This is a genomic window from Jannaschia donghaensis (genome assembly GCF_001403795.1).
In the GTDB taxonomy this organism is placed as follows: domain Bacteria; phylum Pseudomonadota; class Alphaproteobacteria; order Rhodobacterales; family Rhodobacteraceae; genus Jannaschia; species Jannaschia donghaensis.
On the sequence record NZ_CXSU01000012.1, the window covers coordinates 770,931 to 811,505 of the forward strand.

At 64.0% G+C, this 40,575-nt stretch carries 40 protein-coding genes and 1 tRNA gene; 25 read left to right on the plus strand and 16 right to left on the minus strand.

Going from position 1 to position 40,575, the window contains the following annotated elements; genetic code table 11:
- The 3 genes from JDO7802_RS18540 to JDO7802_RS18715 all read left to right on the plus strand — a co-directional run.
- On the plus strand, positions 1-525 hold a 525-nt coding region (locus tag JDO7802_RS18540), incomplete at its 5' end, for a BRCT domain-containing protein (protein WP_306455363.1).
- Positions 522-2,606: an ATP-dependent DNA helicase RecG gene (gene recG, locus JDO7802_RS13000; protein ID WP_055087245.1), complete on the plus strand. Its 2,085-nt coding sequence runs from the start codon at positions 522-524 to the stop codon at positions 2,604-2,606. The genes JDO7802_RS18540 and recG, both read left to right, overlap by 4 nt.
- A 118-nt stretch (positions 2,607-2,724) precedes the next feature.
- Positions 2,725-2,850 (plus strand): hypothetical protein, encoded by a 126-nt coding sequence (locus tag JDO7802_RS18715; protein WP_275934858.1) that lies wholly within the window; start codon positions 2,725-2,727, stop codon positions 2,848-2,850.
- A 235-nt stretch (positions 2,851-3,085) separates the two neighbouring features.
- Here JDO7802_RS18715 and JDO7802_RS13005 read toward each other — a convergent pair whose 3' ends face one another.
- Positions 3,086-4,414, minus strand: coding sequence for a methyl-accepting chemotaxis protein (locus tag JDO7802_RS13005; protein WP_055086229.1), 1,329 nt, complete (start codon positions 4,412-4,414; stop codon positions 3,086-3,088).
- Between the two features lie 131 nt (positions 4,415-4,545).
- Positions 4,546-5,001, minus strand: coding sequence for an iron-sulfur cluster assembly scaffold protein (locus JDO7802_RS13010; RefSeq protein WP_055086231.1), 456 nt, complete (start codon positions 4,999-5,001; stop codon positions 4,546-4,548).
- 67 nt (positions 5,002-5,068) lie between these two features.
- Between JDO7802_RS13010 and hisI the strand changes: the two genes are divergently transcribed.
- Positions 5,069-5,428 (plus strand): phosphoribosyl-AMP cyclohydrolase, encoded by a 360-nt coding sequence (gene hisI, locus JDO7802_RS13015; protein ID WP_055086233.1) that lies wholly within the window; start codon positions 5,069-5,071, stop codon positions 5,426-5,428.
- Positions 5,429-5,434: 6 nt separating this feature from the next.
- On the opposite strand, the gene JDO7802_RS18850 is transcribed toward hisI, so the two are convergent.
- Positions 5,435-5,866 (minus strand): GNAT family N-acetyltransferase, encoded by a 432-nt coding sequence (locus JDO7802_RS18850; protein ID WP_055086235.1) that lies wholly within the window; start codon positions 5,864-5,866, stop codon positions 5,435-5,437.
- Positions 5,867-6,010: 144 nt separating this feature from the next.
- Between JDO7802_RS18850 and edd the strand changes: the two genes are divergently transcribed.
- Positions 6,011-7,816 carry a phosphogluconate dehydratase gene (gene edd / locus JDO7802_RS13025; protein WP_055086237.1) on the plus strand — a complete coding sequence of 602 codons (1,806 nt, stop codon included), beginning with the start codon at positions 6,011-6,013 and terminating at the stop codon, positions 7,814-7,816.
- Positions 7,817-7,867: 51 nt separating this feature from the next.
- Positions 7,868-8,500 carry a bifunctional 4-hydroxy-2-oxoglutarate aldolase/2-dehydro-3-deoxy-phosphogluconate aldolase gene (eda, locus tag JDO7802_RS13030; RefSeq protein WP_055086240.1) on the plus strand — a complete coding sequence of 211 codons (633 nt, stop codon included), beginning with the start codon at positions 7,868-7,870 and terminating at the stop codon, positions 8,498-8,500.
- 82 nt (positions 8,501-8,582) lie between these two features.
- On the opposite strand, the gene JDO7802_RS13035 is transcribed toward eda, so the two are convergent.
- Positions 8,583-9,386: an isocitrate lyase/PEP mutase family protein gene (locus tag JDO7802_RS13035; protein ID WP_055086242.1), complete on the minus strand. Its 804-nt coding sequence runs from the start codon at positions 9,384-9,386 to the stop codon at positions 8,583-8,585.
- Positions 9,387-9,610: 224 nt separating this feature from the next.
- Here JDO7802_RS13035 and cysS point away from each other — a divergent pair, with 224 nt between their 5' ends.
- The 3 genes from cysS to JDO7802_RS13050 all read left to right on the plus strand — a co-directional run bounded on the left by cysS (position 9,611) and on the right by JDO7802_RS13050 (position 13,407).
- Positions 9,611-10,972 (plus strand): cysteine--tRNA ligase, encoded by a 1,362-nt coding sequence (gene cysS / locus JDO7802_RS13040; RefSeq protein WP_055086245.1) that lies wholly within the window; start codon positions 9,611-9,613, stop codon positions 10,970-10,972.
- A 67-nt stretch (positions 10,973-11,039) separates the two neighbouring features.
- On the plus strand, positions 11,040-12,641 hold the full coding sequence (gene cimA / locus JDO7802_RS13045; RefSeq protein ID WP_055086247.1) for a citramalate synthase: 1,602 nt from the start codon (positions 11,040-11,042) through the stop codon (positions 12,639-12,641).
- A 16-nt stretch (positions 12,642-12,657) separates the two neighbouring features.
- A complete protein-coding gene (locus JDO7802_RS13050; protein ID WP_187298139.1) occupies positions 12,658-13,407 on the plus strand; it encodes a squalene/phytoene synthase family protein in 750 nt (249 codons plus the stop codon).
- 2 nt (positions 13,408-13,409) lie between these two features.
- On the opposite strand, the gene JDO7802_RS13055 is transcribed toward JDO7802_RS13050, so the two are convergent.
- On the minus strand, positions 13,410-13,910 hold the full coding sequence (locus tag JDO7802_RS13055; protein ID WP_055086250.1) for a flavin reductase family protein: 501 nt from the start codon (positions 13,908-13,910) through the stop codon (positions 13,410-13,412).
- Between the two features lie 94 nt (positions 13,911-14,004).
- Here JDO7802_RS13055 and speB point away from each other — a divergent pair, with 94 nt between their 5' ends.
- Positions 14,005-14,973 carry an agmatinase gene (gene speB / locus JDO7802_RS13060; protein ID WP_055087246.1) on the plus strand — a complete coding sequence of 323 codons (969 nt, stop codon included), beginning with the start codon at positions 14,005-14,007 and terminating at the stop codon, positions 14,971-14,973.
- A gap of 37 nt (positions 14,974-15,010) precedes the next feature.
- On the opposite strand, the gene JDO7802_RS13065 is transcribed toward speB, so the two are convergent.
- The gene (locus JDO7802_RS13065; RefSeq protein ID WP_055086252.1) at positions 15,011-15,430 is read right to left on the minus strand and encodes a hypothetical protein; all 420 of its coding nucleotides are present in this window, start codon (positions 15,428-15,430) and stop codon (positions 15,011-15,013) included.
- Between the two features lie 133 nt (positions 15,431-15,563).
- Here JDO7802_RS13065 and JDO7802_RS13070 point away from each other — a divergent pair, with 133 nt between their 5' ends.
- Together JDO7802_RS13070 and lipA are read left to right on the plus strand one after the other, a co-directional pair.
- Positions 15,564-15,884 carry a DUF4342 domain-containing protein gene (locus tag JDO7802_RS13070; protein ID WP_055086254.1) on the plus strand — a complete coding sequence of 107 codons (321 nt, stop codon included), beginning with the start codon at positions 15,564-15,566 and terminating at the stop codon, positions 15,882-15,884.
- A 96-nt stretch (positions 15,885-15,980) separates the two neighbouring features.
- Entirely contained in the window at positions 15,981-16,940 is a 960-nt protein-coding gene (lipA, locus tag JDO7802_RS13075) for a lipoyl synthase (protein WP_055086256.1), read from the plus strand.
- A gap of 4 nt (positions 16,941-16,944) precedes the next feature.
- Here lipA and JDO7802_RS13080 read toward each other — a convergent pair whose 3' ends face one another.
- The 4 genes from JDO7802_RS13080 to JDO7802_RS13095 form a co-directional block, all read right to left on the minus strand.
- The gene (locus JDO7802_RS13080; RefSeq protein ID WP_055086257.1) at positions 16,945-17,832 is read right to left on the minus strand and encodes a c-type cytochrome; all 888 of its coding nucleotides are present in this window, start codon (positions 17,830-17,832) and stop codon (positions 16,945-16,947) included.
- A gap of 3 nt (positions 17,833-17,835) precedes the next feature.
- A complete protein-coding gene (locus JDO7802_RS13085) occupies positions 17,836-18,297 on the minus strand; it encodes a c-type cytochrome (protein WP_055086259.1) in 462 nt (153 codons plus the stop codon).
- Positions 18,298-18,399: 102 nt separating this feature from the next.
- Positions 18,400-18,984 (minus strand): nucleotidyltransferase family protein, encoded by a 585-nt coding sequence (locus JDO7802_RS13090; RefSeq protein WP_055086261.1) that lies wholly within the window; start codon positions 18,982-18,984, stop codon positions 18,400-18,402.
- Positions 18,984-19,976, minus strand: a complete 993-nt coding sequence (locus tag JDO7802_RS13095; RefSeq protein WP_055086263.1) for a fructose-1,6-bisphosphatase — start codon at positions 19,974-19,976, stop codon at positions 18,984-18,986. The genes JDO7802_RS13090 and JDO7802_RS13095 overlap by 1 nt, the downstream gene beginning before the upstream one ends.
- 129 nt (positions 19,977-20,105) lie before the next feature.
- Here JDO7802_RS13095 and kynU point away from each other — a divergent pair, with 129 nt between their 5' ends.
- Positions 20,106-21,293 carry a kynureninase gene (gene kynU, locus JDO7802_RS13100; RefSeq protein ID WP_187298140.1) on the plus strand — a complete coding sequence of 396 codons (1,188 nt, stop codon included), beginning with the start codon at positions 20,106-20,108 and terminating at the stop codon, positions 21,291-21,293.
- A gap of 255 nt (positions 21,294-21,548) precedes the next feature.
- Here the strand turns inward: kynU and JDO7802_RS13105 are convergent, their stop codons facing one another.
- The 5 genes from JDO7802_RS13105 to JDO7802_RS13125 all read right to left on the minus strand — a co-directional run bounded on the left by JDO7802_RS13105 (position 21,549) and on the right by JDO7802_RS13125 (position 28,646).
- A complete protein-coding gene (locus tag JDO7802_RS13105; protein ID WP_055086265.1) occupies positions 21,549-23,939 on the minus strand; it encodes an ATP-binding protein in 2,391 nt (796 codons plus the stop codon).
- 70 nt (positions 23,940-24,009) lie between these two features.
- On the minus strand, positions 24,010-24,405 hold the full coding sequence (locus tag JDO7802_RS13110; protein WP_055086267.1) for a response regulator: 396 nt from the start codon (positions 24,403-24,405) through the stop codon (positions 24,010-24,012).
- 161 nt (positions 24,406-24,566) lie between these two features.
- The gene (locus JDO7802_RS13115) at positions 24,567-25,667 is read right to left on the minus strand and encodes an HlyD family secretion protein (RefSeq protein ID WP_055086269.1); all 1,101 of its coding nucleotides are present in this window, start codon (positions 25,665-25,667) and stop codon (positions 24,567-24,569) included.
- Between the two features lie 4 nt (positions 25,668-25,671).
- The gene (locus JDO7802_RS13120) at positions 25,672-26,925 is read right to left on the minus strand and encodes a glycosyltransferase family 2 protein (protein ID WP_055086271.1); all 1,254 of its coding nucleotides are present in this window, start codon (positions 26,923-26,925) and stop codon (positions 25,672-25,674) included.
- Positions 26,922-28,646 (minus strand): TackOD1 domain-containing metal-binding protein, encoded by a 1,725-nt coding sequence (locus JDO7802_RS13125; RefSeq protein WP_055086273.1) that lies wholly within the window; start codon positions 28,644-28,646, stop codon positions 26,922-26,924. Before JDO7802_RS13125 ends, JDO7802_RS13120 begins: the two co-directional genes overlap by 4 nt.
- Before the next feature lie 184 nt (positions 28,647-28,830).
- Between JDO7802_RS13125 and JDO7802_RS13130 the strand changes: the two genes are divergently transcribed.
- From JDO7802_RS13130 to JDO7802_RS13170, 9 genes are all read left to right on the plus strand, one after another.
- Positions 28,831-29,181: an Hpt domain-containing protein gene (locus JDO7802_RS13130; RefSeq protein ID WP_055086274.1), complete on the plus strand. Its 351-nt coding sequence runs from the start codon at positions 28,831-28,833 to the stop codon at positions 29,179-29,181.
- Positions 29,178-30,170 carry a UDP-glucose 4-epimerase GalE gene (gene galE, locus JDO7802_RS13135; protein WP_055086276.1) on the plus strand — a complete coding sequence of 331 codons (993 nt, stop codon included), beginning with the start codon at positions 29,178-29,180 and terminating at the stop codon, positions 30,168-30,170. The genes JDO7802_RS13130 and galE overlap by 4 nt, the downstream gene beginning before the upstream one ends.
- A gap of 301 nt (positions 30,171-30,471) precedes the next feature.
- On the plus strand, positions 30,472-31,323 hold the full coding sequence (locus tag JDO7802_RS13140; RefSeq protein WP_245624188.1) for a L,D-transpeptidase family protein: 852 nt from the start codon (positions 30,472-30,474) through the stop codon (positions 31,321-31,323).
- Positions 31,320-32,120, plus strand: coding sequence for an extensin-like domain-containing protein (locus JDO7802_RS13145; RefSeq protein ID WP_055086280.1), 801 nt, complete (start codon positions 31,320-31,322; stop codon positions 32,118-32,120). Before JDO7802_RS13140 ends, JDO7802_RS13145 begins: the two co-directional genes overlap by 4 nt.
- A gap of 291 nt (positions 32,121-32,411) precedes the next feature.
- A complete protein-coding gene (gene phnD / locus JDO7802_RS13150; protein ID WP_055086282.1) occupies positions 32,412-33,380 on the plus strand; it encodes a phosphate/phosphite/phosphonate ABC transporter substrate-binding protein in 969 nt (322 codons plus the stop codon).
- 66 nt (positions 33,381-33,446) lie between these two features.
- The gene (phnC, locus tag JDO7802_RS13155) at positions 33,447-34,241 is read left to right on the plus strand and encodes a phosphonate ABC transporter ATP-binding protein (RefSeq protein ID WP_055086284.1); all 795 of its coding nucleotides are present in this window, start codon (positions 33,447-33,449) and stop codon (positions 34,239-34,241) included.
- Entirely contained in the window at positions 34,238-35,062 is an 825-nt protein-coding gene (gene phnE, locus JDO7802_RS13160; protein WP_055086285.1) for a phosphonate ABC transporter, permease protein PhnE, read from the plus strand. Before phnC ends, phnE (JDO7802_RS13160) begins: the two co-directional genes overlap by 4 nt.
- On the plus strand, positions 35,063-35,878 hold the full coding sequence (phnE, locus tag JDO7802_RS13165) for a phosphonate ABC transporter, permease protein PhnE (RefSeq protein WP_055086287.1): 816 nt from the start codon (positions 35,063-35,065) through the stop codon (positions 35,876-35,878).
- A complete protein-coding gene (locus JDO7802_RS13170; protein WP_055086289.1) occupies positions 35,842-36,762 on the plus strand; it encodes an HAD-IIA family hydrolase in 921 nt (306 codons plus the stop codon). The genes phnE (JDO7802_RS13165) and JDO7802_RS13170 overlap by 37 nt, the downstream gene beginning before the upstream one ends.
- 84 nt (positions 36,763-36,846) lie before the next feature.
- On the opposite strand, the gene JDO7802_RS13175 is transcribed toward JDO7802_RS13170, so the two are convergent.
- A tRNA-Ser gene (locus tag JDO7802_RS13175) sits at positions 36,847-36,936 on the minus strand.
- 128 nt (positions 36,937-37,064) lie between these two features.
- On the opposite strand from JDO7802_RS13175, the gene JDO7802_RS13180 reads away from it, so the two are divergent.
- The 3 genes from JDO7802_RS13180 to JDO7802_RS13190 are packed head-to-tail and all read left to right on the plus strand — an operon-like array spanning position 37,065 to position 40,372.
- Positions 37,065-37,538 (plus strand): DUF302 domain-containing protein, encoded by a 474-nt coding sequence (locus JDO7802_RS13180; protein WP_055086291.1) that lies wholly within the window; start codon positions 37,065-37,067, stop codon positions 37,536-37,538.
- A gap of 37 nt (positions 37,539-37,575) precedes the next feature.
- Complete coding sequence (locus JDO7802_RS13185; RefSeq protein ID WP_055086293.1) at positions 37,576-39,183, plus strand: thiamine pyrophosphate-binding protein; 1,608 nt, start codon at positions 37,576-37,578, stop codon at positions 39,181-39,183.
- Complete coding sequence (locus JDO7802_RS13190) at positions 39,170-40,372, plus strand: CaiB/BaiF CoA transferase family protein (RefSeq protein ID WP_055086295.1); 1,203 nt, start codon at positions 39,170-39,172, stop codon at positions 40,370-40,372. The genes JDO7802_RS13185 and JDO7802_RS13190 overlap by 14 nt, the downstream gene beginning before the upstream one ends.
- Positions 40,373-40,575 lie beyond the last annotated feature (203 nt).

A 40,575-nucleotide genomic window follows, 5' to 3' on the forward strand; every position in this document is an offset into this window, starting at 1 on the left:
GTACCCGCCGCCGAGGCCCACCGCCGGGCCGAAGCTGCGGTTGCGGCGGAACGGGCCGCCGCCGCCGCCGAAGGGCGTCGCGCACGATTGACCGAGGTACGCGCCCCGATTTGGGATGCCGTGGCCGAAGCGGCGCAAGGCGCTTGGGACGAATTGACCGGGATCGACGGCATCGGCGCGACATTGGCCCTCGCCCTTTGCGACGCGCTTTCTGCCCCGCAGGAACGGCGGGCCATCAATGCGTTGATGGAGCAGTTGGACCCGGCCCCGCTCGAAGCGGTCGCCGACGCCAGCCCCGTCTCGGGCAAGACCGTGGTCTTCAGTGGAACGCTCGAAAAAATGACCCGTGCAGAGGCCAAGGCCCGGGCCGAGGCGCTGGGTGCCAAGGTCTCCGGCTCCGTTTCCGTCAAGACGGACATCTTGATCGCGGGACCGGGCGCGGGCTCCAAGGCGACCAAGGCCGCCGATCTGGGGGTGGAAACGATGGACGAGGAGACATGGCTTGCCTTGATCGGCGCGCCGTGACGGGCCGGCCCGAACCTCTTTTCCCGATCTTCGCAGGCCTTGAAACCCTTCCGGGTATCGGCCCGAAGACGGCGAAGCTGCTCGCGAATATGGCTGTGGCGACACCGAAGGATCTGGTCTTCACCTTGCCGACGGGGGGCATCGATCGAACGCCCGTCGCATCCGTATTGGATGCGACACTGCCCGATGTCGTCACCGTGCCGGTCACTGTGGGCCATCATATCGCGCCGTCGACACGTGGGCGCCCTTACCGGATCGAGGTGGAGGATGCGCGGACCACGTTTCAGGTCGTGTTCTTTCGGGGATCTGCGGATCTGCATGGGCGAGCTCTTCCGACTGGGCAGCGCCGTATCTTGTCCGGCAAGGTGGAGCTTTACGACGGTGTCGCGCAGATGGCGCATCCCGACTACGTTCTGGCCGAGGGCGAGACCCTGCCGGCGTTCGAACCGGTGTATCCGCTAACGGCGGGAATCACGGCCAAGCTGATGCGGCGCGCGGTCGATGCCGCCCTGTCGCGGGTGCCCGAGATGGCCGAATGGATCGATCCGCAGTTGATGATCGAACGGGATTGGCCCGCCTTCGGCGACGCCTTGCGTCAGGCTCATCACCCGGAGGATCCGCGCGATCTGTCGCCCGCGATGACGCATCGCCAGAGGCTCGCCTATGACGAGTTGTTCGCCCACCAGGTGACGCTGGCCCTGGCCCGGTCCAGTGAGCGGCGGCGGAAGGGGGTTGCCACGGTCGGCGACGGACGGCTGCGGCGCAGGGTTCTCGACGCGCTGCCATACCGACCCACCGGGGCCCAGCAGCGCGCGGTCGAGGAGATCGCGGCCGACCTGGCCGCGCCGCATCGGATGAACCGCCTGCTTCAGGGCGATGTCGGGTCCGGCAAGACGCTTGTGGCGCTCATGTCACTGCTGACGGCGGTCGAGGCGGGGGGGCAGGGTGTGCTGATGGCCCCGACCGAGATTCTGGCGCGGCAGCATGCGGCCGGTTTGCGTCCGCTGGCCGATGCCGCGGGTGTGGTGCTGGAAATTCTGACCGGTCGCGACAAGGGCAAGGAGCGGGAGGCCAAGCGGGCGGCGCTGGCACGCGGAGACATCCAGATCCTCGTTGGTACGCACGCGGTATTTCAGCGCGATGTCTTCTTTGCCGACCTGCGCCTCGCCGTCATCGACGAACAGCATCGCTTTGGCGTTCGACAGCGGATGCTGCTGGGCGAAAAGGCTGTGACGACGGATGTTCTGGTCATGACGGCGACGCCGATTCCGCGGTCGCTGGCGCTGACCCAATACGGCGACATGGATCTGAGCGTATTGGACGAAAAACCGCCCGGCCGGACGCCCGTCCAAACGGCAACCGTGCCGGTCAGCCGAATGGAGGATGTCGTCGCCAAGATGCGCGCGGCGGTGGCTGAAGGGCGGCAAGCCTATTGGGTTTGCCCATTGGTCGAAGAATCCGAAGTCGTCGACACCACGTCCGCAGAGGAACGGTTCCGGTCGCTGCGCGCGGCGCTGGGGGACGGCGTCGTGGGCTTGGTCCACGGGCAGATGCCACCTGCGCAGAAGGATGCGGCAATGGCGGATTTCGTCGCCGGACGTACCAAGATCCTGGTGGCGACCACGGTGATCGAAGTGGGCGTCGATGTCCCCAATGCGTCGATCATGGTGATTGAGCGGGCGGAGACCTTTGGCTTGGCGCAGCTTCACCAGTTGCGTGGCCGGGTCGGACGGGGGGCCGCCGCCTCGACCTGCCTGCTGATGTACAAGGCCCCCTTGGGCGAGACAGCGGAAGCGCGGCTGCGCATTCTGCGCGAGAGCGAGGACGGGTTTCGCATCTCGGAGGAGGATCTGGCGCTGCGGGGGGCGGGCGACGTGATCGGCACGGCGCAATCGGGGCTTCCGCGTTTTCGCATCGCCGATCTGGAGCGGCACGCGGCCCTGATGGAGTTGGCCAGTACGGACGCCCGCGCTCTGCTGGCCAAGGACCCGGAGTTGAAGGGCACACGGGGTCAGGCCGCGCGGCTGTTGCTGTGGCTGACGGAACAGGACCGCGCTCTGCGTCTTTTGTCCGTCGGCTGATATCAGTCAGAAGAACAAATCAGGTTTGTTCACGAATGTTCTAATAAAGTTCTTTACAGACGGGTTCCGATATGAGAACAAAAGAACAACAAGAGCAGCAGCACAGGAGGTCCCAACGATGGCCCGCAAGATCAAGAACACTCTGACCCGCATCGAAAACGCCCCTCTGACCGACATCCTTGGCGGTATTTGGCTGGTGACCCTGATGCTGAGCTTGCTGCACCTTCCCACACTCGTCGCCTGATCGGCGCGACCGTTACAGCGGCGTTGGCCGCAGTGTTTCCACCGTTACTGCCTGCATATTTCTGTTTCGTCATGCCACTCCGCGCCTCCCCCTCGCGCAGATGTGGCGGTCCACGCCTTCGTCCCCTTGGCGTGTGACCCGACCGTCCCGTTCTTCCCCGGACGCCGGTCACTGCCCGACGAGGCAAATATGCCACTTCGCCGCCGCCTCCGCCCAACGGAGTGCGGCGGTTTTTTTATGTCGCCGGTTCGTTACGATAGCCCATGCGCAAACCGCCCCAATGACGCCCGCGCACGACGATTGGGGCGGAGATATCCTTCATCATCACCATCCCCTGCTGTCCCATGTCGCGTCGATAGACCTGCATCAGAAACGGCGCGCGGTTTGCCCCCGCCTGCCGCCCCGTGCGATCGTCGAAGATGCGGCGATTGCGCGAAAACGCCGCATTCGCCTCTGCGTCCAAACCTTGGGGGCGGGAAAACTTGCGATTGTGCGTACCGATATAGCCCGTCCGGTCGCACGGGCAGGTGAAGACGATCCGTTCGTCCATATCCAGCGCCGCTTCGATGATCGGGGGTACGACCCGATCGGTGAATTGCAGGTGTTTGGCCATGTGCTGCTGCGGGTTGGTGCCGGGCAGGGGGCGGTGATCGGTGTCGAACAAGGCCTCCATCGTAATCGCGCCCGAAGTCAGACCGTTCTCGAAAGCCTCCGCTATGCTTTGAGCCACGGCCTGGGCATGGGCGATCATCGGGGCGTCGGGTCCGTCCTGTTCCACCTCGGCACTGCGCTGCAACAGCCTCTCGCACCGGTCCATCATGTGCGCGGCGCGGGTCCGCGCGTCGCCCACGCCGCGTGCGGTCTGCCTGGCTCCGCCCTCGATAACGTCGCAAATGCCGCCGACTTCCGTATCGGCCTGGGCCAAGATTCTCACCGCGCCGTCCATCGCGTCGATCCGCTTGCGTGCGGCGGCCATCTCCGCCGCAATGGTTCCGACGGTCGTGCTGGTCATCGTCGCCGTCTCAAGCCCCCGTTCGAATTCCGGGGCCAGTCGTCGGCTGTCGTCGCGCATGGTCCTGGTCCAGTTGCCGAGCGATTCGATCGCCGTCCGTATGCCGTTGGCCGCAGTCGACGTCTTGCGCGACAAGTCGTTCACCGCCTCCGCCACGACGGCGAATCCCTTACCGGCCTCGCCCGCGCGCGCCGCTTCGATGGATGCATTCACCGCCAAGATGTTAACCTGCCGAGCAATCCGCGCGATGTCCGTATTGGACGCCACGATTTCCTTGAGCACACCTTCCAGAACTTCGGTGCGCGGTCCGATCCCGGCCCCCCATTCGGAGAGGTTTTGATAGCGGGCTCCGTTCTCGCGGATAGAGTCCAATCGTGCCGCAGCTGAATCTTCGGTCGCGCGGGCCGTCTTGCTCAGGTCACCGAACCCGTCGCGCAAGGCGGCAATCGCGTTGGAGAAATCGTCGGACACCGACCGCAACGTCGCGATCTGATCCAGGTTGGCCTGCGCGTTGCCGTCGATCCCGTCCACGAAGGCCGCAAGATCGGCCACTAGATACCCCAACGGCGCGATATCTTCTGCAAGGCTGCGTCGTGGCGGGGTCGATCTGGTTGGTATCGGGCGGGTGTGAGCGGTCATGTCCATTCCGAAAGCGCGGGCCCCCACGGCTTACGACGAACAGATTACCCGCCCGTTAATTCCGACGCGCCCACCTGTTCCATCGCGTCCACCGTCGCGTCCAGCGCCAACAGGATGGAGGCGTGACGGTTCTTGAATTCGCGCGCGGGCGTCAGCACCTCAAGCGCCTCGAACGGCGCATCCGGGACGGGACCGTCCGCCTTCAGCATCGCGCGCAACTGGTCGCGCGCGACGCGCACCTCGGTCATGTCGCGCCCGGTCATGGCGGCCCCCGATACTGCGGCCGACGCTTGGCCCAAGGCGCAGGCCTTCACGTCCTGCGAATACCGCACGATCCGTCCGTCCTCCAGATCCAGCGAAACCGTGACCGTCGATCCGCACAGCGGCGACCGTTTCTTGACCGTGACCTGCGGCGCGGCAAGCGGGTCGGTCATCGGCATGTCGGCGGCCAGCGCCAGGATGCGTCCGGAATAGAGCTTGATCAGGTCGCTGTCGGACATCGGGCTTTCCTCGTCACCGTCTGATCCTTAGGTAGCGTTCGCAACCCCGGATGCAAAGGTGCGCCTGATGAGCTTTGACCCTGCGACCCTGCGATATGACGCCGCTGGCTTGATCCCCTGCATCGCACAGGATTATGCCACGGGGGAGGTGTTGATGATGGCTTGGATGAACGCCGACGCCGTCGCGCGCACCCTGAAGTCGGGCCGCGTCACATATTGGTCGCGCTCACGTCAGGCGTTCTGGATCAAGGGGGAGACGTCGGGCCATGTCCAAAAACTGATCGATCTGCGCGTCGATTGCGACCGGGATTGCCTGCTGGCGCGTGTCGATCAGACGGGACCGGCGTGCCACACCAACCGGCGCAGCTGTTTTTATATTGCCGTGCGGAACGGGGACGAGGTCGAATTGTCCAAACCGATGATATGACGCCCGTCAAAGCCGTTTGCGGAAGCGCCAAAATGTCGGGGCAGTCCACGCGTAGTCGAGTGCAACATAGGTGTCTCGGGCGGCCTCGTTGCCGACATGTGCGCCGATGACGACATAGGCGCATCCCCGATCTCGTGCGTCCGCTTCCGCCGCGGCGATCAGGCGGCGGGCAAGACCCTGCCGGCGGGCGCGCGGTCGCACGAAGACATGATGGAGATCTGCGCCGCGTACGCCTTGCTGGGCCTGCGCGTGCGGGATCAGCAGGACATACCCGTCCATCGGATCGCCCGCGCCGAACCCCCAGATCCAACCGTCGGCCAGATCGCGGGCAAGGGTATGCGCCGTGGCCGCCGGGACGTCGTCATGATGCGCTGCCAGGGATTGAACCAGCGGCAACAACGCATCGGCGTCAGAGGGACGGATGGCAAAAATCTTCATCGTTTCAATTTCGCCCGCGACGGCCTCGTCTGTCCGCCTCAGGGGGCCACGGTTCAAAAAGTTCCGGGCGCAACCCGTTCCGTCGTGATCTGCTCTTGAACCGTTAGCGCTAACGGGTCATGTAGTGCACTAGGAGGATCAGATATGCCGCTGGATAGCCGAATAGACGCCATCACCGACCGAATTCGCGAACGCTCGCACCAGAGCCGGAGCGCCTATCTGGAGCGTATGCACGGTCAGGCGCAGCAGGGTCCGCGCCGCGCGCACCTCGATTGCGGCAACCAGGCCCATGCCTATGCCGCGATGGGCGAAGCCAAGGGCGATCTGGTCGCCGATCGCGCGCCAAATATCGGGATCATCACTGCTTACAATGACATGCTATCGGCGCATCAGCCCTTCAAGGATTACCCCGACCGCATCAAGGCCGCCGCCCGCGCCGTGGGTGCGACGGCGCAGATCGCAGGCGGGGTTCCCGCCATGTGCGACGGCGTCACGCAGGGCCAGCAGGGGATGGAGCTGAGCCTCTTTTCCCGTGACGTGATCGCACTGGCCGCCGCCGTCGGCCTGTCGCACAACACTTTCGATTCTGCGCTCTACCTCGGGATCTGCGACAAGATCGTGCCGGGTTTGGTGATCGCCGCTGCCACCTACGGCTATTTGCCGGGTATTTTCGTGCCCGCCGGCCCGATGACGAGCGGATTGCCGAACGATGAAAAGGCCCGCGTGCGCCGCGAATTCGCCGAAGGCAAGATTGACCGGGCCGAGTTGATGAAGGCCGAAATGGCCAGCTACCACGGGCCGGGCACCTGCACGTTCTACGGCACTGCCAATTCCAACCAGATGCTGATGGAGTTCATGGGCCTGCACCTGCCGGGTGCCTCCTTCATCAACCCCGGCACGCCGCTGCGCGACGCGCTGACCGATGCGGCGGCCGTGCGCGCGACCGAAATCACGGGCCTTGGCAATGCTTTCACCCCGATTTGCGACGTGCTGGACGAAAAGGCCTACGTCAACGGCCTGGTCGGCCTGATGGCAACGGGCGGGTCCACGAACCTCGTGCTGCACCTCATCGCCATGGCCCGCGCGTCGGGCGTGATCCTGACCTGCGCCGACTTCGACGCCATCTCCGACGCCACGCCCCTGATGGCACGGGTCTATCCGAACGGTCTGGCGGACGTGAACCACTTCCACGCCGCTGGTGGGTTGCCCTTCATGATCGGCCGCCTGCTGGACGCGGGGCTTCTGCATGACGATGTGGCAACTGTCGCGGGGCAGGGGCTGTCGTCCTATGCGACCGAACCCAAGCTGGAAGACGGGCGGATCGCGTGGCATCCCGGCCCGACCGAAAGCCTGAACGACAAGATCCTGAAAGCACCTGACGCAGCATTCTCCACCACCGGCGGGCTGAAACAGGTGCACGGCAATCTGGGCCTTGGCGTGATGAAGATTTCCGCCGTCGCGCCGGAGCATCACGTCGTCGAGGCCCCGGCGCGCGTTTTCCACACGCAGGATGCGGTCAAGGCCGCCTTTAAGGCCGGGGAACTGGATCAGGACACCGTGATCGTCGTCCGGTATCAGGGCCCCAAGGCCAATGGGATGCCGGAACTACACGGGTTGACGCCGGTCCTCACCATCCTTCTGGGGCGGGGCCACAAGGTCGCGCTGGTGACCGACGGGCGCATGTCCGGTGCGTCCGGCAAGGTGCCCGCCGCGATCCACGTCGCCCCCGAGGCGTTGGACGGCGGTTTGATCGGCAAGGTAGCCGACGGCGATGTGATCCGCGTCGATGCTGCCGGCGGAATTCTCGACGTGCTGGCGGACGGCGTTGAAGACCGCACCGTCACCCACCCCGATCTGTCGGCGAACGAACATGGGCTGGGCCGCGAACTCTTCTCGCTGTTCCGCGCCACCGCCGGGCGCTCGGATCAGGGGGCGGGGGTGGTCGTCTGACGCTCGTCGTTCCATAAATATCGAAATCCGACACTCGCCAGAGGCACCGCCATGACCCCCAACGACCAATCCAAGGCCGCCCGCGATCTTGCGGCTTTGGCTCCCGTCATCCCCGTTCTCGTGCTCGAAGACGTGGCTCATGCCGCACCGTTGGCCGAGGCACTGGTCGCCGGGGGGCTGCCCGCGCTGGAAGTCACGCTGCGCACGCCCGCGGCGCTCGATTGTATCCGCGCGATGGCCGAAGTGCGCGGGGGCCACGTCGGGGCGGGAACGCTCCTGACGCCCGCCGACGTCAAGGCCGCCAAGGCCGCCGGGGCCACTTTCGGCGTCTCGCCCGGTGCGACCGACACGCTTATCCAGGCCTGCATCGACGAAGACCTGCCGCTGTTGCCCGGTGCCGCGACGGCGACCGAGGCGATGATCCTGCTGGAAAAGGGCTACGACATGCTCAAGTTCTTTCCCGCCGAAGCAAGCGGCGGCGCGCCGGCGCTCAAAGGCATCGGCGCGCCGATCCCGCAGATCACATTCTGCCCGACGGGTGGCGTGAGCATGTCGAACAAGGACGACTATTTGAAGTTGCCGAATGTCATCTGCGTCGGCGGCAGCTGGGTCGCGCCCAAGGACATGATGCAGGCGGGCGACTGGGCCGGGATCGAGCAACTGGCGCGCGACGCCCGCGCCTAGACCGGAACTTCGGTGCTCGATGCGGAGAGGAGCGTAGCGCTGCCTCGCGTACTGAGGTCTTTGAGACCAGAAGACTCCGCGCCTATTTCGCGCCGTCCTCCAGGTAGCCGTCAACTTCGCCGCTGCCGATTCCGCCAAGATTGGTGAAGTCTCCGGACCCGAACATCGCTTGGCCCGCATCGCGGATCGTCTGGTGCGTCGCCCGTGCCAGGGCCGACCCGAGCGAGATGCGCGCGACACCGGCCTCGGCGAATTCGGCGCGCGTCGTCTGGGTCCAGGGACCGGCGGCCAGCGCATTGACCGGCGCGTCCACGCTGGCGCAGATGCGCGCCAGGCCTTCGATCGTCTCTGGCATCGGAACATACAGGACGTCGGCCCCGGCGGCGGCGAAGGCGCGGATGCGCGCGATTGCTTCCTCCAGATCATAGGCACCGGTCATCACGCCGTCGGCGCGGGCGGTGAAGACGAAATCGTGGCTGGCCCGGCGCGCCTCGGCCACCGCCGCCGCCACCCGCGCGACACTGACCTCCAGCCCATAAGCGCTGCCATCGGCCGCCACATCCTCGATGCAGCATCCGGCCAGACCGGCCCGCGCCGCCTCCGCCACCGTATCGCCCGCGTCCGACGGCTCGGGGCCGTATCCGTCTTCCAGATCGGCGGACACGGGGCACTTCAGGTGATGGGCCAGGTCTTTCGCATGGGCAATCGCCTCGGAGCGTGGAACGCGACCGCCGTCGGGCAGACCCCTAGTAAAGGCATACCCGGCAGAGGATGTGGCGATGGCCTGCGCCCCGAGGGCCCGGAGCATCCGGGCCGATCCGACGTCCCAGGCATTGGCCAGGATGAACGGCGAGCCGGGGCGGTGCAGGGCGCGAAAGTCGGTCATGGGTCGATTCCTTCGAATGTGTCGGGCGCAGTCAGTCGTCCGGCGGATCCCGGTGTCAACCAAGCGCGCCCTTGGCAGGGACAATCCGCCATGCTACGCCGCCGCCATGGGTACCGCGATCTGCATTATCTGCACGAACCCGACCCGCTGAATGAATTTCGGCGGGCCTGGAGCCTGCCGTGCCTTGCCGCAGCCTCCTCCCGCCACCGACAGGAGATGCGCCCATGACCCAATCCGCACCCACGCTGCGCCTGCGCAACTCCCTGACCCGCGGGGTCGAGGATGTCACGCCGCTGGATCCGACGAACATCCGTCTCTACCTCTGCGGCCCGACCGTCTATGACCGCGCGCATCTTGGCAACGCGCGCAACGTGATCCTGTTCGATCTGCTGTTCCGACTGCTGCGCCACGACCACGGGGCGGATCACGTGACCTACGTTCGCAATTTCACCGATGTGGACGACAAGATCATCGCCCGCGCTGCCGAAAGTGGCGAAGACATCGCCGATCTCACGGCGCGCACGACAAAGTGGTTCCTCGACGATATGGCCGCTCTCGGGACGCTCACGCCGACCCGTATGCCCCGCGCGACCGATTACATCGCCCAGATGGTCGAGATGATCGAGGGGCTGATCGCGTCCGGTCATGCCTACCGCGCCGACGGTCACGCGCTGTTTTCCGTTTCGTCCTACGACGGTTACGGCGCGCTGTCGGGGCGCAGCACCGACGACATGATCGCGGGCGCACGGGTGGAGGTCGCGCCTTACAAGCGCGATCCGATGGATTTCGTCCTCTGGAAGCCGTCGGACGAGGATGAACCGGGGTGGGAGACGAGCCTGGGCTACGGTCGCCCCGGCTGGCACATCGAATGCTCGGCCATGGCCAAGGCGCTGTTGGGCCCATCTTTCGATATCCACGGCGGCGGCAACGACCTGATGTTCCCGCATCACGAGAACGAGCGGGCGCAAAGCTGCTGCGCGGACCCCGACGCCGGTTTCGCATCGGTCTGGCTGCACAACGAAATGCTGCTGGTCGAAGGGCGCAAGATGTCCAAGTCCCTGGGCAACTTCTTCACCGTGCGCGACGTGTTGGACAAAGGGGTGCCGGGCGAGGTCATCCGCTTCGTGTTTCTATCGACGCATTATTCCAAACCGATGGACTGGACCGATCGGAAGGCGGCGGAGGCGGTGGCGACCTTGCGCAAATGGCGCAGCATCGCCGCGGACGGAGGCGCGCCGGATCAAGCCGTGCTCGACGCACTTCGCGACGATCTGAATGCGCCGGGTGCCATCGCGGAGCTGCACCGCATCGCCAAGGCCGGCGACGGCGCGACGCTCAAGGCGTCCGCGGCTCTGCTGGGCCTTCTGGAAGACGACATGGGGGCCTGGGCGGACGGCGGCGATGAGGCTGTGGTCGAAGCCGTTTTGGCCGCCCGCGTGACCGCGCGCGCCGACAAGGACTGGGCGCGCGCCGATGCATTGCGTGACGGGCTGGTGGCGGCGGGCGTCGTGGTGACGGATGGCAAGGGCAGGGGGTGGGAAGCCGGTCCCGGTTTCGACCCCGCCAAGCTGGAGGGGTTGGTGTGATCACAAACGCGTCCGACGTAGATCACCCATGGATCACCCGTAGATCACCCATGGATAGTACGTCCACATGACCGAACGCCTCTACCTCTACGACACGACGCTGCGCGACGGGCAGCAGACGCAGGGCGTGCTGTTTTCGGCCGCCGAGAAGGTGGAAATCGCGCGGATGCTCGACGATCTGGGCGTCGATCATATCGAAGGCGGCTGGCCCGGCGCCAACCCGACGGACAGTGATTTCTTCGCTGCGGCACCCAAGACGTCGGCGACGATGACGGCGTTCGGAATGACGAAACGGACGGGCCGGTCGGCCGAAAACGATGATGTGCTCGCCGCCGTCGTCAACGCGGGCACACCGGCCGTTTGTCTGGTTGGCAAAACCCATCCGTTCCATGTGCGCACAGCGTTGGGCGTGACGCTGGAAGCCAACCTCGATAACATCAAGGTCTCCGTCGAACACCTTGTGAAACAAGGAAAAGAGGCTTTGTTCGACTGCGAACATTTCTTCGATGGCTACGACGAAGATCCCGCTTATGCGCTGGCCTGTGCCCACGCGGCGCGAGACGCCGGGGCCCGCTGGATTGTCCTGTGCGACACCAACGGCGGCACCATGCCGACCCGCATCGCCGAAATCGTACGGGCGGTCATCGCATCTGGCGTCCCCGGCGACCACCTTGGAATCCACACGCATAACGACACTGAACAAGCCGTCGCCGGATCGCTGGCCGCCGTCGATGCCGGGGCCCGGCAGATCCAGGGTACGCTCAACGGTCTGGGGGAACGTTGCGGCAACGCGAACCTGACGGCCCTGATTCCGACTTTGCTGCTCAAGGAGCCGTATGCCAGCCGATATGCGACCGGGATCGATGCGGAAAACCTGCCGTCGCTTATGAAGGTCTCCCGACGTCTGGACGACATTCTGAACCGCGTGCCGCGCCGAGAGGCCGCCTATGTCGGCGCTTCGGCTTTTGCGCATAAGGCCGGGTTGCACGCCAGCGCGATCCTCAAGGACCCGACGACCTATGAACACGTGCCGCCCGACGCGGTGGGCAACGCCCGGATCGTCCCGATGAGCAATCAGGCCGGTCTGTCGAACCTGCGAAAACGGTTGGACGATCTGGGGCTGACAGGATCGGACGCGCAGCTGCGTCGCATCCTGGATATCGTCAAAGAACGGGAGGATGCGGGCTATGCCTACGACGTGGCCGCCGCCAGCTTCGAATTGATTGCGCGGGCCGAATTGGGTCTGTTGACGGAGCCGTTCGAGGTCAAGCGCTACCGCGTCACGGTGGAGCGGCGGAAGAACAAATACGACCGGATGGTCACCGTGTCCGAGGCGGTCGTGGTCGTGAAGGTCGACGGCGAAAAACGGCTGTCCGTCTCAGAAAGCATGGACGAGACCGGGTCCGATCGCGGGCCGGTCAACGCGCTGTCCAAGGCGCTTGCCAAGGATCTGGGGCCGTTGCAGGACCGCATTTCCGACATGCGGCTCAAGGATTTCCGCGTACGCATCATGCAGGGAGGGACCGAGGCCGTGACCCGCGTCATCATCGACCACGAAGACGATGCGGGCCGCCGTTGGTCCACCGTCGGGGTCAGCCCGAACATCGTCGATGCAAGTTTCGAGGCCCTTCTGGACGCCGTGCGCTGGAAGCTGTGTCAGGCGGACTAGGTTGCCCGTCATGGAAATGCACGACGATATCACGGCCTGCGCCGCACAGGTGCAACGCGGCGACCCGGAGCGGTTTCGCGCCGTCATGGCGACCCCTGTGGCGCTGCGCCGCATGCTCTTCCCGCTCTATGCTTTCAACCTGGAAGTCGCCCGCGCGCCATGGGTCACGAAGGAGCCGTTGATCGCCGAGATGCGCCTGCAATGGTGGCGCGACGCGTTGGGTGAAATCGCGAATGGCGGCCAGGTTCGGCGGCATGAAGTCGTGACGCCCCTTGCCGCGATCCTGGATGGGCGGGGCGCACGCGACCTTGATGACCTGGTGGAGGCGCGACGGGCCGATATCGAAGGGACGCCGCCCGCGTCCACGGATGATCTGACCCGCTACATCGACCGGACGGCAGGCACGCTTTTGTGGACGGCGGCGCGATTGGCGGGGGCGACCGACGCGCCTGCAATCCGGGATGCCGGTCTGGCGCAGGGGCTGGCTAGCTTCCTTTCGGCCGTGCCCGACCTTGTAGACAAGGCGCGCAATCCTCTTCCGCCCGGTGAGCCGCATGACATGATTTCGGGCTTGGCGACCATCGGGCTGGCGGCGCTGGACCGGGCCAAAGCCGCCGGGATCGCGAAATCCGCACGGCCCGTCCTTCTGGTGCTGAGCGATACGCGCGTTCGACTGCGCGCCTTTGCCGATCACCCGGGCCAGACACCGCAGATCAACCCCGCGCTCAGCCGTCTGCGCCTTGGGTGGAACGCCCTGCGCGCGTGATGTCAGGCGGGATGGGTCCGCAGATACGCGCGCATCCCATAGATCAGCGGCGTGCCGTCTTCTGAAACCTGCACCGCGCGCACCGACCCGATTATGACGTGATGCGTGCCCACAAGTTCGGCCGATTGCACGTCGCAATCGAACGACGCCAGCGCCTCCAGCACCGGGGCACCCGTCGCGAGTGTGCCCCAGGACCCGACCGCGAACCTGTCGCCGCCCGGCGCCTCGGCACGGCTGGCGAAGACATCCGCCACATCCTGCTGATGCTGGCCCAACACATTCACGGCAAAATGCCCGTTCGACAGGATCGGGTCTGACGCGGACGCACCCTTGTTGACGCAGATCAGGATCGTCGGTGCATCGCCGTCGGCAGACACGCTGGTCATCGCAGATACGGTCACGCCAGCGCGGCCCGCGGGCCCATCGGTGGTGACGACGCTGACAGTCGCGGCGGCGCGGCTCATGGCGTGAACGAAATCGGTGCGAAGCTGGGGATCGGACATGGCGCTTGACCTAACCTATGCGGGGCCGGTGTCGAGGGGTTTCGCATCGACCGCCGTCGTGGTCAGGTCGCGGCACAAGACACGGGAGGGGCCGATGGCACTAAAGGATGCACGCGATCAGGTGGACGGCGCGATCACGCGCGACGACCCGCGCGGATTGACCTTCGAAAACGCGTTCGGCGGCGCGACATCCGCGTTCCGGCGCAAATACACCAAGGACCTGACGGGCTTCGATCTGGCGATCACCGGCGTGCCGTTCGATCAGGCCGTCACGCATCGCCCCGGCACCCGCTTCGGCCCCCGCGCCATCCGGGAGGCGAGCAGCCTTCAGGTCTTCGATCCGCCCTACTACTGGGATTTTTCCCCGTTGGAGGAATTCGCGATCGCCGACTACGGCGACGTCGGTTTCGATTATGCCAAGGTGGCGGAATTTCCGATTGCCCTGCGCGCCCATGTTGCGGGCATTCTTGCGCAGGATGCGGGCTGCATCGCGATGGGTGGCGACCATTACGTCAGCTTTCCGATCCTCCAGGCCCATGCCGAAAAATATGGACCGCTCAGCCTGATCCAGTTCGACGCCCATTCCGACACCTGGCCCGACGACGACATGGCGCGGGTGGATCACGGCACGATGTTCTACAAGGCGGTGAAGACGGGGGTGATCGACCCGGCCAGCTCCGTGCAGGTCGGCATCCGCACGGTGAATCCCGACACCCTGGGTGTGACGACGATCGACGCGCGCGCCGTTCACGAAGCCGCACCTGGGGACGTCGCGCGGCGCATCAAGGCCGTCGTCGGCGACCGGCCCTGCTATGTCACCTTCGACATCGACGCATTGGACCCGGCCTTTGCCCCCGGGACCGGCACCCCGGTCTGGGGCGGGCTGTCGAGCGGGCAGGCGGCCGCGATCCTGCGTGATCTGGCGGGGATCAATATGATCGGGGGGGACGTGGTCGAGGTTTCACCCCCCTATGACACGACGGGGGCAACGGCGATCGCCGGCGCGCATGTCCTGATGGAGTTGATTTGTCTTTGGGGCTGGAACCGCAGGGCGTCGACCTAGTCATCCGAGCTGGGGACGGCCGACCCCGCCCTGTGGGTCAGGCCAGACCTTCGGTGGGGCAGGCATCGAACCGGGCCACCTGCGGTGCCGCGCCGGTCAGGTCGAACACCTCGGCCACGTCACCCAGAACGACGGTCGCCGTGCCGCCCGCCGCCAACCCCGACAGCACGTTTCCGAACCCCCGATCCGTCACCGAGACCCGTTGACCCGCGATTTGGTGTCGGGTGGTGGTGATCGTGAACGTGGCCGCCCCGGCGAAGGTGACCGAAAGCGTCCGCGCCTCCGGCCAGCCGCCCGCACGATCGACATGCATTGAATAGAGCGTCGTATTGGGATCGTAGGTCACTTGGATCGAGGCCGTCGATCCGGCGTGGTCCAGCGTACAGATCGGGACCGGGGAAAAAGTCCACGCGAAGGCGGGCAGGGGCAGAAGGCACAGGATCAGGACGCGCAGCATCAGTCGAAGTTAGGCCACGCCGGACGCCCGCCAACCCCGGCGATTGCGCGCGCCGCGTTGATCGTCGTCAAGGCGCGGGTCCCGCCCGCCTGTCATCCTTCGCGAAGATGGCACTGACACGGAGGACGCGACGATGACGAATGACATGGACAGCTCTGAACTGGACCCGCCGGGCGCGGCGCGCACGTGGTCCAAGAGGATCGAGGTGAAAGGCGACGAACTGGTCGCCCGCGTCAGGGAAATGGCCGCTGACAGCAAGGTCAAGCGCATCCGCGTAACGGAACCCGACGGGGACATCGCGCTGGAAATACCGCTGACATATGGCGCGATCGCCGGCGGGGCCGTCGTGATCGCCGCTCCCGTGCTGGCCGTTATCGGCGCCCTTGCCGCCCTGGTCAGCAAGGTCACGGTCGAAATCGTGGAGGACGGGGCGACGAAGAAGGACGACGGCTGACGCCGCGACGATCGGCGCATCGAAGGCACCGGGCGGCAGGTGGACTTCCCGCGCCCGAATGCCTACGTCGATAGGGCGAATAACGTCGGAGCGACCATGAGCCCCCGCGACCTGAAAATACCCGCCGAACGTCATCCCGAAAAGGCGCGCCGCCCGGACAACCCGCAGCCGAAGAAGCCGTCGTGGATCCGGGTGAAGGCTCCCGTTGGCGAAGGCTACAAGAAGACCGCCAAGATCATGCGCGAGCATAAGCTGGTCACGGTCTGCGAGGAGGCGGGCTGCCCGAACGTGGGCGAATGCTGGTCGCAAGGTCACGCCACCATGATGATCATGGGTGAGGTCTGCACCCGCGCCTGCACCTTCTGCAACATCGCGACCGGCAAGCCGCCCGAAGCGCTCGACGTGTTCGAGCCGGGGCGCGTGGCGGATGCGGTCGCGAAGCTGGGTCTCAATCACGTGGTCGTCACCAGCGTGGACCGCGACGATGTGGACGATGGCGGGGCGGAGCATTTTGCCCAGACGATCCGCGCGATCCGCAAGCGGGCACCCGACACCACAATCGAGATTCTGACCCCCGATTTCATCCGCTGCGACGCATCGGCGTTGGAGGTTGTGGTTGCGGCCCGACCGGATGTCTTCAACCACAACCTTGAAACCGTGCCGGGGCTGTACCCCGAAGTGCGGCCTGGGGCGCGATACTTTCATTCCCTGCGCCTGCTGCAACGGGTCAAGGAGCTGGATCAGACGATGTTCACCAAATCGGGCATCATGGTTGGCCTGGGCGAGGACAAGCAGTCGGTCATGCAGGTGATGGACGACATGCGCGCCGCCGACATCGATTTCTTGACCATCGGGCAGTACTTGCAACCGACGCCCAAGCACCACGCCGTGGACCGGTTCGTGACCCCCGAGGAATTTGCGGCCTACGAAAAGGCGGCCTACGGCAAGGGGTTCCTGATGGTGTCCGCTACGCCGCTGACCCGGTCGTCGTATCACGCGGGCGATGATTTCGCCCGGTTGCGGGACGCGCGCCTGAAAAAACTGGGACGCGGCTGACGCGTTACCCGGCGGGCGGCAACGCTTTGAGATAGGCCGCGATGGCGTCGCGATCGGCGTCAGGCAGAAGCGCGATGTTGGCGATCACTTCGACCATCGATCCTCCGGCGCTGTCGTAGTCGGGGGTGAAGCCGGTTTTCAGATAGGAGGCGATATCGCCCGCGCTCCACTCCAGCTTGTCGGGTGTCAGCGCGGGGATCGTGCCTTTTCCCGACGGGTTGGGCGCACCGGCCATCCACGCGTCACGATTCAACCCGCCCAGGGCATCGCGTGGCGTATGGCATTCGGCGCAATGCCCCAGAGCTTCGACTAGGTACTGTCCGCGTGCGATCTGCGGGTCGGTCGTGTCCATCGTGCGCATCAGGTCGGGCACGTAGCGCGCCTTCCACAGGCCCAGGCCCCGCCGGACGGAATATGGAAATCCGATATCGTGCGGCAAGCTTGCGGCATCGGACGGCGGTAGTGTTTGCCAGAACGCCCAGAGGTCGGCGATGTCCTGTGGTTCGGCCAGCGCATAGGACGAATAGGGGAACACCGGATAGTAATGCGCCCCGTTCGGCGCAATTCCGCGCTGGGTCGCGTTGGCGAAATCCGACAGGGACCAGCCGCCGATGCCGGCATCCGAAGGGGACACGTTGGGCGCCACGAAGGTCCCGAATTCAGTCGCGAAACGCTGTCCCCCCGCCAGCACCAGTCGGGCGTCGCCGTCTGTTTCGGGTGCGGAATGACAGCCCGCGCAGCCCGCCGCGTTGAACACGAGTTCCCCCGCTGCCGCCTCTCCCGCCACCCCGGCAAAGGTGTCCGCCGGGAGGGGGTCGGGCCGGGTCGCCCAGACGCCGGTCACAACGGCGATCGCCAAGATCGCGCCTGCGCTGAGCAGAAGACGCCGCATGGATCAGCGCGAGACGCGGTAGTCGTCGTGGCACGCCTTGCAGGTCTTGCCCAACTCCCCAAGTGCTGCGCCCAACCCTTCCGGTCCGTCTGCAGCGACCGCCTGAAGCGATGCGGCCGCCGCATCGAAATCATCCCAGATCGCAAGGAACCCGGCGCGATCCTCTCCGATCTTGCCCAGGGCGCGATTGCTTTGCGTCCCGAGCGTCGCATCGGGCCAAAGGCCGGTCTGATCGACAAGGGCCACGCCCATCAGGCTGTCTGCGGCCATTTCGGCCGCCTCGGCGTCGTACTCGGTCTCGCCCTTCGCCATGTCGCCGACCACGGCGAGGTTCAGAGAAATGACATTCATCAGGCCTTGGCGGGCCTTCACCTCGCGCGGGGTTTGGGCGTGTTCCTCGGCAAACGCGACCGATGTTGCGGCAAAGGCGCCGACCAAGGCGAGGATGGTAAGGGGGCGGTGCATGAGATTCTCCATCAGCTGAGCGATCGGGTCAGCTTGACGTAGGGTCGCGCTTACGGTCAACAGCGCACGGGCCGGGGCGAAAAACGTGATCGTGGCGTTGGGTCAGCGACTGGGATTGGCCGCGCGCCAGGCTGCCCAAGCTTCGGGCGTATCCAGATCGGTCGTTGCGGCGCGCCCAATCAACGCGCAGGTGTCGACACCGTGCCGCGCGATGACGTCGCGTGCGCCCGTATCTCCCGCAAGATCGGTCAACTCGGCAAATAGGTTGCGATCGAAGACGACGGGCTGACCTGGCGCGCCGTCGGCATCCGTTGCCCGCAGAACCGGTGCATGACCGGCCATCCATGCGGAAGAAACGGTGGCAAGGGCCGTCGCGTCGATTTCGGGCATGTCGGCCAGATGGATCAGCAGGGCATCCGCCGTGCAGGCGGCCACGCCGGCGCGGATGCTGGCGGACATCGCGCGGTCCCCGACCTCTACCAATGTCGCTGCCGTATCGCCAAGCCAGGCGCGGCGGTGGGATGCGGGGGGCAATGCGACGATGACCTGATCGGCGACGCCCAAGGCGGCCCGCGTGGCCCGCAGGATCAGCGGCGTGCCGTCCACCTCCTCCAGCAGTTTATCGCTGCCGCGCATGCGAGTGGACGCACCGGCGGCGAGGATCAGGATCGCGGGTGGACTGCGCATTACACGCCCCTCAGATAATCGGCGATCCGCGCGACTTCGTTCCGGGACCCGAAGACAAGCGGGGTCTTTGCATGAATATCGTTCGGTGTGCGGTCGAGGATGTAACCTGTTCCGTCCGTCGCGGACCCGCCCGCCTGCGCCATCAGGAACGCGACCGGAAATGCCTCGTAGAGGAGGCGCAGATGGCCATCGGCGTAGCCGGGCCGTGTGTCCGACGGATAGAGAAAGACGCCGCCCTGCATCAAGATACGGTGCAAATCGCCCACTGCGGCGGCGATCCACCGCATGTTGGTGTTGCTGCCCCGCGGCCCGTCCGCGCCCTGCTGCGTATGTTTGAGATATTCTTGCAGGCGCGGGTCCATGTTGCGTGTGTTGGACGCGTTGAAGGCGATGAATTTGGTTGTCGGCGGCACCTGCACGCCCTCGCGCGCGACGCGCCAGGTTTCATCGCGCGCATCGAACGTCAGGATCGTGACGCCGTTTCCCAGCGAAACCCCCATGTCGATGCTGTGCCCGAAACTGACGTATCCGGCCGCGACGACATCCGACCCGGCGTGCCGCTGATCGGTGGCCGCGGGGAACAGCGCGAACAAAAGGCCAAGGGGCGCACCGATGCCGATGCTGCCCGACCCATCGATCGGGTCGATGGCCAGGTCGTAGGGCGCGCCGGGCGTCATGGCGACCGGCTCTGCCGCCTCCTCCGAGACGAGGGTGGCGATGGCGCAGCTGCGCAGGGCGGTCAGCATGTGATCGTGCGCGGCAAGGTCCAACGCCTTCTGCCTGTCACCGCTGTCGTTGGTACCCACGATGGCCGCCGGATCGCCGGGCAACGCGGCAAGGGCAAGCCTGCGGGCAAGGGGCAGGCCGGCGGCGGCGATGGTCTGCACGATTTTCGTGAGCGCGGGATCTGCCCTTTGCGTCGCCGCCCAATCGGCGAGTGTCGGCGTCCGGGCTTCGGGGTCGTCGCCGGGCAGAGAGAGCGTGTCGGGCATGACTGGTCCTTTGGGGGGCGACGGTGCCGTCGGTGTAGGGCCGGATCGGCGCGACGACAACCGAAGCGATCGATCGTGCACCGGGCGTCGCAAGACGCTAGAGCGGAGCGACTCTTGTTGGAGACGCCGATGACCCTGCCCTTGAAAGACCGCTTCGATCTGCCCGAAGGGATGATCTATCTTGACGGCAATTCCCTCGGTCCGCTGCCCAAGGGCGTGGGCGCGGCCGTGCAAAGCGTGATCGCGAAAGAATGGGGTGCGCACCTTATCAAGGGTTGGAACGATTGCGACTGGATGGATCAACCTGCGCGTGTCGGCACGCGGGTCGGGCGATTGATCGGGGCACCCGCCGGGTCGGTCGTGATGGGTGACACGCTGTCGATCAAGGTGTTTCAAGCGGTGTCGGCGGCCCTGGCACTGCGCCCCGATCGCCGCGTGATCCTGTCGGACAGCGGAAATTTCCCGTCCGATCTGTACATGGCGGAAGGTCTGATTGCGCTGAAAGACGCAGGATACGAGTTGCGCATCGTAGAGCCGGAGGCGGTGGCCGATGCCATCGACCGGGAAGTCGCGGTCGTGATGCTGACCGAAGTGGATTACCGGACCGGCCGGATGCACGACATGGCCGCGGTCACCGACACCGCGCAGAACGCCGGCGCGGTCATGGTCTGGGACTTGGCCCATTCCGCCGGCGCGGTGGAGGTCGATCTGACCGCGTCGGGGTGCGAGATGGCGGTCGGCTGCACCTATAAATACCTCAACGGCGGTCCGGGCGCGCCAGCGTTCATCTATGTCCGACCCGATCTGGTCGATACCGTCACACCCTTCCTTTCGGGCTGGCTGGGACATGCCGCGCCCTTTGCCTTCGACCGCAGCTATACCCCCGGCAAGGGGATCGAGCGGATGCGCGTCGGCACGCCCCCCGTCCTGCAGCTTGCCGCGCTGGAGCAGGCGATGACCGTATGGGACGGCGTCACCATGGCCGAAGTTCGCGCCGCGTCGCTCATCCTTTCCGAACGGTTCATCGCTGAAGTGGAGGCGCGGTGTTCGCAACTGACCCTGCTCAGCCCGCGGGACGCGGCGCGGCGGGGCAGCCAGGTCAGCTTCGGATTCGACAACGGCTACGCCGCGATGCAGGCCCTGATCGCGCGGGGTGTCATCGGCGATTTTCGTGCGCCGAACGTCATGCGGTTCGGGTTCACGCCGCTGTATCTGGACGTGGGCGATGTTATCGCGGCGGTTGATACCCTGCAGGACGTGTTGGACCGTCGTCTGTGGGATAAACCCGAATACCGCGCCGTCGGCCGGGTGACCTGACCAAGCCCCAGTCCGGATCATTGCGGTAAGACACTGGTCCACCGCATCGCTCGAATTTAGGACGATGCCGCGGCGTAGTTGTTTGCAATGCGCGTGCCGGTTGCGGCACAGCGTATCGTCCGACGTCGCTGGCAGTTCGACCGAAAACCCGGAACACGCGCGATCCCATGCAACGATAAACGTAGTTTCCGAGCCCACGGACCTGAGCACGGAACGACAGATGTCCGAACGCATCTACATCGAAGAGATTCAATCCTATGCCGGACTAAACGGAGACCTCTCCGCGTGCTTTCCGCTGAGCGATGACTGAAGCGACCGCACGATTTCAGCGACATCAATTTGCGTCGATCTGGACTTCGTAAGCGAGGCGATCACGCGTTCGGATGGGGCGAGATTGGTGTCTGTGCCAGCAAACACGATGACTTTCGTAACTGGCGGCAGTGAGGGCAACAGATCGAAGCCGGACCCGTCCGGCATTTCGATGTCGAGGATGACCAGATCGAATGTCTGGCGCGCGAGCGAGTCTCGCGCTTCGGCCAGCGATCGCGACCGGACGATCGACGCGGAATATCCGACCGCTTCACCGACAAGCTCCAGCGTGTCGCTGTCATCGTCGATATGAAGGATTCTAAGGCGATCATCCTCGACCTTTCCGATCGCCCGACGCAACGCATCGACTGCGCTTTGCCCGTCCCCGACTTGCTCGATCCATTCTGTTCCTTCTGACCCCCTAAGGCATTCAGGGACCGCTCCGGCCGGGGACACGACCGTTACAGGCAGGGAAAGTTCGGACAGCTGATCGACCGTTCCATCTAGGGCCGCCGCATCGACCAGGACGGCGCTGTGCCAGCCCCGCTCCGCGATCCTTGCGGCAGATCTGAAATCCGGTGAGAGATCGCTCGCAAATCCTTCCTTCTCGAGGGCCCGTCCAATCCATTTCGTCACGTCCGAGTCGTCGCTGCAGATCAGGACGCGGGATCGGTCGATGCGGCAGTCGGGCGTGGCAGTGTGGGACCCGGCCTGAAACTCGGGCAAGCTGACATGGAAGCGGGCTCCGAAATCCCTGGCACGATCGAACCCGATCGTGCCTCCCAACTGAGTTACGATTTCGCGCGAGATGTGCAGGCCAAGTCCCGTGCCCCCCTTTGCGCGCTTATCGGACGAATCCGATTGTTCGAACCTGCCAAAGATTCGATCTTCAAAATCGACTGGAATGCCAGGACCGTCATCCTGTACGAAGATGAGCACGTCATCACCGACACGATATGTTCCCACAACGACGGTTCCGTTGTCCGGCGAGAATTTGACGGCATTCGACAACAGGTTCCGCAAGACTTGAAGGAAACGGCCGGCATCCACGTTGATCGTCGCTTCCGGCAGATCGTCGACAAGGACGAGCGATACGTTCTTTTCTCTCATGAAGTTGACGTTCGATGAGATGACTTGTTCGAGAAGCGGGCGCAGGGGTTGGACTTCGAATTTGAAGGCGATGGCACCGGACGAAATCTTCTCGATGTCCAGAATGTCGTTGATCAGCTCGACAAGCCGATCACAGTTCGATTGGGCAATCGTCAGGAGCCGTGAGACATTGGCCGGGAAATCGTACAATTTTCCCGAATTTATCAGGCCCAGAGATCCTTTGATCGACGTCAGGGGGGTGCGAAGTTCATGGCTGACGGTCGATATGAAGCGGTTCTTCGCCTCTGCCGCGGCTCTTTCTTCGGTTATGTCGTGAGCGGAGGTGATGATACCGACGAACTGACCGTGTTTGTCGCGGAGCGGTGTCTGAAGGACTGACAGCCATTTCTGCAGGCCTTCGGTTGTCGTTCTCGGCTGATAAAACGTCACCGATCTCCCGGAGCGAAGATCTTCGAGTGTCTGATGCCACGGAATTGGCCCGTCATCGACGGGTTGCTTCTCCAGCGTGTCGAGCGAAGCGCTTGTGTCCGCTTCATTTATCAGCGCGTCAGTCGCCGGGTTTGCGACCAGATATTTACCTTCGAAATCCCTGACATTGAGCGCGTAGGGCAGCTGTTGGACGACCTGCCGGTAGATCCGGTTGTCGCGCATCAACCGTATGCGATTGTCCGCCCGGATAAGAAGAAAACCGATGACAAGTGTCGATACTGTCAGCGCGGCGATCAGGGACGGTGCCGTCTCGACCAATAGGTTCCATCGCATCTCCGCTGGGATCGCCATGTAACTCGCCAAGTTTGCGACGACCACGCCGATCACGCACAAAACAAGGCTGTTGAGGGTTGTCTGTTCCTCGCGGGCGCGGAAGTGAATGAAGAGGCCGACGACCGTCGACAGGATGATTGAAACCACGCCGGGCGACACGCCCGAGCCGCCCATGTCCAGTCGAATGAAAACAGCCGTGCTCGCCGCTATCACCGCAGCCGGGAGACCGCCGAAGAGGGCGGCGAGCGCCACGAGCGACGCCCTGAGGTCGAAGCGAAACCCGGGAGACGTCTCCATCGCCATCTGCATCGAAAAGGCGGTTGCGATCGCCAGAACCGCTCCGATGAGGATAGACCTATGGATTGCCGCAAGCGACTGGGTCCACTCGGATATCGTGTCCCAGAGCATTGCCAAGATCGCGACCAATGCGAAGTTGGTAATCAGGGACCGCATCAGTTCAGTCATAATGTACCTCGATATTCTTTCGACTGAAATTGGCCCCGCGCTCTGATCCGTGGCACAAAAAGGTGTGGGATCAAGCGGCGTGCGCCGTACTTTTCCAGAGGTCCAGAACCTGGGAGGAGAGCGTCATTGGGTCGAATGGTTTCGCGATGACACCAACGGCCCCGATCGCGATCAAGCCCTCGATCTCGTCTCGCCGGGCCTTCGCGGTCATGAAAGCCTTTGGTACAGGCCGGATGGCATCGATCCTGTTCAACCGCTCGAACACCTCGGGGCCGTCCATTTCGGGCATCATGACGTCGAGGAGAACCATATCGGGCTGGAAGGCGGTGATCCGGGCCAAGGCTTCCGGTCCGGACGCATAGACGGCCACGTCGTAGCCACCGATCTGCGTCAAGGCCAACTCTGTTAGCTCGCGGATGTCCGCGTCATCCTCGACATAGGCGATACGCTTCAGCTGGCCGTCCATCCGCGTGCTCCTCAACCCGACTTCGAAGATCGGCCTAGCAGACAGGTGTGACCAAACCTTTTACGGGCGGACCGGATCGAGGGTCTCAACACCATGAATATGAGGAGTTTCGATGATTTGGCGAAGCCCAATCATGCCCGCAAGCTGGAAGGAACGACACGTTATTTCTCCGGCAGTCCGGCGAGATCTTGTGGTGACCCTGGATCGTCGCCGGACAGGCCGGGAATATATCGGGCGGCGGCAACGATGGCTTCGCGCCAATCCGGCAGTCGAGACTCCCGGGCCACGCGGACGGCGGAAAACGTGGGAAACCCGCCGTCTTCGTCCAACGCGATGCGTGCCAGTTGGCGGCGCTCATCCACGCGAAATGCGTTGCGGAATTCGTCGGGAATGGACTGCGACACCGACAGGATGCGGTCGATGGTCCCAACTTGCGTCAGCGTCCCGGCGGACACGGTGATCCGGTCACCTTGCCGGATGCGGAACAGGTAATTCGTCGGAAGATAGGCGAGGACGTAAGGTTTACCGGATAGGACCGTCAGAATGGGTTCCCCCGGATTGAAAACTTCTCCGGGTGCCGGCACGCTGTCCCCGATCACTCCGGAAGTGCCCGCGCGGTGAAAGCCGCCGTCATAGAGCGTCGCAAGATCGTCGAGAGCATCCCGCGCCTGCTGGCGGGCCACGCCGAGCGCCTCCAATTCCTGTCCGAGGCCTTCGGCGCGCGACACCAAGGTGACGAGCTCGACGTTCGCAAGATGCGCCTGATCGACGACACCCTCCCGCCGGGTTGCTGTGACAAGGCCGGAAGTGATCGAAGCGTCGAGCGTGTCGCGGGTGCGATCCAGTGCCTCCGCCCTGTCGCGCGCAAGAGGCATGAGACGTTCCGAAAGATCCTTCCGAGAGCGAAGCTCAGCTTCGCGCTCGGCCAGTTCGGCGTCGCGCATCGACAAATCGGCCAGACGGTCGAGCACCTCGACCGATGACGCCTGCAGCAGCGGATCGCCTTCCCGCACGGATTGTCCGGCGACGATATCGACGCTGTTCACCCGGATCAGGGTCGTCGCGGCGACCACGCTTCGATCCCGAAGGACCAGTCCGTCGGCCCGCAGGAAAACCAGGTCGCCGGCCACGTAGTCCAGCATCGCAGCCGCAAACATCGCCAGAAGAGCGAGGTAGATTCCGCGGTCCCATCTGCGGCGGGGGCGGGTCGCTTCGCGGTCGAAGCTGTCGGAGCGCGGGCGGCGTTTCAGTTTCGTGATCATCTTGTCACCCTCTGACTTTGTGGACTTTGTCGGGAACGTAGCTGTCTGCGTAGGACGATCTGAAAATCCACTCGTCCAGATAGGCGACAAGTCGGACGAACCTCATGTAGACCCCGTAGAAAACGCTGTATCCCAAGAGATACGGCAACAGCGCTACGCCACTGATTTTCGGCGTCGCGGATGCGGCCAGAAGGAAGACGAGGAGGTCCAGCATCAGCAAGCCCAGTTGCGCCGCCAGCAGAACCGTGAAGGCAAAGCTGCCGTAGGTGTGAAACAGCCAGATCAAGTAGAATGGCATCGCGGCGGCGGCGATCACGTTGAATAGCAGGAATTCCAGCTCGTGGAGCAGCTCGCTCCAGCGGAATCGCCGCGAAAAAGGGTTAAGCATGTCGGCATGCTTGCGATAGCGCAGCCGGACCGCATCGCGTTCCCAGCGGAACCTTTGCCGCACCAGAACGGCGCGGGTTTCGGGAACATCTGTATAGCATTGGGCATCGGCGGCGAACCGCACCTTCCAGCCCGACCTGCGCAGGCGGATCGTGAGGTCCAGATCTTCACCGCCGCCCGCGTCCAGACCGCCGGTCATTTCATAGGCATCCCGGCGAAAGGCCCCGAATGCGCCCGAAATGCAGGTCACCTGGCCCACGCGGTCCGCCGCCTGCTTTCCAAGCGAAATCGAGATCATGTATTCGATTCCCTGGAAGGCCGCGATCAGACTGCGGTGCATGTTGCGTGGAAGGATGGATCCGCACACCGCAGCGACACGATCGTCGGCGAAGGGACGCAACAGATTTCGGATCGCGTGTCGATCGAACGAGCAGTCGCAATCCACGTTCACGATCACGTCGCCCGTGCATAGGCGGGCGGCCATGTTCGTGCCGGCGGATTTGCCGGATCGCAACTCGGTGGTGTGCGCCGCGTCGATAAGGTTGGCGCGCAGCATCCGGGATATCGTTGCAGGCATCCCGTCGGTCGAGCCGTCGCTGACGACCACGATCTCGTCCGGAACGCGGCTTTGTTCGCGCAGGGCGGCGACGCATTTCTCGATCGAGGTTTCCTCGCTGTGGCCCGCGATGACGACGCTGACACGGCCTGGGTAGGGACGCTCGTCCTCGCGAATTCGCGGAAGGAAAGCCGTTGCGGCGAACAGCAGCAGGTAGCGCGGAACCTCGAAAATCATGACGAACCAGTAAAGGCGCAGAAGGCTCTCACCGCTTTGCGCAAAAAGATAGTCCGCCGCTTCGCTGAACGGGCTCATCCGGCCAGATCCTCGGGCCCGAACAGATCGAACCGCGCGCCCACGTCCAGACGCAGAGATCCGTCGGCCCCTTGCCTGGCGGTTTTGAGAACGGGTTGAATGGATGCCTTGTCGGCATTCGGCATCAGGACGAAATCATGCGTCGAGCCAGCCGTCACGATTGTCCCGGAGGGAAGGTTCTGCTGAAAGGTCTCCAACCAGAGACGCCGGGTGTCGCGGGCCTGCCGTGCGCCGTGGTCGGCTTGGACAGCTCCGAGATTGTCGTAAGTCACATAGCCCAGAACGAACGGTGTTCGATCGTCGTTGAAGCGGCTTGCCGCCCTGTTCAGGGCGACGACAAGGTCGAGCGGCAGGTCAGCAAGGCGCAGCGATTGCCGTGTCAGCCCGAGAAAGGAACGCCCGGCCTTCAAATAGGCGAGCCCCTGATCCGTGATCCGGCCTGAGAGGATGTCGCGTGTCGGAACCGCGTCCGCCATCGTTCGGGTCGAACAGTCGACGCAGACGAACGCGACATTCGGTTCGGACGTCGTCTTGGAGCAACCTCGACAGCTTACCATAAGGCCTGGCCGGTCATAATCGCGACCGAAGTGCGCCAGCGTCCGACGGCATTTCGGGCAGGTCAGTTCATCCCCGTGTCGGAAGTCGCTTTCCGGGCCCTGATAAGCGCATCGGAAGTGATGAAGGTAGCTCTCCTCTTCAAGATGCGGGGACTGGCAGTCTGGACATTCCTCGCGCACGAGAAGTCGGGCCGATTGACACGACGGGCAATGATGCACGCGTTCCGAAAACTCCGTCGCCAGGAACCCTTCCGCGACAAGTTTGGTCATGGGTTGAAGAAGGTCGTCGGTGTGGGCGAGGAGGTTCCACGCGATCAGGCTCCGGTCCGCTCCACTCCGCCTGGGGTCGATCGTCCCTCCGGCCAAGTGGATACGGGCGAGAAGCCGGTCCGCCGGGTCAGTGCTCCGCACGATGTCGGAGTGAAGCTCGGCCCGGCGATCGTGGAAGTGATCTATGATCTGGGCGATACGGTCCGTATCGCCCAGACGCAAGGCCGTGCCGTCCATGTCGGCTGACGGGCCCATCGCGCCCGTCATGTCGATAATGGGCAGAAGGTTCGCACCGGGCGTGCGCCACAGTGCGGGCAAATCGTCGGTCGAATTCACCAAGACGGCGTCGATGCCCTGCAGTCCCGAAAGCCGTGTCTGCGATTGGACGTCGGGCCAATTGAAGTAGGCGAACGGCAGATCCTCGATCACGCTGGTTCTCTCGCCTGGCGCGCGTACCATCCGTGCGGGGGCCGATGGCTTGGCCCGTGGCGTCTCGACCAATTCGCAGATCAAATCGATGTCGAGCGGCTTGGGTACGATGCGGTCGAACACCTCGCAGTTGGCCTTGTCCGCCAGCAACCCGCGCACGTCGCCGGTAATCGCGACGAAGGTGGGCCGAGCACCGCCGGGATGATCGGAAAGATACTGTTTCACGACCTCCAAACCGGTGATGTCCGGAAGATGGAAATCCGTCAGGACGATATCGAATGTCCGATCCCGAAGTTGTGCAAGCGCGGAGGCACCGTCGTCCGCAATGGCAACGGAATGACCGGCCTGTGTCAGCATGAGTTCGACGATATCCTGTGTCACCGAACTGTCTTCTACCAACAGAACGCTGCGGGCGTTGACGTGATTCTTTTCTGTCGTTTCCAAGGTGTCCAAACCGGTCTCCAACGATGCGTCCGGTTGGGCCTAGAATAAATTCGTTAATGGATCGTTGTTCAGGAGCGGTCCAACACAGGCCGCCGGTCGTTTTCGGCGGGCCTTCGATACGACCGGTTATCTTCACCAAGTCTTAGGGACTGGCCACCTATAGCCATCGGACGGGAACGCCCGTGTCGATTGGGGGGAAGAGAGCGTGCGGGAACAGATCATCGCCCTTCTGGAACGTCATTGCCGCACGATCACCCAAGAGGCCGCCTTGATCGGCCAGAGCATCGGCAAGGTGACGATTGGAATGGAGCGTGAAGATTTGGAGCCCAGCGTGAGACATGTACATAAGATCAAGGGAAGCAGCGGCTCTCTCGGATTTCCGTCCGTCAGCCGCGCTGCGCAGGCGTTGGAGGACCGGTTGCGCGGCATCGGCCGCGTCGACGGGACCGCATTGGCCCAGATCGAAGATATGAACGCGCGCCTTCAGGAGGCCGTCTGCCGCATCACGCCGGAAACATCGACGCTTCACCAGAAATTCAAGGAGGCGGACAAATGATCCTCGTAACCGGTGGCGCAGGGTATATCGGCAGCCATTTCGTCCTGGCTTGCATTGAGGATGGCCGGGAGATCGTCGTTCTAGACGATCTGTCGACGGGGTTCCGCGACGCAGTTCCGCCGGGCGTCCCTTTTGTTCGGGGCGATTTCGGCGACTGGGCGGTCCTGCAACGGATCATCTGGCAATATGACATTTCCAGCGTCGTCCACTTTGCCGGATCTGTCGTCGTCTCCGATTCGATAGCCGATCCCCTTGGCTACTATGAGACGAATACGACCAAGACACGCACGCTTCTGGCACATTGCGTCGCCTCCGGGATCAATGAGGTCGTCTTTTCCTCGACGGCCGCTGTTTACGGCCCGCCCGTGACCGAGACCGTCATGGAACTCGCACCGACTAATCCGATCAGTCCTTACGGCCGATCCAAGCTCATGGTCGAATGGATGCTGGCCGACGCAGCCGCTGCGACGGATCTTCGGTATGTCGCGTTGCGTTATTTCAACGTCGCAGGGGCCGACCCCTTGGGACGCGCAGGTTTGCGCTCAAGAAACGCGACCCATCTTCTCAAGCGGATCTGCGAAGTCGCTGTCGGCGACCGCAGCCATCTCGACATCTACGGAAACGACTATCACACGCCGGACGGCAGCTGCATTCGGGACTTCATCCACGTCAGCGATCTGGCGCAGGCTCATCTGAGTGCTCTCGACCACCTTCGGGTGACGGATCACAGTGTGATCCTGAACTGCGGCTACGGCCAGGGCGTGTCGGTTCTGGAAGCAGTCCAGGCCATATCCGGGCTGATCGGAAGGGACCTTCCGATCAGGATCTGCGATCGCAGGCCGGGGGACATACCCGCCATCGTCTCGGATACGACCCTGATGCAGAAAACGCTGGATTGGTCGCCGCGGTTCAAGGATCTGACGCACCTGCTCGATACCGCTCTGAGCTATGAACGTCAGGAGTCCGCGAGCCGTCTTTCGGTCGCTTGACCCGCACCGTACTCGTGGCGTGTCCGGTCCCGGTGAACGGGGTGGCAAGAATCCGTCCGACGGCGAAGGCTCACCACAATCGATAGAAATGGTGGAAAAGGTGCAGGTCCGTCTGGCGCATGCCCGGGCGCCGTAAAGAAGGTTCTTGTGAACCGAACAGGAGACCCAGGCGTTCAATATGACACAACCTGAGGTTTTTACTGTGCGCGCTATCCTTCCATGTATCCTGATTTTCGCATCGAGCCCTGCCCTCGCGATATCTCCCGAAGACATCGAAACCGCGACATATGACGGCGGGGCGATGCCCGAAGGCCAATCGGGGCTGACTGTAAAGCTGCAGGTGCTGTTGGACCGCGCCGGCATTTCTCCGGGGATCATCGACGGCTACAAAGGTGGGATGAGCGAAAGCGCCTTGCGCGGGTTCGAGGCACGCGAAGGGTTCGACGTCGATGGTCTGCTCGACAGCGAAGTCTGGGCTGCCTTGGGCGGCGAGGCCGATACCACCGTTCTTCTGTCGCACAAGATCTCGGGCGAAGACGTGACCGGGCTGACAGACAGCATCCCCGACAACGTGGCCGAAAAAGCCAAGATGAAGCGTCTCGGCTATGTCTCGGTAACCGAACGGCTGGCCGAACGTTTTCACATGGACGAGGATTTCCTGAAGGCGCTCAACCCCGATGCGGGATTCGAAGCTGGGGAGACGATTACCGTTGTCGATCCGGGGCCGAGGTTGGAAGGCGAGGTTCGGCGTATCGAGATCCGCAAGGGCGAACAACGCGCGGTCGTCTTCGACGCCGGCGACCGGATGATCGCAAATTATCCCGTCGCCATCGGGTCCGACGAAACGCCGTCGCCCGAGGGCCAAGTGGAAGTCACCGCCGTCGCCATGGACCCCACCTACAGCTATAGACCGAACGTCAATTTCGAAGCCGACGGCGTGACCGAAGCGCTGACTCTGCCGCCCGGTCCCAATGGGCCGGTCGGATCGGTCTGGATCGATCTGTCCAAGCCGACATACGGATTGCACGGAACCGATACACCCGCGGCGCTGTTCCAGAACAGCAGTCATGGCTGCGTCCGGTTCACCAACTGGGACGTGGAGGAACTTGCTTTCATGGTCGGGCAGGGTGTGAAGGTCGAGTTTATCGAATGATCCGTCTTGTGGTCCTGATGTTCGCGATGGGCGGGGCGGCGATGGCGCAGGACCTGGCGCCGACCGTCTCCTCCGAACCGATTCAGCGATCTGAAGCGTCGGTGCCATCTGCACCCGTGCCGGACCGACCCGCTTCGGACTCCGCCGAAGCTGCAACTGATGCGCCGGACGCAGTTTCGACGAAACTCGGCGCACGAGATCTTCTCCGGCTGAACGACGCAGACTACGGGACGTGTCTTGCGGCCTTGGACGATCTGGGCGTCGTCTATACGGAGGCTGCGCCAATCATTCCCGCAGACGACGTCGATTGCGGAATTGTCCGACCCCTCACCGTGTCCGAAATCGCCCCAGGGGTATCGTTGATTCCGGAGGCAACGCTTCGGTGTCCGGCGGTGCGCGCCGTCGCTGAATGGACACGGGATTTCGTCTTGCCGGCTGCGCAACGCCTGGGGCCGGACACGACACTGGCAGCAATGGAGACCGCATCGGGCTACACCTGTCGCCGCCGCAACAATCGACCGGACGGCAAGCTGTCCGAACATGCCTTCGGCAACGCGATCGACATCCTCGGGTTTCGCTTCGCCGATCGGAACCCGATCACGGTGGAGCCACGAGAAGGCGAAGGATCGATTGAGGAGTCGTTTCAGGATGCGGTGCGCGCAGCGGCCTGTCTTGATTTCTCGACTGTCCTTGGTCCGGGGTCGAACGCCTCCCATGACGACCACCTTCATCTGGACATCATCGAACGGTCCAGCGGCTATCGGCTGTGTGAGCAGGGCGGTGCCGCGCCAGAATGACTGGACTGTGGTGGCTGCCATGCCTGGCGGAACGTGTGAGACCGCCGTCCCCCGCGCCGGTCCCCGTTTCCCGGCAAAGCTGCAGCTGAGCGGAACGTCTTAGATCGCCAGTTCGGGGCGCTTTCCGAAACAGCTGCGCGTCTGCGATGGCTGGACAGGCCCCACCGCTCTTGTCATCGTGGCGTCACGGAGTGTTGATAGGGCGGGGAGGGGCCGTTCCACGACAAATGTCATGCACCGGCTATCGAAAATTCGAGCGCGCCCGCGCTCGCTCCAAGGGGGAAAGACTGAATGATTTACAAGGATCTTCTGGCCGCGACCGCGCTGGCCACCGTGGCGCTGGCGCTGCCGGCGAGCGCGCAGGATTGTCCGCGCGGCGATCTAGACGCACGCTATTGCGATGCCGACGGTGACCTGATCGCCGACGTGCCGACCGATGCGGCCGACCAGATCGACCCCGATACCCTCGTGTTCGCCTATACCCCGGTCGAAGATCCGGCCGTCTATGCGACAGCTTGGGAGGATTTCCTTGCCTACCTGTCGGACGTGACCGGCAAGGAAGTCGTGTTCTTCCCCGTGCAGAACAATGCCGCCCAGATCGAAGCGATGCGTTCGGGCCGTCTGCACATCGCAGGTTTCAACACCGGGTCGAACCCGCTGGCCGTGAATTGCGCTGGCTTCCGCCCGTTCACGATCATGGCGGGTGAAGACGGGTCGTTCGGCTATGAGATGGAAATCATCACCCATCCCGACTCGGGCATTTCCGAGGTCGAGGGCATTCGCGGCGGTCAGCTGGCCTTCACCTCCGAGACGTCCAATTCGGGTTTCAAGGCCCCCTCGGCCATTCTCAAGGCCGATTTCGACATGGTCGCCGGTGAAGACTTCGAGCCTGTCTTCTCGGGCAAGCACGACAACTCGATCCTTGGTGTTGCCAACAAGGATTACCCGGCCGCCGCAGTCGCCAATTCGGTGATGCAGCGGATGGTGGAGCGGGAGGTCGTCACACCCGACCAGATCGTCAGCATCTATACCTCGCAGACCTTCCCCACGACCGCCTACGGCACGGCCTACAACCTGACGCCCGCGTTGCAGGAAAGCATCCGTCAGGCGTTCTTCGACTTCGATTGGGAAGGCTCGTCTTTGCAGGAGGAGTTCGAGAAGAACGGCGAAGCGCAGTTCATCGAGATCACCTACGAGGACAAGTGGGATGTGATCCGCAAGATCGACGCGGCCAACGAGGTCAGCTACAGCTGCCAGTAACCGCGACTACATGACATTGCACGCGGCGGCCCCCCGGGGTCGCCGCGTGGCATATGGGGGGAAGATATGCTTCGGCTCGACGCGCTGACCAAGACATACAAGACCGGTGATCAGGCCCTGAAGGCCGTGACACTGGCGGTGCCGTCCGGGCAGGTTCTGGCCCTGATCGGGCCATCGGGGGCCGGCAAGTCCACGCTGATCCGCTGCATAAACCGGTTGGTGGAACCGTCGTCCGGCGCGGTGATGCTGGGCGATGTCGACTTGACCAAACTGGGGGCAGGGGCGCTGCGCCGGGAACGGCGGCGGATGGGCATGATCTTTCAGGAATATGCCCTCGTCGAACGGTTGACCGTGATGGAGAATGTCTTGTCCGGTCGGCTGGGTTACGTCGGTTTCTGGCGGTCGCTCACCCGCCGCTTTCCGCAATCCGATGTGGACGAGGCGTTTCGCCTGTTGGACCGGGTGGGCCTTTTGCACATGGCCGACAAGCGGGCAGACGAGCTATCGGGCGGGCAGCGTCAGCGCGTCGGAATCTGCCGCGCCCTGATACAGAATCCCGCGCTTCTTCTGGTGGACGAACCCACCGCATCGCTGGACCCCAAGACCTCGCGCCAGATTATGCGCCTGATTTGCGAGCTGTGCGCCGAACGGGGGTTGGCGGCGATCATCAACATCCATGATGTGGCGCTGGCCCAGATGTTCGTGGCACGCGTGATCGGGCTACGTCTGGGCGAAGTTGTGTTCGACGGCCCCCCGGATGGGCTGACCCCCGATCGCCTGACTGAAATCTATGGCGAAGAAGATTGGGAGGCGACCATCGACGCGCTGGACGAGGAAGACGAGATCGAGGCCGCCGAATGAGTGTCGCCACGCACCGCGAACTCGACGACATGCTGGGTACGAAATGGCGCAAGCCGGCCATGGTCAAGCGAACGTGGCTGCGCTGGGCGCTCGTCATCGGGTTCGTCGCCTATCTCATTGCCGCCGTTTTGTCGGTGGAGGTCAACTGGCTGCGGGTCTGGGAGGGCCTTGACCGGGGCGCGGCCTTCGTCGCGGCCTTCGCGTCCCCCGATTTCGTCTCGCGCGGATCGGACATCTGGGCCGGAATGCTGGAATCCATCGTGATGACGGTCGCGTCGTCGGTTGTGGGCATTCTGATTTCGATTCCCATCGCGCTTGGGGCCGCGCGCAATATAGCGCCGCTTCCCGTCTACATGGTCTGCCGCGGTATCATCGCCGTATCGCGCGCCCTGCAGGAGATCATCGTAGCGATCCTTCTGGTTGCGATCTTTGGCTTTGGCCCGCTGGCCGGCTTTCTCACGCTATCCTTCGCCACCATCGGTTTCCTGTCGAAACTTCTGGCCGAGGATATCGAGAGCATGGACCGTAGCCAGGCCGAAGCCGTGCGCGCCACGGGATCGAAATGGGCGCAATGGATCGACTATGGCGTCACGCCGCAGGTTCTGCCGCGTCTCGTGGGCCTGTCGATCTACCGCGTGGACATCAACTTCCGCGAAAGCGCGATCCTTGGTCTGGTGGGGGCGGGCGGTATCGGAGCCACCCTGAACACCGCATTCGATCGTTATGAATACGACACCGCAGCGGCGATCCTGTTGATCATCATCGCGATCGTCATGGCGCTCGAATACATCTCGGGCGTGGTCCGGGCGAGGGTGCAATAGATGCCCGTTCTCGAAAGTGACGCTGGCCCCGTTTGGCGCAAGCGCACAAAAGGCCAAGCGTTGGCCCGCTGGTTCGGCTGGCTGCTGGGCGTCGCCATCTTCCTGTGGTGCTGGCAACGGATCAGCGACAAGACAACGTGGTTCTTCGTCTGGGACGCGCCCGATATCGCGGCAGATGTCCTGAGCCGGGCAACGCCGCCCCGCTGGGAATATATCGACCGTCTTTGGTGGCCGATCTGGGACACGATCAACATCGCCACACTTGGAACCATCGCCGCCCTGATCATGGCTGTGCCGGTGGCCTTCCTCGCGGCGCGCAACACCACGCCGTCGGCCATTTTCATACGTCCCATCGCCCTGCTGATCATCGTCGCCACGCGGTCGATCAACTCCTTGATTTGGGCGCTTCTGCTGATCGCGATCATCGGGCCGGGGGTATTCGCGGGCATCGTAGCCATTGCGATCCGCTCCATCGGGTTCTGCGCCAAGCTGCTCTATGAAGCGATCGAGGAAATCGACGCCACCCAGGTCGAGGCGATCACGGCCACCGGCGCGTCCCGCTGGCAGGTCATGGCCTATGGCATCGTGCCCCAGATCGCTCCGGCCTTCGCGGGCATCGCTGTCTTTCGCTGGGACATCAACATCCGCGAATCCACGGTGCTCGGGCTGGTTGGTGCGGGTGGCATCGGGTTGCAGTTGCAGGGGTCTCTCAACACATTGGCCTGGCCGCAGGTGTCGTTGATCCTGCTTGTAATCCTGCTGGCCGTCGTCATTTCGGAATGGGTGTCGGCAAAGGTCCGGGGCGCAATCATCTGAACCAGCTGGACGCGATATTCGACGGCTACGAGGCCGTGCGCGACCGCCTGCCGGCCGCCGGGCCCGGCGGTGCCTGCGCCCCCGCGGCCACGTTGGCGGACATCGCGGACCGGTACGACGTGTTCCTGCTGGATGCCTTCGGTGTGCTCAACGTCGGAGAGACGGCGATTTCCGGCGCGGTCGATCGAGTGCATGATCTGCGCGCGGCGGGCAAACGGGTTCTGGTGGTGTCGAACGCGGCCGGCCTCCCGCACGAGGCGTTGATGGCGAAATACGGTGCGATGGGCTTCGGCTTCGCGTCCGATGACGTCATCACAAGCCGGATGGCGCTGTTCGATGGCCTGACGTTGCAGCCGCAAGTCGGTTGGGCCGCCATGGCGACCACCGGGCAGGGGCTGGAGGCGCTATCGCCTGCTTTGCTGCGCGACGATCCTGCGGCATACGACGCAGCGGAAGGATTCCTGCTGATCGGTTCGGCCAAATGGACGCAAAGTCGGCAGGACATGCTCGAAGACAGTTTGCGCCGCGCCCCGCGTCCGGTCCACGTCGGCAACCCCGACCTTGCGGCCCCGCGTGAAATCGGTCCCAGCCGGGAACCGGGATACTGGGCGCACCGTCTGGCCGACCGCACCGAGGTGGTCCCCGTTTTCCACGGCAAGCCGTATTCGGGCATCTACGATCTGGCCTTCGCCCGGCTGGGCGGTCATCCGGGACGCCGCGCGGTGATGGTCGGGGATAGTCTGCACACCGATATCCTGGGGGCGCAGACGGCGGGTATCGCCTCGGCGTTGATCACGGGGCACGGAGTGCTGCGGGGCCGGGATGTGCGTCGCGCAATCGACCTGTCGGGGATCCGCCCCGATCATGTTATTGCCGATCCGTGATCGCGGGCACGGTGCGATTGTTCAGCAAAGCTTGCGCTGCGCTCCGCCAAGGCGGTCGGGTCGAATTCAACAAGATCGGGATTGTGGCGGACAGACAGGGATTCGAACCCTGGAGACGGTCTCCCGCCTACACACTTTCCAGGCGTGCGCCTTCGACCACTCGGCCACCTGTCCGTTGGGGCGGTCTAAGACAGCAGGATACGCCGTGCAAGTCGCAAACTGACCGAAGTGTGAACGGGGTGTCGTTGTCGTGTCGGGCGGGTCATGGTCTGACAAGGCGACAGTTTTCGAAAGGCCCGCCCATGTTGCTCCGCTACCTGACGTTTGCCGCGATATTTGCATGGCCCGCTGCAGCGCAGGACGTGGCCGACATGGCCCCGCGCGATGGATGGGTCGTTGCCGCGACCCCGAAACCCTTCGACGCCCTTGTCGAACAAACGCGTGCGTCCGCGCAGGTGGGTGGACTGGCGGTGGTGACGGTGGCCGGGCCGACGGGTGCGGCCGCCGGACGGGGCATCGATATCCCCGGCAATCGGATCATCGGCCTGTTCAACAACGATTTCGCGGTCCGCATTCTGCGGCTGAGTACGGCGGCAATGATCGAGGCCCCGATCCGTGTCTATGTAACCGAAAACACTGACGGGACCGCGACGCTAAGCTACAAGCTCCCGTCGGCGGTGCTGGCCCCCTACGTCACAGAAGCGCCCGCTCTGTCCGATATCGCGGAGGAGCTGGACGCGGCCTTTGCCGCCGTCGCCCAAGCCGCAACGCAGTAGCCATTTGCCCCCGTCCCCCGAAGTGGTATCCGACCCCATGACCGCAATTCGCGCTGCCGACGCCCTTGCCCGCCGTCTCTACCATGCCGGGTGCCGCCGCGCGTTCGGGATGCCCGGCGGCGAAGTCCTGACCCTGATCGACGCGCTGGAATCGGTGGGGATCGAATTCATTCTGTGTCACCACGAGAACGCCGCCGGCTTCATGGCCGAGGGTGCCCACCATGTCGACGGCGCGCCCGCGATCCTGGTGGCGACCGTCGGACCGGGGGCGATGAACGGTGTGAACGTCGTTGCCAACGCCGATCAGGACCGTGTGCCGATGATCGTGCTGACTGGTTGCGTCGATCCGGACGAAGCGGAGACGTATACCCATCAGGTCCTGGACCACCGCGCCGTGTTCGCGCCGATCACCAAGGCGACTTTCACCCTGTCGCCGGGTGCCGCCGCCGTTCAGGCCGACAAGGCCGTTCGCATCGCGACGGGCGGCGCGGGCGGGCGGGCCGGGCCGGTGCATGTCGACGTGCCGATTTCCGTCGCCGACGCGCAGGTGCCCGGTGAAATGATCCTGCGGGCCGATAGCGCGGCAGGGTGCATCGGGGCAAATGCGCTCGAGACTGCGGGCGGATGGCTGGCCGGGGCCAGACGGCCGATCATGTTGGCCGGCCTGGATGCGGTTAATGACGGGGCCGGCACCGCGATCAAGGCCTTTTGCGAAGCGCGTGGCGTGCCGCTGGTCACGTCGTACAAGGGCAAGGGCCTGATGGACGAAGGGCACCGGCTGGCCCTGGGCGGGGCCGGGTTGTCGCCAAGGGCAGACGCACATCTGTTGCCGCTGTTCCGCGACGCGGATCTCATCATTCTTGCGGGCTATGACCCGATCGAGATGCGGCCCGGCTGGCGCAATGTTTGGGACCCCACCACGCAGAACGTGATCGACATCGTTCCACAGGCGAACCTGCACGGGATGCACGGCGCGACGCTGGAAGTCGTCGCACCCGTGGGGGATACGCTGGATGCCATCCGCGAAGGGATCGCGCCGAACCAGGTCTGGGACTGCGGCGAGACTCGCGCCGCCTTGAAAACCGCTTTCGCCGCCGAAGACTGGGGTCCGGGGGCCATCGTGGAGGTGTGTCGCGCCGTCTGTCCGACCGAAACCATCGCTACAGCGGATTCGGGGGCGCATCGCATCCTATTAAGCCAGATGTGGGATTGCGATGTGCCACGATCGTTGCTGCAATCCTCGGGGCTTTGCACCATGGGATGCGCCTTGCCGCTGGCCATCGGGGCCAAGCGCGCCGCGCCTAACCGCGCGGTCGTCGGCTTCATGGGCGATGCCGGCTTCCTAATGGTCGCCGGAGAGTTGGCGTCCGCGGCTGCACTGGGTCTGCCGGTGGTCTTCGTCGTCTTCGTCGATCGGAGCCTTGCCCTGATCGAACTCAAGCAGCGGCAACGCCAGATGAAAAACGCTGGCGTCGACTTTGGCGTAACGGACCACGCGGCCGTGGCGCGGGCCTTCGGCGGCAACGGCGTGACGGTGCGCGACCGCAACGGATTGCGCAAGGCGATGAAAGCGGGATTGAAGGCCGAGACCTTCACGTTGATCGCCTGCGAGATAGACAGGAAGGCGTACGATGGCCGCATCTGAAACCGCGAAGGGCCCGCTGGCCGGTGTTCGCGTTCTTGACCTGAGCCGTATTCTGGCCGGGCCGACGTGCACGCAATTGCTGGGCGATCTGGGGGCAACGGTGCTGAAGATCGAAAATCCCACGACGGGTGGTGACGACACGCGGCAATGGGGCCCTCCTTACGTGAAGGATGGGGCGCAAGACACTGACCTGTCGGCTTATTTCATGTCCGCCAACCGTAACAAACTGTCGTTGGCCGTCGACATCTCTACCGAAGCCGGGCAGGCCGATATCAGGCGTCTGGCTGGTATGGCGGACATCCTGCTGGAGAATTTCAAGCCCGGGGGTCTGACGAAGTATGGCTTGGACTACGCCAGTCTGAGGGCCGTGAACCCCAGGCTCGTCTATGGGTCCATTTCGGGCTATGGGCAGACGGGGCCCAACGCGTCCAAGCCGGGGTACGATCTGATGGCGCAGGGCTATGGCGGCATCATGTCGATCACCGGCGATCCGGACGGCGCGCCGATGAAAGTCGGTGTTGGCATCGCGGACGTCATGTGTGGCATGTACGCGACCGTCGGCATCCTGGCTGCGTTGCGCCATGCGGAGGCGACGGGCGAGGGGCAGCAGGTGGACGTTGCCCTTGTCGACAGCCAAATCGCCTGGATGATCAACGAAGGCGTCAACACGCGGCTGTCGGGCAAGGCCCCGCAACGCCGCGGCAACGGCCATCCGAACATCGTGCCCTACGGCGTTTATGAAACAAGCGACGGACATGTGATCGTCGCGGTCGGGAATGATAGCCAGTTCAGTCGGTTCTGCGGCGTTCTTGATCTGGAAACGCTCCCCGACGATCCGCGGTATGCGACCAACCCCGCACGGCTGGAAAACCGGAACGGACTTGCCGCTTATCTTATCCCGGCGATCCGGGCGCGTACGACCAACGACATCATTGGCGCGCTGGAAGGGGTGAAGGTGCCCGTCGGTCCGGTGCAGAACCTGCCGCAGGTCTTTGCGTCCGATCAGGCAGCGGCGCGCGGGCTGACGCTCGATATGACGACGCCGGGTCTCGCCGGCGATTTGGTCCTGCCGCTGATCGGCAATCCGCTTCACCTGTCCGCCACGCCGGTCACTTATCGTGCACCGCCGCCGCGTTTCGGGGCAGATACGGAACGCCTCACGGCGGACGATCCATTCGATCCGGATTGATCGGCGAAAATCGGCGCGAATTTCAAGCAGAGCGACGGGATCCCGCTCATATCGGATGACATACAGTCACGACTCCGTCATGCCGCTCCGTCTGCTATAGGCGGGCGCGGACCCCGCCGATAGGGATCGGACGACGCAGAAATCTTCCGTATCCGGAGCCGCCCCCTGTCCCGCCACGATATCTTTGACCAACCCGTTACTTT

Bases quoted from the DNA above. Each gene is read 5' to 3' on its own strand.
- JDO7802_RS18715 (WP_275934858.1), top strand. From the start codon at position 2,725: ATGGCCCGCAAGATCAAGAACACTCTGACCCGCATCGAAAACGCCCCT.
- phnD (WP_055086282.1), top strand. From the start codon at position 32,412: ATGATTTACAAGGATCTTCTGGCCGCGACCGCGCTGGCCACCGTGGCG.
- hisI (WP_055086233.1), top strand. From the start codon at position 5,069: ATGAGCTTTGACCCTGCGACCCTGCGATATGACGCCGCTGGCTTGATC.
- JDO7802_RS13190 (WP_055086295.1), top strand. From the start codon at position 39,170: ATGGCCGCATCTGAAACCGCGAAGGGCCCGCTGGCCGGTGTTCGCGTT.
- JDO7802_RS13105 (WP_055086265.1), bottom strand. From the start codon at position 23,939: ATGACTGAACTGATGCGGTCCCTGATTACCAACTTCGCATTGGTCGCG.
- lipA (WP_055086256.1), top strand. From the start codon at position 15,981: ATGAGCCCCCGCGACCTGAAAATACCCGCCGAACGTCATCCCGAAAAG.
- galE (WP_055086276.1), top strand. From the start codon at position 29,178: ATGATCCTCGTAACCGGTGGCGCAGGGTATATCGGCAGCCATTTCGTC.
- cimA (WP_055086247.1), top strand. From the start codon at position 11,040: ATGACCGAACGCCTCTACCTCTACGACACGACGCTGCGCGACGGGCAG.
- JDO7802_RS18850 (WP_055086235.1), bottom strand. From the start codon at position 5,866: ATGAAGATTTTTGCCATCCGTCCCTCTGACGCCGATGCGTTGTTGCCG.
- edd (WP_055086237.1), top strand. From the start codon at position 6,011: ATGCCGCTGGATAGCCGAATAGACGCCATCACCGACCGAATTCGCGAA.
- JDO7802_RS13185 (WP_055086293.1), top strand. From the start codon at position 37,576: ATGACCGCAATTCGCGCTGCCGACGCCCTTGCCCGCCGTCTCTACCAT.
- phnE (WP_055086285.1), top strand. From the start codon at position 34,238: ATGAGTGTCGCCACGCACCGCGAACTCGACGACATGCTGGGTACGAAA.
- JDO7802_RS13065 (WP_055086252.1), bottom strand. From the start codon at position 15,430: ATGCTGCGCGTCCTGATCCTGTGCCTTCTGCCCCTGCCCGCCTTCGCG.
- JDO7802_RS13095 (WP_055086263.1), bottom strand. From the start codon at position 19,976: ATGCCCGACACGCTCTCTCTGCCCGGCGACGACCCCGAAGCCCGGACG.
- JDO7802_RS13145 (WP_055086280.1), top strand. From the start codon at position 31,320: ATGATCCGTCTTGTGGTCCTGATGTTCGCGATGGGCGGGGCGGCGATG.
- JDO7802_RS13170 (WP_055086289.1), top strand. From the start codon at position 35,842: ATGGGTGTCGGCAAAGGTCCGGGGCGCAATCATCTGAACCAGCTGGAC.
- JDO7802_RS13110 (WP_055086267.1), bottom strand. From the start codon at position 24,405: ATGGACGGCCAGCTGAAGCGTATCGCCTATGTCGAGGATGACGCGGAC.
- JDO7802_RS13035 (WP_055086242.1), bottom strand. From the start codon at position 9,386: ATGACCGACTTTCGCGCCCTGCACCGCCCCGGCTCGCCGTTCATCCTG.
- speB (WP_055087246.1), top strand. From the start codon at position 14,005: ATGGCACTAAAGGATGCACGCGATCAGGTGGACGGCGCGATCACGCGC.
- eda (WP_055086240.1), top strand. From the start codon at position 7,868: ATGACCCCCAACGACCAATCCAAGGCCGCCCGCGATCTTGCGGCTTTG.
- JDO7802_RS13050 (WP_187298139.1), top strand. From the start codon at position 12,658: ATGCACGACGATATCACGGCCTGCGCCGCACAGGTGCAACGCGGCGAC.
- JDO7802_RS13080 (WP_055086257.1), bottom strand. From the start codon at position 17,832: ATGCGGCGTCTTCTGCTCAGCGCAGGCGCGATCTTGGCGATCGCCGTT.
- JDO7802_RS13115 (WP_055086269.1), bottom strand. From the start codon at position 25,667: ATGATCACGAAACTGAAACGCCGCCCGCGCTCCGACAGCTTCGACCGC.
- JDO7802_RS13070 (WP_055086254.1), top strand. From the start codon at position 15,564: ATGACGAATGACATGGACAGCTCTGAACTGGACCCGCCGGGCGCGGCG.
- cysS (WP_055086245.1), top strand. From the start codon at position 9,611: ATGACCCAATCCGCACCCACGCTGCGCCTGCGCAACTCCCTGACCCGC.
- phnC (WP_055086284.1), top strand. From the start codon at position 33,447: ATGCTTCGGCTCGACGCGCTGACCAAGACATACAAGACCGGTGATCAG.
- JDO7802_RS13090 (WP_055086261.1), bottom strand. From the start codon at position 18,984: ATGCGCAGTCCACCCGCGATCCTGATCCTCGCCGCCGGTGCGTCCACT.
- JDO7802_RS13085 (WP_055086259.1), bottom strand. From the start codon at position 18,297: ATGCACCGCCCCCTTACCATCCTCGCCTTGGTCGGCGCCTTTGCCGCA.
- kynU (WP_187298140.1), top strand. From the start codon at position 20,106: ATGACCCTGCCCTTGAAAGACCGCTTCGATCTGCCCGAAGGGATGATC.
- JDO7802_RS13055 (WP_055086250.1), bottom strand. From the start codon at position 13,910: ATGTCCGATCCCCAGCTTCGCACCGATTTCGTTCACGCCATGAGCCGC.
- JDO7802_RS13010 (WP_055086231.1), bottom strand. From the start codon at position 5,001: ATGTCCGACAGCGACCTGATCAAGCTCTATTCCGGACGCATCCTGGCG.
- JDO7802_RS13120 (WP_055086271.1), bottom strand. From the start codon at position 26,925: ATGAGCCCGTTCAGCGAAGCGGCGGACTATCTTTTTGCGCAAAGCGGT.
- JDO7802_RS13180 (WP_055086291.1), top strand. From the start codon at position 37,065: ATGTTGCTCCGCTACCTGACGTTTGCCGCGATATTTGCATGGCCCGCT.
- JDO7802_RS13140 (WP_245624188.1), top strand. From the start codon at position 30,472: ATGCCCGAAGGCCAATCGGGGCTGACTGTAAAGCTGCAGGTGCTGTTG.
- phnE (WP_055086287.1), top strand. From the start codon at position 35,063: ATGCCCGTTCTCGAAAGTGACGCTGGCCCCGTTTGGCGCAAGCGCACA.